This window comes from Kribbella sp. NPDC056951 (genome assembly GCF_042674205.1).
Classification (GTDB): Bacteria; Actinomycetota; Actinomycetes; order Propionibacteriales; family Kribbellaceae; genus Kribbella; species Kribbella yunnanensis.
This window is the reverse complement of sequence record NZ_JBHUQZ010000002.1, coordinates 794,573-852,243: the sequence shown is the minus strand read 5'-3', so window position 1 is coordinate 852,243 and position 57,671 is coordinate 794,573. Positions and strand designations below refer to the sequence as shown.

Sequence of the window (57,671 nt, the reverse complement as noted above, 5' to 3'; positions counted from 1 at the left end):
GTCGAGCGCATCGCGGGCTTCGGCCAGAGTGGTGACCTCGACCTCGATGGCCAGCTCCTGGCCCTCCCTGGCCATGCCATCGCGGACTCGGCGCACGGCCGACCGGATTCCGCCGGCCGCGGCGAGATGATTCTCCTTGAGGAGAACCATGGTGGCGAGGTCGAGTCGGTGGTTGGTCCCGCCGCCGCAGGTCACGGCGTACTTGTCCAGCGCCCGGAGGCCGGGTGCGGTCTTCCGGGTGTCGAGGAGCCGCACGTCGCGCCCGCCGATCGCGGCCACGAAGGCCGACGTCAGGGTGGCGATACCCGACATCCGCTGCGCGAAGTTCAGCGCGACCCGCTCGCCGGTGATGATCGAGCGTGCCGGGCCACTGATCGACGCCAGCGTCTGTCCGGGAACGACTGCGTCGCCGTCGGCAACGGCCGGCCGGACAACAACGGTGGCGTCGATCTCGTCGTACACACTCTGTACGACGGACAGCCCGCAGACGCGTCCCGGCTGTTTGGCGATCATCGTCGCCTCGACGTGCAGCGCCGCCGGGACGCTCCACCGCGTGGTCACGTCGTCCGCCGCGTGATCCTCGGCCAGTGCGGCCCGGACCGCGGTCAGGATCGTTGCTGTCGCTGGTTGCATGAGGAGCATCCCTTCATCGGTGGTGGGCGTGGGGGCCATCAGGCCGTCGGAGCCTTGCCGATAGCAACCATCCGCTGGACCGAACGCCTGGCCCGCTCGGTGATCTCGCTCGGCAGCTGGATCTCGTCGGGCCCTCGCGCAGGCATCGGACCAGCAGTTCCGGGGTGATCATCTTCATGAACCGGCACGACGCCTTCGGGTTCACCGGGACGAATGTCGTGTGCTGATTCACCTTGCGCAACTGGTGCAGCATGCCGATCTCCGTGGCGACGAGGGCGGTCTCGGCCTTCATGCCGCGGGCGCTCTCCAGCATCCCGGCCGTGGAGAGGATGTGGGTCCGCTCGGCCGGCAGGTCGCCTCGCCCGGCCAGCCATATCGTCGACGACGCACAGCCGCATTCGGGGTGCACGAGGACCTCGGCGGTGGGATTGGCCGCGACCTGGGCGCGCAGATCGACCGGGCTGATACCGGCGTGCACATGGCACTCACCCATCCACACCTCGATATTGTCCCGGCCCGTCTGCCGCCGGACATGCTCCCCGAGGAACTGGTCGGGCAGGAACAGCACCGGCTGATCGCGCGGGATCGAGTTGACGACCTCCACGGCGTTGGACGATGTGCAGCAGATGTCGGCCTCCGCCTTCACCGCCGCACTGGTGTTGACGTAGGCAACGACCGCGGCGCCCGGGTGCTGGGCTTTCCAGGCACGCAACTGATCCGCGTCGATGGTGTCGGCCAGCGAACAGCCTGCCTGGGCGGTGGGGATCAGCACGGTCTTGTCGGGGCTGAGCAGCTTGGCGGTCTCGGCCATGAAGTGCACGCCGCAGAAGACGATCGTGCCGGCGTCGGTCCCGGCCGCGATCCGGGACAGTGCGAGCGAGTCGCCGACGTGGTCGGCGACGTCCTGGATCGCCGGCTCCTGGTAGTTGTGGGCGAGGATCACCGCGTCTCGCTCGCGGGCGAGGCGGCGTACCTCGTCCTGCCAGTGGGTCGCTCGGGTCTCGGCAATAGTCACGTCGATGTCCTTTGAAAGGTTTTCGCCTCTGAGACGATAACTAGGAGCACGGTACCATCGTCGGCGTGCCGGGAACCAAGGAAGGTGATCGGGTTAACTTCCCCAGTTACCCCCACGAAGTGCTCGCGGTGGTCCTCTCCGTCCGCGACGGCAGACTGTGCGTCCTGCTGTGGAAGCGCGCCCGGAGTCCGCACCGGGACCGATGGGCCCTTCCCGGCGGCGGCGTCGAGGCCACCGAGAGGTTCCGGGAGGCGATCACCGGGCACCTCGCCGCGAAGGTCGATGTCCGCGACGTCGCGCATCTGGAGCAGCTGGCCACCCACAGTCGCGTCGACCGCGATCCTCGGGCCCGGGTGCTGGCCACGGGCTATCTCGGCCTGGTTCCGTCCGACGTCCAGCCGGACCTTCCGTCCGACACGGCCTGGCATCCGGTCGAGGAACTGCCGCGGACCGCGTTCGACCATCACCACTTCATCGAGGCTGCGACGGGGCGGCTGCGCGCGAAGCTCTCGTACACGAACATCGGGTTCGCGCTGGCTCCGCTCGAGTTCACCATCGCGGAGCTGCGGGATCTCTTCGGTGCGGCCCTGGGCTACCAGCTCGGCGCCACCAATCTCACCCGCGTCCTGACCCGCCGGCACGTGATCGACCCGACCGATCGGCGAGCCAGCTCCGGCCAGTCCGGCGGACGCCCGGCCACCGTCTACAAGTTCGTGACCCGCGAACTCACCGTCACAGACCCGTTCGCGGTCCTCCGGCCGCCACGATGATCTGATAGGAGATGGGGGAGCCATGAGCGCACAGCTGCCCGGCCGGCCGGTGGTCACCGACGGCGGGCTGGAGACCGACCTGATCTTTCACCACGGCGTGGATCTGCCGTACTTCGCTGCGTTCCCCTTGCTGGACAGCGAAGAGGGCCGATCGCTGCTGACCGAGTACTACGACGGATACGCTGCGATCGCCGAGCGGGCACGGGCAGCCCTGATGCTGGAGTCGGCGACCTGGCGGGCCAGCAGCGACTGGGGAAAGCTGCTCGGGTACTCCGAGGACACCCTCGCGCGGGTCAACCGGGACGCGACCGCGATGCTCCTCGCCCTCAGGGACAAGTACCGCCGGACGGTCACAGATGTGGTTGTCGGTGGGGCGGTCGGCCCGCGCGGGGACGGCTACCGTCCGGACCGGCTGATGGAAGCCGCTGAGGCCGCCGAATATCACCGCCCACAGATTGAGGCATTCGCGCAGGCAGGCGCGGACCTCGTAACGGCCTACACGATCACCCATGTCGGCGAGGCGAGCGGGATCGTTCGGGCGGCGCGTGCCGTCGGCCTGCCGGTGGCGATCTCCTTCACCGTAGAGACCGACGGCCGATTGCCGTCCGGTGACTCGCTGAAGACGGCGGTCACCACCGTGGACGAGGAAGGCGGCCCGGACTACTTCTTGGTCAACTGCGCCCATCCAGTCCACGTGTCGCAGGCTCTCGCCGAGGAAGGCCCGTGGCGCAACCGCATCGCCGGCCTCCGGTGCAACGCCTCCACCAAGAGCCATGCGGAACTCGACGAGGCCACCCAACTCGACGAAGGCGACCTCCGGCTACTCACCACAACCCACGACCAACTGAAGCCCCTGCTGCCCAACCTGTCCATCATCGGAGGCTGCTGCGGCACCGACGCCAGACACGTAGCCGCCCTCTGGGGCCTCTGAGCGACCAGCGCGCGATCTTTGCCAGTGGCAACCTTCGTCGCCGGAATCGACGTGTATACAGGAATGTGAAAGCTGAAGCAGTTCTCCGGCTGCATCGGATGAGGCGTCGCGCAAGCCGGATCAGGCGTGTCGAGCGCGCCGTTGTGAGTCATCTAACGAACCCGCCAACGCAACGCTTCGTGTTGCTAGCGTGACCATGCGCTTGCGGCAGTCGGGGGCGGCTGCGGCAAGCGGCGGGTGGGGATCCCCGCACGGGGCCGGAGGGGGCGGGGCTGGGGCGAGCTCGGCCCCCTCTTGGCCCGGTCAACCAGCGACGAAGGTTTTGATGCTGTACGGCGGCAACTGGGTGTCGAAGGAGCCGTTCGCAATGGTGATGGTCGGGTCCGCGGCGAGCGTGCGGTTCGCGGTGGTCACCCAGGTTGAGACTGTCGTCGCTGTGGTGTCCTTGATGGTGAAGGGCTGTTGCACCGCGGACGCGTTCTTGTTGACGGCGATGACGACGATGCGGGATCCGTTCTTGAATGCGGTGATGAAGACGTTCGGCTCCGGTTTCGCGGTCGCGGTGATGCGGAGGTAGCCGGGCCGGACCCACTTCGAGAAGTGGGCCATGTTGGCACCGCGTTTGCTGATCCGGCCGTCCTCGCGCATCGGGCCGTAGGAGCGGCGGATGTACCACCACACGTACGTCTGGAACCGGCCGTCGACCAGCGCGCGGTGCATGTGCTCACCTACGTCGAGTGCCTGCGGCCAGAGGTCGCCCGAGTCGGCATTGCTGTTCGGGTGATAGACCTCCGTCATCCACAGCTCCTTGCCGGCGCCCTTCTCGCGGAACAGCGGGTAGGGGAGATCAGCGGACTGGGTGCCGTAAAGATGAGCGCCGAGGATGTCCACGTTCGCCAACGCATCGGGGTCCTGCAGGATCGGGTCGGAGGCGTTCTTGCGGTACTGGAACGACTCCGGCGCGATCACCCTGGTGTTGATCACGCCGGCGTTCTCCCGCAGGAACCTGACCATCTCGGCCGGTGTCCACGCCGTCCAGTCGTGCGCGTAGTCCGGCTCGTTCTGCACCGAGATCCCGTACAAGGTCGTCCCGTTGGTGCGCATGAAGGCGACGAAGTCGCTCAGGTGCTGCGCATAGGCGCCGTACGAGCTGTAGCGGAGCCGCTTTCCTCCGGAGAAGGTCTCGGTCATCGACGCCGGCGGGTTCCACGGCGAGGCGAAAACCTTGGCTCCGAGCTCACTGGCGCGCCGGGCGGTGGCGACCAGGCGACTCCAGTCATCGCGGTTCTCGGGGACCGGAATGCGCAGCACGGTGAAGCCCAGCTGCCCCGTGCCGTTGCCGAAGGCCGTTTCCCGCTGCTCGGCGGTGAGATCAGGGATCCAGATGGGATGGTTCATCCCGCCGAAGCCCTGGATCTTCTGCTGCACGATCGCCGGTTCGACGACGACCCGGGTCTGCGCTGCAGCCGGAGGTGCCGTCACCGCCAGCACTGGCAACGCGGCGCCCGCGGCCAGCAAGGACCGGCGACGCAAGAGAGGGGACTTGGAGTCATCGGGGTCCATGGTTACTCCACAAGCTCGGTCTGGGGCGGTGGCCGATGCGTCGAAGCGGTTCGACGGACTGCGCCCATGATGACCTGCGGAACCGCCGTTGAGAAGATCAGACGGGCGCCGCCGACGTGCTGGCTCGGGGGACAAGCGCGGCGGTCGGGACCTGGTGGGAGGTCGTCTGCCCGTCCTCGACGAGGTCCAGCATGGCCTGGGCTGCGCGCGCCCCGTAGTCGACGATGTCGCGGGCCAGCGCGGTGATGGAGGGATGTTGCACCAAGCAGAGCTGGGAATCGTCACCGGCTACGATCGAGAGTTGGCCGGGGACGGAGATGGCCAGCTCGTGAGCGACGCTGAGGGCGGCCACGGCCATCAGGTCGTTGTCGTAGGTGATCGCGGTCGGTCGGTCGGCGGTGGTCAACAGCCGGCGCGTGGCCTGAGCTCCTTCCTCCCAGGTGTAGTCGGTGCTGATCACCGGTGCTGATTCCAGGCCGTGACGCTCGGCCGCGGCCCGGAAGGCCGCCGTACGGATCTGGGTGTGCTCGAGGCTGGGCAGTCCGGCCACGCGCGCGATGCGGCGGTGCCCGATGGTGACGAGGTAGTCGACGACGGACTCGACCGCGGTTGCGTCGTCGCTCCAGACGGCCGGCAGGTCGAGGCCGTCCCGCGGACGGCCGATGATCACGCCGGGAACTCCGAGTTGGGCGAGGAGCTCGGGGCGCTGGTCCTGCGCCCAGAGGTCTGTCACCAGGATGCCGTCGATCCGGCGCTCGGCCCACCAGAAGCGGACGGCCTCATCGGCCGCGTCGTGGTCGGGGACGACCTGAAGCAGCAGCGCCGTCCGGTTCGCCGACAGGACGGACTCCACTCCGGAGATGAACTGCATGAAGAACGGCTCCATCCCGAGCACCCGCGCCGGGCGCGGAATGATCAGCCCGACCGCATTGACCCGGGCGCCGGTGAGCGAGCGGGCGGCGAGGCTCGGGCGCCAGCCGATCTCCTCGGCGATCGCGAGGATCTTGTCGCGCGTCGCGGTGGAGACACCGGGCCGCCCGTTGAGCGCGTACGACACCGCCCCGGTGGAGACACCGGCCTGGCTGGCGATGTCGGCGATGGTCGGTCGCTTGACCATGTCCCTCCTTCTGTCGGGCCCAGTAAAGCCAACCATCTCGGGTCAGCCGTACTTACTTTACTTAAGTCCTTAAGTGGAAAGCCCTTGCCTGAGGTCTTGACGAGCCCGAAGTGTCAGCCTACGGTCATCCGCAACTTACTTAAGCGGTTAATTTCAGAAGGAGCGCACGATGTTCCTCACGGTGCACAACAAGACCCGCGGACGGCGCCTGCTCGGCGTCACGGCAGTCGCCGCTGCCACCTCACTGCTGTTCGCAGCCTGCTCGGGAAACACCGCCGGCGGCGGGACGAAGGCCGACGCCAAGTCGTCGATCACCGTGGGGGGAGGCACGATCACCAAGAACTTCAACCCGTTCAGCACGACCGCGCTGCAGCCCACGCGGGGCGCGCTCTACGAGCCCCTCTACTGGTACAACTTCGCCAAGAAGTCGGATCCGACGCCGGTGCTGGCCAGTGGCTTCTCCTGGAACGACGCGGGCACCGAGCTCACCATCAAGACGCGTCCGGGCGTCAAGTGGAACGACGGTCAGCCGTTCACCGCGAAGGACGTGGCGTTCACGTTCAACCTGGTCGCGAAGACGCCGGCGCTGAACCCGTCGGGTCTGGCTGCCACCGCGAAGGCGACCGCGGACGACACCGCCGTACTGACCTTCAAGTCGAAGTCGCTGATGCAGGAGCCCGCGGTCCTGGCCAACCAGGCGATCGTGCCTGAGCACATCTGGAAGGACATCAAGGACCCGGTCACGAACCCCAATGACAACCCGGTCGGGACCGGCCCGTTCAAGCTCGGCGCTTTCAGCACCCAGAGCTACACCCTGCTGAAGAACGACTCGTACTGGGAAGCCGGCAAGCCCGCCATCAAGGAGGTCCGCTACATCCCGCTGGAAGCCGCGGACGCCGCAAGTGCCGCCCTGGTCGCGGGCAAGGTCGACTGGATCAGCGCCTATCTTCCGGGCGTCGACCAGATCATCAAGTCCAAGAAGGAGCTCACGTACGTCAACACCCCGGTGATGACGACCGTGATCGTGACGTGCGCGAACGCCGCTCGGGGATGCACCGGTCCGCAGACGGATCCGGCCGTACGCAAGGCGATCTACCACGGGATGAACCGCGAACAGCTCATCAAGCTCGCCGGTGGCGGGGTCGCGTCCGACGCGTCGCCGACGTTGCTGCTGCCCGGCCGGGACGACAGCTGGATCACCGACCCGGAACTCCAGAAGATTCCGTCGGCCGCCGATACGGCCGAGGCGAACAAGATTCTCGACGAGGCCGGCTGGGTCAAGGGCGCGGACGGGATCCGGGCCAAGGGCAACCAACGGCTGTCGCTGACGGTCCAGACGGTGACCGGGTGGAGCGACTACATCTCGATCAACGACACCCTGAAGCAGCAGCTCGCCCAGATCGGCATCGAGCTGAAGCCCAGCCAGGTCTCGTGGAACGAGTGGAACGCCGCCCAGACGAACGGGAAGTTCCAGCTCTCGCTCGACTCGATCGGGCTCGGCGCCTCGACCAATCCGTACTTCACCTACAACGGCAAGCTGGCCACCGAGAACACCGCGGATGTGGGCAAGTCCGCCAGCGCCGGGAACTTCGCCCGGTTCGCGGACCCGAAGGTCGACGCGGCGCTCAAGACCGCGGCCGGAACCTCCGACGAGGCGACACAGAAGGCGCAGTACGCCGAAATCCAGAAGGTCTTCGTCGACCAGATGCCGTACATCCCGGTCTACGTGAACTCGATGCTGACCGAGTTCAACACCTCCCGGGCGGCCGGCTGGCCGACCGAGGACAACCTCTACGCGGTGCCGGCGTCGTGGAAGGCCTGGGACCTCGGCGTGGTCCTCAAGACGATCACCCCCGCAGGCTGAGCTGTGCGGTACCTGGGGCAGAAGCTCGCCTTCTACGCCGTGGCGTGCTGGGCGGCACTCACGCTGAACTTCCTGATCCCGCGGCTGATGCCTGGCAATCCCGTCGACCTGATGCTGTCCAAGCTGGCGACGAAGGGACCTGTCACGCCGTCGACGCGGGCCGCGATCGAGGCAATGCTCGGGACCGAGTCGAACGTGTCACTGTGGCGCCAGTATCTGACCTACCTGCAACAGCTGGGCTCCGGTGAGTTGGGTACGTCGATCGCCTACTTCCCGACCCCCGTGTCCACGGTGATCGGCCAGACCCTGCCGTGGACCGTCGGGCTGATCGGGCTGGCCGCGGTGATGTCCTTCCTGATCGGGGTCATGCTCGGGCGCGCGGCCGGCTGGCGGCGCGGGTCCTGGGTCGACAACCTCATTCCGTTCACGACGATGCTGCAGTCCGTGCCGTACTTCTGGCTCGCCCTGCTGTTGCTGTTCCTGCTCGGTAGCACCTGGCCGGTCTTCCCACTCAGTGGTGGGTACGACGTCTACTCGGTCAGCCCGGGGTGGAGCCTCGCGTTCCTGCAGTCGGTGCTCTATCACGGTGCCCTGCCGGCGCTGACCATCGTGCTGTCCTCGATCGGCGGCTGGATGCTCGGGATGCGGAACATGATGGTGTCGACGCTCTCGGAGGACTACATCCTGACCGCCGAGGCCAAGGGGCTGACCCCGCGCCGGATCCGCTCCCGCTATGCCGCCCGGAACGCCGTACTGCCGTCGATCTCGGGGTTCGCGATCTCACTCGGCTTCGTGGTCGCGGGGTCGATCGTCACCGAGGCGGTGTTCTCCTACCCCGGCATCGGGTCCGCGCTACTGCTTGCCGTCGGCAACAACGACTACGCGCTGATGCAAGGAGTGTTCCTGATCATCACGCTCGCGGTCCTCGGCGCGAACCTGCTCGTCGATCTCCTGTACGGCGTCATCGATCCGCGCACCCGCGCGCGCTCCTGAAGGGGGTTTGAGCCTTGCCACCGATGACTTTGAAACTGGGGATCGGCCTGGCGCTGACCGGCCTGATCACGCTGTTCGGGCTGATCGGCCCGTTCCTGGTCGGCGATCCGTCGGCCGTCCGGGATCTCGGCCTGACGGCACCGGGGAGCGGATTCATCCTGGGCACGACCCAGACCGGCCAGGACGTCTTCGCCCAGCTCGCCTACGCGACCCGCGGTTCGCTGACCATCGGCGTCGTGGTCGGCGCCATCACGCTGGTCCTGTCGGCCTTCTTCGGGGTGGTCGGCGCGTTCGTCGGCGGCTGGGTGGACGAAGCGTTCTCGCTGTTCACCAACGTCATGCTGGTGATCCCGGGACTGCCGCTCGTCATCGTCATCTCGAGTTATGTCCCGAACAAGTCCGTCTGGCTGGTCGCCGTCGTACTCGCCATCACCAGCTGGGCCGGATCGGCCCGCGTACTGCGCGGGTTCACGCTCAGCGTGCGCAGCCGCGACTACGTGCTGGCGTCGCGGGTGAGCGGGGAACGGCGATGGCGGATCCTGCTGGTCGAGATCCTGCCGAACCTGATTCCGCTGCTCGCCTCGCAGGTCGTCTTCGCAGTGATCTTCGCAATCCTCGGTGAGGCCGGCCTGTCCTTCCTAGGGCTCGGTGCCTCCGGATCCTTCACCTGGGGAACGATGCTCTTCTACGCACAGAACGGGCTGTCACTGCGGCTCGGCGCCTGGTGGTGGTTCGTACCGCCCGGCCTGGCGATCGCACTCTTCGGGGCCGCGTTGTCGCTGATCAACTTCTCGATCGACGAGATCATCAACCCGAAGCTGCGCTCGCAGACCCGCGCCGACCGCAAACGCTGGGGCATGACCCGGGAGCAGCTGAAGCAGGCCAGAGAGGCAACCACATGACCGCACCGGCCGTGCTCACGATCGAGAACCTGAGCATCGATTACCTCGCCGAGACCACGGTGGAAGCGGTCCGCGACGTGTCGCTGAAGCTGTATCGCGGTGAGATCCTCGGCCTGGCCGGCGAGAGTGGATGTGGCAAGTCCACGCTCGCGTACGGGATCACGCGGCTGCTGAAACCGCCGGCGTTCATCACCTCCGGCCGGGTCCTGTTCTCGTCGCGGGAGGGCTACGACCTGGATCTGTCGGAGCTGAACGGCGATGACCTGCGGGCCTTTCGCTGGGACAAGATCGCCATGGTCTTCCAGGGCGCGATGAACTCCCTCAATCCGGTACTGCGGATCTCGGAGCAGCTGGAGGACGTGTTCAGCACGCATCGTCCGGGGATGACGAAGGCCGAGCGGCGCCGGCGGTGTGGGGAACTGCTCGAACGCGTCGGCGTCGACCGCGACCGTCTTCGGGCCTACCCGCACGAGTTGTCCGGCGGGATGCGGCAGCGCGTGATGATCGCGATGGCACTCGCCCTCGAGCCGCAGGTACTCGTGATGGACGAGCCGACCACCGCGCTCGACGTGGTGGTCCAGCGCGAGATCCTGCAGGAGATCACCGAACTGCGGGCGGAGCTCGGGTTCGCGGTCATCTTCATCACTCACGATCTGCCGTTGCTGCTGGAGATCAGCGATCGGATCGCGGTCATGCGGGCCGGGCAGATCGTCGAACTCGACGAGGCACCGGTTCTCTACACACAGCCGAAACACCCGTACACCCGGCGCCTGTTGTCGTCGTTCCCCAGTCTCACCGGAGATCGCGGCGACTTCATCCGCACCGGAACACTCGCCGAGGAGGTGCCGAGCCGATGACTGTGCTGGAACTGCGGGACGTGGTGAAGGAGTACAAGTTGCGCGACGGCTGGCAGACCCGGAAGCTGCGCGCGGTCGACCAGGTCAGCTTCCGGTTGGAGCCGGGGCGGACGATCGCGCTGGTCGGGCAATCAGGTTCGGGAAAGTCGACGATTGCCAAGCTGCTCATGCAGCTCGAACGGCCGACGACCGGCGAGATCCTGGTCGACGGCGAGCCGATGGCCTATCGCGGTGCGCGCGCCGCGGCGTACCGGAAGGCCGTTCAGATGGTGTTCCAGGATCCGTTCGCTTCGTTGAACCCGTATCACTCGGTCGGGCATCACCTCGCACGTCCGATCCGGTTGCACCATCCGGGGTTGTCGCGCGATCAAGTGGATGAGCGGGTGACGGAGTTGCTGCATCGGGTGCGCCTCGACGCGGACTTCGTGCAGCGCAAGCCGCACGAGTTGTCGGGCGGCCAGCGCCAGCGCGTCGCGATCGCCCGTGCCCTCGCGCCGTCGCCGGGGATCCTGGTGGCCGACGAGCCGGTGTCGATGCTCGACGTCTCGATCCGGCTCGGGGTGCTCAACCTGCTGGCGACACTGCAGCGCGAGGAGAACCTCGGTGTCCTCTACATCACTCACGATCTGGCGACCGCGCGGCATTTCAGCGACGAGATCATGGTCCTGTACCGCGGTGAGGTGGTCGAGCACGGCCCGGCCGACGACGTGATCCTCAATCCGCAGCACGAGTACACCCGGCTGCTCGCCGAGGCCGCGCCCGATCCGGAACGCCGCCTCGCTCAGCTTCGGCGCTGACCTGCTTCCACCACTCTTCAGGAGTTTCGCTTGCGTACAGACCTGCTTCACGACGGCTGGACCGTCGCAGGATCGGATGGTGTCGGGCCGATACCGGCGGAGGTGCCTGGCAGCGTTCACACCGATCTCCTGGCGGCTGGGATCATTCCGGATCCGTACCTCGCTGCGAACGAGGCCGAGTTGCGGTGGATGTTCGACGTCGACTGGCGGTACCGGCGTCCGCTCACACTCCGGCCGGCCGTGCTGGGGGAGCGGGTCGAGCTCGTGTTCGACGGGCTCGACACCGTCGCGACCATCGCGCTTGGTGGAGCCGAACTCGGGCGTACGGCGAACATGCATCGCTCGTACCGTTTCGACGTGACGGCTCTTGCCGACGGCATCGAACGCGAGCTGGTCGTCGACCTCACTTCAGCGACCAACTACGCGACCGAGCAACGGGATCGCCTCGCCAACCGCCCGAGCCCGTACGGTACGCCGTTCCAGTTCGTGCGCAAGATGGCGTGCAGCTTCGGCTGGGACTGGGGACCGGATCTGCGCACGGCAGGGATCTGGAAAGGCGTGCGGGTCGAGCGTTGGCACACGGCACGCATCGCGCAGGTGCGACCGCTGGTCTCTGTGGACCTCGGGCCCGACGAGACGCTGGCGCCGCGGCAGCCCGTCGCGCCCGGCCGCGTCGAGACCTACATCGAGCTCGAACGCTCCGGCGCCGCGGAAACGACGTTGCTCGTCGTCGCCGAGGTTGTCGCGGCGGGCCGAAGTCACCGCGGTACGGCGATGGTCGGGCCGGGCGAAACCACGGCGGTCGTGGCGATCGACGTACCGGATGCACCTGTGTGGTGGCCTGCCGGGTACGGCGATCAGCCGCTCGCCGACCTGGTGGTTACCGTCGTCGGCGACGGGTCGCACCCGCTCGATCGATGGGAGCGCCGGATCGGGTTCCGGACCGTCGCCGTGGACACGTCCGAGGACGAATTCGGCTCGGCGTTCACCTTGGTGGTCAACGGACGACCGGTCTTCGTGAAGGGCGTCAACTGGATCCCGGACGACCACTTCGTCACCCGCATCACGCGCGACCGGCTGGCGACCCGTCTCGACCAGGCGGCCGACGCCCACGTGAACCTCGTGCGGATCTGGGGTGGTGGACTCTATGAGTCGGACGATTTCTACTCGCTGTGTGACGAGCGCGGAATGCTTGTCTGGCAGGACTTCCTCCTGGCCTGTGCCGCCTATCCCGAGGAAGAACCGCTCCGGGGCGAGATCGAGGCGGAAGCGCGGGAGAACATCGTCCGGCTGATGCCGCATCCGTCGCTCGTCGTCTGGAACGGCGGCAACGAGAACCTGTGGGGACATGAGGACTGGGGCTGGAAGGACTCTCTCCGGCAGCCGGACGGGACCAGTCTGAGCTGGGGTGAGCACTATGCCCGTGAGCTGTTCCCTCGTCTGGTGCGTGAGCTCGACCCGACCCGTCCGTACACCGACAACAGTCCGTCCAGTCCCGACCGCCTGCATCCGAACGATCCTGACCGCGGTACGCATCATCAGTGGGAGGTCTGGAACCGGGTCGACTACTCGGTCTACCGCAGCGAGGTGCCGCGGTTCTGCTCGGAGTTCGGCTTCCAGGGGCCGCCGAACTGGCGCACTCTCCACGACTGGGTTGGAGGTGCGCTGACGAAGGACGATCCCGTGTTCCTGGTGCACCAGAAGGCCGACGACGGCAACGGCAAACTCGACCGCGGGATGGCGCCGCACCTCGGCGTACCGGATGACTTCACCGACTGGCACTGGGCGACTCAGCTCAACCAGGCCCATGCCGTTGCCTACGGCATCGAACACTACCGATCCTGGTGGCCGCGCACGGCGGGCTCGATCGTCTGGCAGCTGAACGACTGCTGGCCGGTGACCTCCTGGTCCGCGATCGACTCCGAGCAGCGCCTCAAGCCACTGTGGTTCGCACTGAGAGACGCCTATGCACCACGGCTGTTGACCGTGGTCGACCGTGCGGGCGTGCTGTCGGTTGCCGTGGTCAACGACACCGACGAGCCGCTCGAAGGCGCCCTCCGGATCAGCCGGCAGAAGTTCGACGGCGCCGTACTGGCCGACGCGTCACTAGCGGTCGCGGTCGGACCGCGCGCCGTACAAGTGCTTGCACTACCCGACGAGGTGGCCGCGGCGGACGACGAACAGCGAGAGACCTTGATCGGCTCGCTCGGCGACCTGTCGTTCGCTCACCTCTTCGTCGAAGTAGTGGACGCCGACCTCGACCCCGCGCCGCTCGACGCTCAAGTGGTAAGCATCGACAACGGTTATCGCGTGGACGTCACCGCGCGCAGCCTGGCGATCGCCATCCACCTGCACGCTGACCGCATCGCCGCCGACGCCACCGTCGACCGCGGATTGGTGAACCTGCCAGCCGGCGGTACGGCGTCCTTCGTGGTGACGACAGCCTCCCCGAGCCTCGGGGTCGACATCACCGCAGCACCGGTACTCCGTACCGCCAACGATCTGACAGGACAGAACTAGGCCCTTCGAGTGTCGACGAAGATGGGGTTGGCGTAGAACCAGAGATCTTCCCAGGGGTTGGCGTTTCCGAGCACGTCCATGACCGGTCCGGCGGGGTCGACGGACGCGCCGTACGGGCCGGGTGCGTTGCGTTTGCCATCGGTGCCGCGGAGCCGGAAGTAGCAAGGCCCGTCGACCTCGACGGTGTGGGACAGCGTCAGGGTGCCGCCGGTCTGGGTGACGTCCCAGGACTTGATGACGCGCGCGCCGGGCGCGGTCATGGTGTCGGGGTCGGTGACCGGGCCGGTCACGGTGCCCATGATGAGGTCGACGCGCGCGAGGGCGGGATGGAGTTGTGCGTAGTTGCCGCCTTCGGTGAGCTCGATCTCGACGGACAACCGGACCGAGGACCCGCGCTTGGCGCTGATCCGTCCACCCAGCGGGGCCTCCTGGCCGGTGCTGGTGGAGCGCAGGCGGACGTCGAGACCGGAGATGAGGTCGCCGTGGCAGGCCCAGATCCGGCCGGCTCGGATCCCGTTCATCACCTCGCGATGCCCGCGACCGGCCGCGCCGACCCAGGTCTTGGAGTAGGCGCCGGGCGGGAAGCCGCCGTACGTCGTGACCGGCCGGCCGACACCGACCGGGTCGGGGAACTTGCCGGTGGTCATGAAGGTGCGGCCGCTCGCGTCGTACGGCGTGGTGTCGTAGGAGCTCTGGTCGAGTGGGTCGACCGGGTTCCGCACCCAGTCGCCGCAGGCCTGATGTCCGTCGGAGCTGACGGTGATCCAGAACGGTTTGCCCTCGGCGAGCAGTGAGTCCCAGACGCCGCCGACGGTCGCCGTCATCCAGTCGAAGCCGCCATGGGTGCGGTACGCCTCCTTGGGGAGGCCTGGGAACGAGTAGGTGCTGGGCGCGCTGTCGTATAGGCCGCGGCCGCGACCCATCCCGGGGGCCGGTAGCCCGGCGGCCTGGTGACCGGGAGCGCCTTCCATGCCGAGGACGATGCCGGGCGCGGCGTCGCGCCAGGCACGAAGCTCGTGGGGCGAGTCGATGCCGAGGCGGCACGGATGGTTCGCCAGCACGAGGGCGTCCGGGATCCGCCCGTCGCGCACACCGCCGTACAGGAACTTGATGGCTTCGATCGCCAGGGCCTCGTTGGTCGGAGTTCCGTCTCGGCTGTTCGTGACGCGAGCGTCGTACTTGCTGACGAACTGGTTCAGGAACGCGGCCTCGTCCTTGCCCGGGGCAAGCATCAAGGTGGCGTGCTCGGCGCCGGGCATGTTCCACTCCATGCCGAGGAAGACCAGGATGTCGTCGAGGTTGGCCTTGCGCGCCTCCCGGACGTCGGCGGCGAGCATCGGCACGCTGTACGACGAGAAGGCCGCGTTGCCGTGATCGGTGATCACCATCCAGTCGAGGCCGTGATCGATCGCGCGCTGGACCTGGTCGTCGACCCGGAACATGGCGTCGTTGCTGTACTGGCTGTGCAGGTGATGGTCCCCGGCCAGCCAGACGTAGCCGCCGCGTCGCGGCCGGTGGCCGGCCTCACGCGGCGCCGCCTCCGCCGGTGTGCCGAGCAGACTTGCTGCGGCCACACCGGCACTTGTGAGTCCCGCGCCGCGCAGGAAGGTCCGCCGTGGACTGCCGGTTGCTGCGCGGGAATCGGTGCTGTCAGTCATCTGGGTAGGTACCCTTTCGCCCGTCAGGGCTGGTAGATCACGCCGAGTTTGTCCACTCCGTCACCGGACCGTCCGGTGAAACCGGTGATCTGCCATCCGGCCGGAGCTGCGTAGGTGACCGAGTCGCTGGTCGGAGTGCCGGCCGACAGAGTGCGGCCGGTGCTGGTGAGGATGGCCGCCGAGAAGAGCCTGGTGCGCTGGTTGTACTTGCCTTGCGTCAAGGTGATCCGGACGATGCGTTCGTTCGGGGCGAGCGTCAGTTCGACCGGTGTCCCGCCGCTGCCGCCGTGGCTCAGGACGGTCCCGTTGGCCAGCGTCAGCCCGACCCGGTCCAGGCGTGCGCCGCCACTCAGCTGCACGGATCGAACACCGGCGACGCGATCCACGTCGGTGAACGGCGTTCCATGCGGGCCGCCGTACTGGTCGCTCATCCGGAGCTGGTCGTTGAGGGACCAGTTGAACCGGACCAGGTGCGGATAGTGGTCCGACAACGGCTTGCCGGCGCTGTCGAGGAACTTCTGGTTCTCGTTGTTGTACTGGGTTGCGATGAGGTTGATGAACCTGTTGCCGCGGTAGAGAACCTTGTCGACCACCTCACAGGAGCCCGTCACCGCGTTCGGGTCGCACACCAGCGGGGGACTGCCGAGCGGCGGAGCCTGGCCGCCGCGGACAAGCTGAACCCACGCGTCGGTCAGGCCGGCGCCGCTGACGAGCTCGCGGATGTTGTCCTCGGTCCTGGTGTACCGAGTGTTGGTGTCACCCATCACGATCACCGCGTTGCCGGCCGAGTTGGCGGCGATGAACTGGGTCAGCTGAGTGATGTTGGCCCGGCGGGCCACCAGGTCAGCCGGCTCAGTGCCCGCATTCGGGTGCAGGTTGTAGAGATCGACGTACACCCCCTCGGCCAGCCGGATCCGGTTGAGGCTGAATCCCTTGGGAGTCAGGCAGTCCGTGCCGTTGCACTTCGACCACTTGACCCGATCGAAGTCGTCGAACGGAAACCGCGACAAGGTGTTGAGACCATCCCCGAACGGGACGCCGCCACTGGTCGCCGTACGGTAGGGGTGATTGTCACCCGCGTAGAGCGCGGCATGGTAGTTGAAGTCCTCCTGCACAGTAACCACGTCGTACTCGGCCAACCGCGGACTGATCAGGGGAGTGTTCTTCTCTGGATCACCCGACGAGATCCCGTCAGGCAACCCAGCCACGTTGTAGGTCAGAACCGAGAACGAATTCACCGCTGCCTCGGCCGCCGGAGCAGTCGCGGCGAGGCCGCCGGCAGTCAGCAGTACCGCTGTCAGACCGGCCAGGATCGATGTGCGCATCTAGCTGTCCCCCTGTGTTGGAACTGGGCGTGAACCACACGATGTTCACGTTAACTTTCCAGCCCTCACAGGGCAATGACCGATCCGCGAACAACAGGTTTCACTTCATCGCGTTGATGACAGCCTTGCTGTGTACCGGTTGTTCGACGAGTCGGCCAAGGTCTTGTCGATCGAGCCGTACTCGCCGACTGTCACCGGACAGCCGCGGACGACGAACGTGTCGCTCAGCGGAATGCTCAACGCGGTAGGCTCAGGCGGCCAACTCGAAGGGAGCGAGCTACTTAGACATTGGCGACGACTGGAACGGGTTGGTCGCACGGGGCTGGATCCCTGGGCTCTCAACCAACACTTCTTGGACGGCCGCATCGCCGCCGGCGACAGGATTTGCTGTCGGTGCCGACGGGCGACATGCTCCCAGGGAGCTACCTCGCGCGGGAGATCCAGTACTTGATGAGTAAGGGGTATCGGTGAGTGAACCAATGGTCGCTCAGACCAGGAGGCTGACATGACGCTCATCCTCGCGTTCATCGCAACGCACATGGGTTTCCTCTGGGACCAAGCGCGCTTCCGCATCGCCGGATCCGAAGTCACGACGTACAACGGAGGCGACGCGTTGCTCTTGGTCGAATCAGATGTCGTCCGCCTCCGGTTCGTGAGGGACCGCGGCCAGCTTCTCCTGGACTTTCAGCCGGCCACAGGCGGTATATCGGAATGGTTCTCGGTGGATCTCATCCGTCGTCTCATGCTCGGCCAACCTGAGAGCTCTGGGCTGCTCGATGAGGGCTACGCGGCTTTCATTGGGCAGCACCTGGACGCCATCGAGGGGCGTTTCAGACCAGAGCGATGGGCGGAAACCCACGCCGAGCTCAAGGCACTGAAAGTCAAGCGCGCCAAGGAGCTATTCGGCTGAAGCGAGTCGCCGCCGGACTGATCACCGCTCTGCTCGATTGGCTGCACAGGGGGTGCCCCGGCGTCACCGACCGAGCGGCAAGTGCGGCGGGGTGTGTTCGTGGCCGTGCGTGTGTTCGTGGTGGCCGGTGCCCGGCGGGGTCGTGGGGTCGACGTAAGGGATCACGGTGCTCCTGGCTGGTGCGGCCGGCATGGTGTTCGGGCGATCAGAGTGTGATGCTCCGTCAGCGCCTGCGCCTCTCGAAACAGGCCACGGCGTGATGTGTTGTGAGGTCCGGGCGAGAGATCGGTCGGCAGTGACTCGACGGCGCTACAAGAGGTGACCATCATCGTCCCCGCGCCGATCGGCTCAGCGTCGTACCGCAGGAGACCAAGGGATTCGTTGAGGAAATTCTCCGATTCCCCTCCCAATCAGGGATGCGGTGCGCTCCGGATCGACTTCGTGCCGATCGCTGAAGTCACTGTGCGATGAAGCCATCCGAGAGCAGCGAACCGGTACTCGAGCTTCACGAACTCAGACGTATCCAGCACAGCTGATATGTATGCCCGCTTGGTCACCGGCGTCGACCCGACACCTCCTGACCACCGCCTCCTGGCCGACGAGGTCCTCGTCCTTGACCGCGGGCCAGGTTGTAGAAAGCGGTCGCACGCTCCAGGTCATCCAGAACGCGCGAGCCGCCTACGCCCAGCAACTGGACTCCACCACCAACCCCGTAGCCTGTTGGCTAAGCGAGATCAGGGCCTTTGTTGTTCGCGATCCACGTGTCCCGGGCTCTGTTTCCTTTGTTCAGCAGCCTGAATCCCTGCAGCCATGAGGTTGCGACAATCGCCAACGCCAGCGAATAGACGATGATGGCACCTGCCGACCATCCGCCGGAAACATGCCCCCAGGCCGCCACGATCACCGAGACCGTGTAGCCGACGATCCCCAGATAGAAGCCGGCGTAGACAAAAACGGACGCTATCCGGTGCGGCCAGGTGGCCTGACCGATATCCATGATCCGATCGCCCAGCCGTGAGCCCACGTACTTCCGCAGCGGCTCCTCAGGTTCCACAAACTCGCCGTCCGACGGGAGTTTCGATTGCAGGTACAACGAATACTCCAGGATCGACAGCGAGATGCCGTGCGACATCCCGCCGAGCGCCACTAGCGAGTGATATGCGGCGATCAACCAGAGCGGAACCGGCAGCAGCAGAACCACCTTCCAGTCCAGCGCGGTTCCGTACAGATCGGACACGGTTACCGCGCTGATCACATAAGCTGCGGCGATCCCCATCATCACCATGGCGACATTGAAGATTCCGATGGAATCGGTTTTCTCGCCCTGATACAGCGCGCCCAAGGCTGATACGGCATTTTCTTCGGACATGAGGCCCCCCACATGTTGTTGGTTGTTAACGTTCCAGCACACTGAGGAGTGCCGTCGCGGTTTCCTCCGGCCGCTCCACCAGCGGTATATGCCAACCGCCTTGCCTTCCCTCGACCACGACGTCGGCGAGCGAGGGAAAAATGTTCCGCCAGCGATTGATGGCGGTCGAGGTGTTGATCAGTGGATCTTGCTCGGACGACGTGGCATGCAGGTAGAAGATGCCCTTGAGATCGCCCGTGGTGGCGGCGTCGCCGGATCCGAGTTCGAAGCGCCCGATGAAACATCCCTGCGACGCAGCCGCGGTTCCTCCCACCCACGTGCCGGCTCTGTGTCCGCGTCGGACCAGTTGGGGATCGGCGCCCGCCCCCGTTGGCGGCGTGTCCACCAGTGCCGTGCCCGCAGCCCAGACGAGCGCGGCGATCGGACCTCCTCGATACCAGCAGGCGACCTTGAAGAGCCAGTCCGGGCGCTTAACGTCGGCGTACGCCGCGGGCGCGGTGTCCAGCACCAAGGTCGGTCGACCGTAGCGAGCCCCCTCTGCCTCGTACTGACGAAGCAACTGGGCCGCGACCATTCCCCCCATCGAGGCGCCGTAGAAAACCACTTCGCTCGGCGCCAACTCCTGCAGCGCTGCCTCGACCTGCCGATAGATTTCGGAGGTGTCCAAGCCGGTCTGCGGATAGTCCACCGACACCAGCGCATCCGTGCCGGCCACAAACGGTCGGAATGCCCGACCAACCACACTGCCGGACATGACATAACCCGGCAATACGACGATGGCCCGCCGATTCTGCCCGTCCCTGGCTGGAATCACCGACACGTGCGCTTCGGTACCGGTTTTGTAGACAAGGGCGCCGATCAGTGAGTCAATCAACGCCAATGCCAGCAGAACGCCGGCTGAAGCCAAGGCGATCCGCCGATAGCGACGCTTACGCAATGGAGTCACGAGTCACAGTAACTGTTCCCTTCCCCCGAGAGCAGAACTCCCCTGGCAGAACTATCCCCTGCGGGGATACTGATGCCAAGTGCTCGATTGCAGGATGTAACCTGCGATCCGCAACACCCCAGGATTGAGTCGGTTGCTCAGGGGAATCATGCGGCTGCGTCACGGCGGCCTGCTCCAGCAGGAGGATGTCAGAGTCAGCGAGACGAGCAGCGGCGGCGCGAATTGTCGTCGGGACGTCAGGCAGTGGCGAACGGTGCGACGCTAGGCGTCTTTCTCGTGCATCCGGCAGGAGAGGCTGTTGACCTCCTGGTAGCCCTCGTCGGTCACGATGACGGTCCCACCGACGACGACGCGGGTGCGGCCTCTGCAGGCGTTCGGCTCGAACGCCAGCGTCGTACCGGCCGGGAGGACCAAGTCCGTTCCCTGCAGTCGTGACAGGTTTTTCGGGGGAGGAGCAGGAAGTGTTGGGACGGTGGGTGCGTCCTGGCGGTTGGCGCGAGTGAAGCCGAGGAAGGCCTGGGGGTTGAGACTGTGCACCAGCGGTGTCAGTGCCCAGCAGCCGTTGTCCTGGACGGGCTGTTCCATCGCGTGGACGAGCTCGCCGAAGGTGATGCCGGCCCGCAGTACTGACAGGCCGGCCTCGTAGGAGGCTCGTGCCACGGCCGCGCATTGCGCGACGACCGGGTCCGGCTTGCCGACGGCGATGGACATCTGTACCTGGACTTCGACGTTGCCGAAGGTTGGGAAGATCTCGGCCATCACCAGGTCGTGGGGAGTGATCCGGCGTGGCGGCTCGGCGGTTGTGGTCCACCGGGGTGGTCCCCAGGCCAGGCTGGGATAACCCGAGTTGAGGATGAGGTTCGGGTAGCGTACGCCGCACCCACGACGGTGCAGTGCGGACAGGATCTCGGCGTAGATCTCGGTCTCGGGCACGCCGGGAGCGACGACGTCCAGCATGGCCTGGGCGGCCGCCTCGGCCGCACCTCCGGCCCAGCGGAGCAACGTCAGCTCCTCCTCGCTCTTGGGCAGCATCATCTCGTTGAAGTCCCAGGACACGTCGACGACCTCGCGACCCGGCAGACCGGTGATCAGATCCATCCAGAAGCGAGCGGGGACGAAGCCGCTGAATTCACCGGCGGTCTGGGTCTCGAGCCCCACGACGCCGAGTCGGCCGCGGCCACTCAGCTCGGTGATCAGGCCGGGGATCGCGGCGCCGTCCAAACCGGTGCGGTAGTCGTCGATCCATGGGACGACTCCCCGGGCGAAGCTGTCCTCCGCCCGATGGACACGCGTGTCCCCCCAGGTCACGGTCACCGGCGCGCCGGCGAGGGGAAAGACGACCAGCCCCTCGATGTAGTCGTTGCTCAGATAGTGCTCGTAGTGATCGCGGCTCCGGAAGCCGCCGACCAGCAGGAGATCGAGGTCGAATCTGCGCATGAGTTCGCGCGTCGCGGCCCACCGCCGATCCCGCTCGCGAAGCGAAAGGCCTTGTACCGGCGCGGTGGCTGGCGAAGATGTGGATGTCACCGGGTGCTCCAGGTCGGTTCGGCTCAGAAGGGATAGCGGGGAAGCTCGCTGCGCATCGTCACCCACTGCAGCTCCGTGAACGCTTCGAGATTCGACTGGTGGCCGCCATGACGAGAACCTGTGCCGGAGTCGCCGACACCGCCGAACGGGACCGGGACCTCGTCGTTGACCGTCTGATCGTTGATGTGGACGTTGCCGGAGGGAATTCGGTCCGCGAGTTCCAGGCCGCGCAGGACATCTCCGGTGAGGATTCCGAGGGACAGCCCGTACTCCGTGTCGCAGGCCAGCTCGATGGCCTCGTCGAGGGTCGCGAATCGGGTGATCGGAGCCACCGGGCCGAAGATCTCCTCGCGGAACGCGCGGTGCCCGGGCCTGACGTGGTCGAGTACGGTCGGCCGGTAGAAGAGCCCGTCGAAGGTGCCGCCTGCTTTCAGCTCTGCGCCGGCCGAGACTGTGTCGCGCACGATGGAGTCGACACGGTCGCGTTGCGTCTGGTCGATGAGCGGACCGAGCTGGACCGGTCGCGACCCGGCCGGGTCACCTACGGTGAGTGCCTGAGCCCGCTCGGCCAGCTTGGCCACGTACTCGTCCGCGATCGACTCGTGAACGAGCTGCCTGCCGGTGACCATACAGATCTGGCCTTGGTGGATGAACGACCCCATTGCTCCCACGCTGGGAGCGTGCTCGAGGTCGGCGTCCTCCAGAACGATCAGGGCGTTGTTGCCGCCCAGCTCGAGATGAGCGCGCTTGAGGTGGTGCGCCGCCAGTTCGCCCACTCGGCGGCCCGCACCCGTCGAGCCGGTGAAGGCGATCACCCGGGTGTGCGGAGTGGTGATGAGCCGTTCGCCCACGTCGGCTCCGCGACCGGGGAGCATCTGGAGGAGTCCCTTGGGCAGACCGGCCTCCTCGAACACGGCCGCGAGGGTGACGCCCCCGCTGACGGTGGTTCGGCTGTCCGGCTTGAGCAGTACGGCGTTGCCGAGCGCGAGGGCGGGGGCGACCGCGCGGATCGAGAGGACGATCGGTGCGTTGAACGGCGCGATGACCGCGACCAGCCCGACCGGGAGCCGGCGGCTGATGCTCAATCGGGGCTGGGCGCTCCGCAGGACGTCGCCGTAGGGCACCGCAGCCAGCGCGGCGGCCTCGTAGCATTCTTCTGCGGCGGTGGCGACTTCGTGCTCCGCTTTCGCCGTCGCGGAGCCGGATTCGCGCTCGAGCCATCCGACGATCTCGGCGGAGTGGGCGGTCCAGACGTCTCCTGCCCGACGGAGTACGGCGGCGCGATCTTTGTAGCTTCGCGCTGCCCACTCGCGCTGGGCGGCCATGGCGCTCTCGGCGGACGCGTCGACGTCTGCCGGTGACGCGAAGCCGATCTTGCCGAGTTGCTCGCCGGTAGCGGGGGAGACGATCGGGTGCTGGCCTCCGCCTCCGCTCCGCCATTGTCCGTCCACCCAGATCCGCTCGGACCATTGAGCCGGATCCAGCGACTTCAAACCGGTCGCGGTCAGGACACCTCCGGTCGGGAGGTTGTGGGAATCACTGTATGAAGGCATAGGTCTGTTCTCCTGTTGGATGAAAGGCCAGGCTCGATCTGGCGAAGAGTCACCAGCGGCCAGGCAGCACGCAGCTGCCGGCAACGGGAGTGCCGTGGGCAGGGCGGGGAATGGCCCGGGGGACAGGCCGTCACGCGCACCGGGATCTCGCTCGTCGGCGTGCGGCGCCGACGTCGGACGGGTGCGCTACTGACCTTCGTCGATGAAGGTCATGAGCGAGGGCGGTGCGGGAGTCGACAGGTGCGGAACGGCCCCGCGTCGCGGTGCTACAGCGCGTCTTCGGCGGCCGCCTGGTAGAGGCTCCGCACGACCGGCCTGAAGCCGAGCTCACGGGCGAGGGTCCCGTCAACGTGCCCCTTCCAGGGGTTCTCCAGTGGCTCGGAGGACTCCTTGTACTCCGCTCCGACGATCCGCGCGATCTCGTAGATCGAGGTCGGGGCGTCGTCGGAAAGGTTGACGACCCGGCCGTCCATCGCGCCGGTCAGCGCGATCAGCATCGCGAGTGCGATGTCGCGATGGTGGATCAGGCTCATCGTCGCCGCGGGGTGCCAGCCCCAGGAACCCAGCAGCCCCGGTGCCGACTCCAGATGGCCGTCACCGTCGCCGTACACGAAGGGGAACCGCAGGACGCTCCAAGTCAGTCCGCTGTCGCGGAGGAGACCTTCCGCGATGATCTTCGTTGCGGGGTAGGGCTGCGTCGCGGTGGCCGGATCGTCCTCGCGGGCCGGCCGGGACAACTCGTCACCGTAGACGAGGTTGGTGCTCGCCATGATCACGCGTGCTTCGGGAGCGTGGGCCTGGAGCGCGGCGATGAGATTCTTCGTGCCCCCGACGTTCACCTGCTCGATCAATACGGGGTCGGGAGTGCGCAGGACCGCGGCGAGGTGGATGACGGCGGAGACGCCTTCGACGGCCTTCGGCAGCGTCGCCGGATCGCACAGGTCGCCCTCGACGGCGGTCACACCCGCCGGAAGTTCTTTGCCGGGGCGGACGATCGCGCGGCACTCGACGCCGGCGTCCACCAGGCGACGAAGCAGGCGGGTGCCGACGAGGCCGGTTCCGCCGGTGATGAGGACTGTCATGATTCTTTTCCTTTCGGGAAGAGACTGTTGAGCTTGCCGGTCGCCTCGCGCAGCACGCGGGCGGTCGTGTCGATGTCGGCTTGAGCGACACCGTCGAAAGCCGTCTCGAGGATGAGAGCGATCGGATCGGGCAGCTTCTGCCACAACGCGGCACCGGCGGGGGTGATGGTCAGCACCTTCTGGCGCTGATCGGTGGCATCAGGCGTCTGCTCGACCAGGCCCTTGCGGACCAGAGCCGCCACGACGCCGGTGAGCGTCGCGCGCTCGATCTGCAGCATGCGGGTGAGGTCACGTTGCGAGGTCGGCCCCACTGTCATCAGCTCGTACATCACGTACCACTGCGTCGGCCCGACATCGTGCGGCCGCAAGACCGCTTCCATGACGACCCGGGTCGCGAAGTAGTACTTCTTCGCCCAGGCACCTGCGGACTGATGTTCGGGATCAACCTGTTTGCTAGCCACCTAACAAATATAGCTAGGTACCTAACAAAGTGTCAACCAAGGGCGCTCCGAAGGGTGTGTGTTTCATCCGGATCGATCCAGTAGCTGCGCCGCGGTGACGACCAGGCGGACGGGATCAAGACACATCCCCAGATTCACGTTCCGGGGATCGATCATGATCACCTCGCCCTGCTTGCCGGCGGCGACATGTGGGACCTGGAAGAGCTGCTCAACGAGCCGCTGCAAGCAGCCGTGAGGTCCGTCGCCAGGACGACCGCCCGAACGTTGTGCACCCAGTTCGGCGTCGCTCTGCATACCCCGGCACCGGACGCACACCCCGTGTACGAGGTGGGCGTGGGCGTCTGTAGTGCCGCCGTCATGGCCGCGGTGATGCCCCTGGTCCACGGCATAGCTCCAGAGGACTCCAAGCAGGCCAGTAGAAGGAACCTGACTCGCTCCTCATCGCCAACAGCGTGACCGCCGTCGGCCTGGCAGCCGGCATCGGAGTCACATCAGATGCCACCGGCAACGACTCGGTCTGGCTAGCGCTGCTGGTCGGCCTCGTGGCATCGCTGACGTTCTCTGCGACCACGCTCCTCCAGCACAACGCCTTCGAGCTAAAAGCACCGAAGCTGACAACCTGGGCGACTACAGTCGGCGGCTGCGGGTCACTTGCGAGGCTCGGGCTCCGAAGGGCTGACGTCGAGTACCGCGAGGAAGGCCGCCGCTGCGGGGGTGAGCCCGAACCTGCTCCAGATGAGGTGTTCGATGCGGACAGGGGCGTCCAGCACCGGGATCGTCACCACGCCGGACAGGTGCGGGGCGTAGTTCGACGGCAGCATGGCGATGCCGAGGCGCAGGTGAACCAGCCTTGCGAGGAACTCCGGGGAGGTCACCTCGAAGGGGACCTCGCGGTGCAGGCCGGCGGACGCGAAGGCCTGGTCGGATTGGTCACGCCCGGCGCTGCCCGCAGGGAAGTCCACGAACACCTCGGTCGACAGCCGAAGCAGGTCGACGTCGGCCTCGCCTGCGAGCGGGTGGTCGGGAGCGACGACGGCCACATGTCGGTCGTGAGCGAGCTTGCGGGAACGGACGCCGTCCGGGCGCGCAGTGGTGGGCAGGCCGAGGAAGGCGACATCGATCGTCCCGTCCTTGACCTTGGCCACCAATGACTCGCTGGTACCGACCCGAAGACCGATCCGGACCTGTGGATAGCGCTCGTGGAAGGCGCGCAGGACGGCGGGTACGTCGACCGCCGCCACCGTCGGGATCACGCCGACGGTGAGCTTGCCGCGGACTTCTCCGACAGCGGCCGCCACTTCGGCCGCCCCGCGTTCGGCGGCGTCGAGGCACTGCTGCGCGTCGGGGAGGAACGCTTCGCCGGCTGCCGTCAGCCGGACCCGCCGGCTGGTGCGGTCGAAGAGGCGGGCGCCCAGTTCCCGCTCCAGCCGGGCGATCTGGTGGCTGAGGGCGGATTGGACGACGAGGCATCGTTCGGCGGCGCGGGTGAAGCTCTTCGTCTCCGCGACGGTGACGAAGTACTGCAACTGTCGAAGCTCCATAGATCTATCTTGAATCACGATGGATGAAGTGACAAACATGTGTTGGACTCATTGATCGACCGGGCCGCACGCTGAGTAGGTGAAGAACATCGCCGCACTACAGCCCCGGTTGATCGGCGTCGTCGCGGTCACCTCCCTCGCACCGATCGTCTGGGGTACGACGTATGTGGTCACGACCGAGCTCCTGCCAGCAGGTCATCCGCTGTTCGCGGCGCTGCTCCGGGCACTGCCGGCCGGGCTGATCGCGTTGGCGGTCACCCGCACGCTGCCGCACGGGACCTGGCTGGCGAAGGGCGCGGCCCTTGGTGTGCTGAACATCGGGCTGTTCTTTCCGCTGCTCTTCGTTGCCGCCGAACGCCTTCCGGGTGGGGTCGCCGCCACCCTCGGAGCGGCGCAGCCGATTCTCGTCGCGGTGCTGGCGGTGACGATCCTGAAGCAGCGCCCGTCGGGCTGGCGGTTCGCCTGGGGTGTGGTCGGCGTGGTCGGCGTCGGCCTGGTAGTGATCGGCCCCGATGCGGGGTTCGACGTCGTCGGGATCGTGGCCGGTCTTGCCGGCGCGGTCACGATGGCGCTCGGGGTGACGCTCACGAAGCGGTGGGGGCGCCCGGAAGGCGTCAGTCCGACAGCGTTCGCCGGCTGGCAACTGACCGCAGGCGGCCTGTTTCTGCTCCCGGTGACGTTGCTGTTCGAGGGGATGCCGCCCGCGATCGACGGCCGCGCCGCGCTCGGCTATCTCTGGCTCGGCCTGGTCGGTGGACTCCTCGCCTATGTCCTGTGGTTCCGCGGCATCACGAAGCTGCCGGTCACTTCCGTCGCCGTACTCGGCCTGCTCTCGCCGATCGTCGCCGCTGTCCTCGGCGCCGCGCTGCTGGGCCAGTCGCTCGGACCGGTCGAGCTGACGGGATTCGCGCTCGCCCTGGCCGCGATCCTCGCCGGGCAGATTTCTCCGACTTTCAAGAAGCAGCGGGCGGGCACCACGCCGTCCGCTGCCCAACAGATCACACCCATATCAGGAGGTAGGAACAATGATTGAGAAGCAGGAACTGACGCTCTCCCACAGTGATGGCAAGCCGGATGCGATCGGCCTCGAGGCCGTCAACCGGATACTGCGCCCCGTGGGCGTACGCATTTCCCAGGTACCCGTCCCCACCGTGGCACACCCGATCCTCAAGACGTCCCAAGAGCAGGCTGTTCCGGAATCGCAGCACCCGGAACTCATCTCGACCTTCAACCTCGACAGAGACCAGTTGCTGGAGCAGATCGAGTTGGCCGGCCGCGAGGCCGCGACCCACCGCGGTGGCCTGTTGAGCACCTCGGAACATGGAGTAGCTCCCTATCCCAAGGTGTACGACATGAGGGCGATGGACTCCGCTGCACGGACCGCCACCCTGCGCCGCTTCGGCAGACTCCATATCAACAGCACCGACGAGGGTCTCGGCATCGACGAGGTGATGACGGTGGTGTACGCCGGACCGCTGACGTGGTTCTTCCAGCTCGCCGACGGCGTAGTCGGCAAGGTGTCACTGCCCGCTGTGGAGATCGGCGATCCGGCCTGGCGCCTGAGCTACCCCGGCCTCCAGCCCCACGGCGGCTTCCTCGACGCCGAGTACGGCCTGGTCGTAGCTTTCGCGCACGGCCCAGAGAAGTTCGTGATGCGCTACGAGCACCCGAACGTCGATGCGGAAGGCGCGGAGTTGCTGGGCACGAATCCGTGGGTCGACTTCAACGGCGAAGTGCCCCGGCTGCTCGACGACGCGATCCAGAACTGAGGCACGGCGTACAGAGCCGTAGAAGGGAATCAACGGTGTCAGCCAACGACCTGGAAGCCCGACTCGTCGCTGTGGAGGCGAAACTCGCACACCACAGCGACCTGGAAGCGATTCGGGATTTGATGTACGAGTACGGGTTCGCCTTCGACGAGGATCGCTTCGACGACTTCGCCAACTGTTTCACCGAGAACGCCACGGGCCGATATCACCCCTTCGCTCCCGGTTTCTCGGGAAGGCAGGAGATCCTCGACTTCTGCCACCGGCTTCGTGACGAGGACTCACTGCCCCGGCTGGAGATGGTCATCCACTACACGGTTTCGCCAATCATCGAGATCGATGGTGACTCGGCCAGCGGCCGATGGAACTGGATAGCTCCGTGCACGGTCAAGAGGGCGAACGAGGATCGGGTCGCGGCATGGCAGTTCGGCCGCTACGACGTGCAGTACGCCCGGACCTCGGACGGCTGGAAGATCCAGCACCAGACCACGGCCTATTTCGAGGTGTTCGAACACCTCGAGGGATGGGTGCGGCAGCCGATGATGTCGCTCCTGTCGTGATTCTCAAGGTCGGCCGAGTGCTCGACTTGTCGGAAGGTGTGTCATGACCGTCCAGTTCGGTGTCTCGATCAATCCGGCGCTCGATGTCGAGAACGGCTACCGGCTGGCGGCCGCAGCTGAACATTCGGGCCTGAGCCTGATTGGTGTGCAGGATCATCCGTACGTGAACAACTACATCGACGCGTTCGTCTTCATCGGCCAGCTGCTGGCGCGTACGCGGAGCCTGAGTGTGTTGTCCGATGTAGCGAACCTGCCGTTGCGGCCGCCGGCCATGCTCGCCCGTACAGCGTCGGCACTCTCCCGCGTTTCCGGAGGGCGGTTCGTCCTGGGTCTTGGCGCGGGCGGTTACTGGGACGCGATCACCTCGATGGGAATGCCACGGCGGTCCTCGGCCGAGGGACGGAGGGCACTCGCCGAGGCGGTCCAGCTGATGCGGGAACTGTGGCAGCCAGGTGCGAAAGTGACCCGTAACGGCGAGTTTGCTTCAGTGTCCGGGCTCGCTGGGCAGGGCCCGGCCGTACCCATCTGGATCGGCGCCCAAGGCCCGCGCACCCTAGCTGTCACCGGCCGGCTCGGCGACGGCTGGGCGGCTCCGATTCCGTCCTATCTTCCGTACGAGCAATACGCTCCAGCCAACGCGATCATCGACCGCGCAGCAGAAGAGACCGGGCGGCTGCCGGCGGCGGTGACCCGCGTCGTACAGCTCGTCGGCACGATCAACCCCACCACGCACAGCACTACGCACCGGAGTCCCGACCTGGTCGGCGCCGAGCCGATCCGCACCGATGCACGCGGCTGGGCCGAGACGCTAGTACGGCTTGCCACCGAACAGCCGTTCACTGTGTTCGTCTTCTGGCCCGAAAAGGGGGACGAGATGCAGGTCCGCCGCTTCGGCGAAGAGGTCGCCCCGATGGTCACCGCCAGTCTCGGGTAGCACAGAGGCTGAGCAGTTGTTCGCGTGAGAGCAGGGACAGCCTGGTGTTGCGGCCGTGTCCGTGCAACCGAATGCCGGTGCGATGTACGTGGTCACCGCGGAGGCCAAATCTTTCCGAGGCGGGAGCATCCGAAATCCGCTCACCGCGCGCGACAGCCTCACCCCGCAGTTTCTGCGGGGCGAGGCTCCGCTCGGCCGGGGGCATGCTGCCCTCTATCTGACCCCAACCGTCGGATCTCAGCGGTGATCGGGCCGCACTCAAGGCGGCGGGACCATCCACTGCGCCACCCGACAACCCGGCACCTAAGAGGCCGATCCCGCCACGCCATCGATTGCGCTGTCCGGTAGCCAGCGATCACAGTGGGATGGGTGTTGGTAACGGATCGTTCATCGGGGCGATAAAGCGAGTGGGAGTGGAGCTTCGGCTCGCGGGGTGGAATCGATGACAAGTGGGGAACCGTAATGCTGTGGTTTGCGTTATGAGGGGTCGGCCGGATGTCAGTTCGAGTGTCGCGATTGTCCTGTACGAGGCCTACGCGAAGATGTCCGGGCCACTGGGGGGCAATCACTATGCCTTGTACGACTACGCGCGGGTGGTGATGACGAAAATCGCTCCGGTGGATGCGTTCTACGTTGGACTGATTCACGCAGGGACGAAGGTCCGGTTCCCCTACAGCTACGACGGTACTCAACACGATGACTCGGATACGCACACTATCGGCCGGGACGGGCTGACCGCCTGGCTGCTGCTCAACAAGCGAACCTACCGGTTCGATCTGGACGGCGGGGTGCTGCTGAACGGGGGAGTCTCGTTCGGTGACGTGCGCAGGCGGTCAGCTGACGCCGTGACGGTGCCTTTGATTTCCGGGACGCTGGAGGGGCCCCAGGTCTTCGGCATGGTGTCGATGCAGAGCTACGAATCCGGTGTGTACAACGGTGAGGCGGTGGCGGCCTTCGAGTGGATCGCTGAGGTGATCGGCCGGGTGCTGTCGCGAGAGCAGGAGGATCGGGATGCGCTCACCCAGTTGAAACTGGGCACCGATGGCACGCTTGACAGCGATTTCCTGACCTCGGACCAGATGGTGGAGTATCTGGTCGAGCAGGTCGGAGAGGTACGGCGCGGCGCCGAGCAAGCACTTGATGAAGGCAGCCCGACGCTCGACCGGGCGTGTGCTGCACTGGCTGACGTCAGGGTGGCCTGTCTCCGGATCCAGGCGGAACTGGTCGAGATGACGTTGCTCGTCGACGATCGGCCGACGCTGCGGTTCAAGACCCTGACGCCGGCCGAGCAAACGATCGCCGTACTGCTGGCCGACGGGCTGAGCAACCAGGCCATCGCCGAGCAGTTGCGGCCGACCAGTATCAACACGGTAAAGACCCATCTGAAGAACATCGCGGCAAAGTACGGAATGAGCCGGCGAGCGGAGATTGCTGCGGATGTGATCAAACATCTGGGGAAGCTGCCCTAGTCCTTGCGGCTCACCCGGTGGGTGAGTTCACCCGGGTCATTCCTCACCCGGCACGGTATGGCTGGCAGTCTGGGCCGCGTGGATCATCGGTTCGGTGTCACCCGGGGGCGGATGATCCATGAGGGGGAGCAGCTATGCGCAGTCCCGTTGCCACCGCAGTCGCAATCGCTTTGGTCACTTCGGTTCTGACGGTCACACCGTCGTCTGCACTGGCCCAACCGGCCAAGCCGAAGCCACCGCCATACTCGTCGGCCGCCGCGGTGCCGCCGCTCAGATCGGCCACTCACAAGGACCAGGCAGCCGCCGCTCGCAGTGCGAATGACCCGCTGACAGGCGGTCCGGGGCAGGGGCCCGGCATGAAGCCGGTCAAGCTGGCCGAACGACCCAAACCGGTCCGCGAGTTGCCGGCGCTTCGGACTGCAACGACCACCGTTGTCGAGAACAGCGATGGCAGCCGCACTTCTCAGCAGTACTTCGAGCCGCACTACTACCAGCCTTCGAAAGGTAGCGGGTGGAAGCCCATCGACAGTCGGCTGCAGGCTGATGACCCGCCCGCGGCCGGTCCTCCCGATCGCAGCGCGGTCGAGCGGGCGGCGCCCGAGCGTTTCCGGATGCGGGCGAACTATTGGCAGGCGAGGTTCGGGCCATCCGATGATGCGCGGGGCATGGTCAGGCTGGAGCAGGACGGTCAGGCGTTGACTCTGCGCCCAGTCGGCGCGGCTCGGGTCACGCCGACCATCACCACCGACAAGACCGGCCGGGAAACTGTCCACTACAAGGGACTCTGGCCTGGCGTAGATGTCGAGTACCAGGCCCACAACAACATGCTCAAGGAGTTCGTGATCCTGACCTCGCCCACGGCGGCGAGCAGCTACGCCTTCAAGGTCGGTGGTGCCGGTCTGGTCGCCCGACCACAGAAGCAGGGTGGCTTCGCGCTGAAGGGTGCGCTCGAGGGCAAGTTCGAGGTCGGCGGTCTGAGCGTCGCCTTGATGGACCGTGGCGTGATCAGCGAGCAGGTCGCCGAGCAGACCTTCAAGAACGGCGTACTGAGCGTCTCGGTGAACCGGGCCTGGCTGAGCAAACTCCCGGCCGCCAGTTTCCCCGTGGTGGTGGACCCGACCTTCAACAGCTTCTTCGGAAACCGGGCCAGCGGCAACTACATCGCCTACAAGTCCGACGGCTACGTCTGCGGATCGGCGTCCTGCTACCCGAACTCCGGCTCACTGAACGACGCCGGCACCTGGAAGCGCTGGCGCAGTGCTTTCCATTCGCCGTACAGCCAACTGCAGGGGAAGACCCTGCTCGGCGCATGGTTCCACCTGCAGATGATGCCGCCGACGCCAGGAAAGTACTACGGCACCTACGAGAGTCTTTACACCGAGGTGTCGCACGCTTCCTGCTTGGGCTACAACTGCATCGACTATTCCGCGCCGCGGAACAGCGCGTGGTTCAGCGCCGAGGCCTGGCTGGACATGACCAGCATCTATCAGACGATGATCAACCGAGGCGACTGGGGCGCCTGGATGATGCTCAACGGCGAGGAACGGAACTACCCGACCTTCAAGGCCTGGGACCCGGACAACTCGTACGTGCAGTTCACCTACAACACGCCACCGCCACCGCCCGTGTTGGTCTCACCCAGCGTTGACAACCAGGTCTTCGTCGACCCGCAGGTGAGCTTCTCCGTCAATCCGGCCGTCGACGGTGACGGCGACGGCGTGCAGTACTTCTTCCGGGTCGCCACCGGTAGCGACGGCGAGACCGGGACCGTCATCAACTCGGGCAACCTCACCTCGACGCAGTGGACCATCCCGGACGGGATCCTGCAGGACGGTACGACTTACTACCTGCACGCCTACACGTTCGACGGGACCGAATACCGTGCCGCGGCGGTGAGACCGTTCAAGATCGATCTGCGCACAGGAAAGGACTCGACCCAGATCTACGACACGGTCGGCCCGGTGAGCGTCGACCTGGCCACCGGCAACGTGGCGACCAGTGAAGGCAGTCACAAATCGGCGGCACTCGGTGGGTCGCTCGGCGTCACCCTGGACTACAACACGCCGGTTCGAGCCAGGCGCGGGCTGGTCGGCCAGTACTTCAACAACACTGGTTTCACGGGCGAGCCAGTGCTGAGCCGGGTCGATCAGAAGATCGACTTCGACTGGCAGACCGGATCTCCATCGGCGGGCACCGTGGAGGCCGACAACTTCGGCGCGAAGTGGACCGGGTACTTCATCGCTCCGGTCACCGGTAGTTTCGAGTTCGGCGCGGCGGCGGACGACAGCGTCACGATCATCGCCAACGGGCAGATGGTGATGAGCCAGGCCAGTTGCTGTGCCAACGGGTACGGCGGGGTCCCACTCACTCTGACCGCCGGGCAGATCATTCCGATCGAGTACCGGATGACGGATCTCGGCGGAGCGGCCGGCGCACACCTCTACGTCAAGTCACCGCAGCTGACGCCGACCACTCAAGTCGTTCCACAATCCTGGCTGAGCACCGGCGCCCGGCCCGTCAACCAGTCTCGCGGCCTGGTTGGCCGCTACTACACGGATGACGGAACCCACGTCGTACCGACAGATCCGAGCAAGCAGTTTCTCACCCGGACGGACCCGCTGCTGTCGCTCAACTGGGGACTCGGTTCTCCGGTTCAGGGCGGACCAGTCGACAACTTCATCGTCCGCTGGAGCGGCTACATTACCGTTCCCACCTCAGGCACGTACCAGTTCGGGACCATTAGCGATGACGGCTCCCGGGTCACCCTCGGCGCGAGTAACACCGTCGTCTACGACAAGTGGCGAGACAGCGGTGGTGAAGAAGGCTACGGCGCGAGCATCGCGCTGACCGCCAACCAGTCGGTACCGATCACGGTTGACTACTTCGAACACGGTGGTGGCGCCTCGGTCTACCTCAAAGTCCAAGGCGCAGTACCCAATCAATTGGTGCCACCGACCTGGCTCTCGCCCCGAGCCCAAGTCCTTCCCGACGGCTGGCAGTTGGGTCTGGACGCCGACGGCGATCTCGGCTACGACCACGCCAAGATCAACCAGAACAGCGTAGTCCTCACCGACTCCACCGGCAGCACCCACGAATACACCTGGAACGGCGCGGGCGGCTACAAGGCGCCGGTGAACGAAGACGGCCAACTGGTCCGCAACGCTGACGGCACGATTACCTTCGCCGATGTCGACGGACGGACCTATGTGTTCGGCGTCGACGGCATCCTGCAGTCGGTGACGAGCGCTACGGATGATCGCAAGCCGGTGGCGCTCAAGTACAGCTACAGCGGCAGCCCACCACGGCTGAGCCAAATCACCGACGGCGTCACCACCGACCGCTGGGCGAAGATGGTCTACAGCGGCGACGGCCAATGCCCCTCACCGCCCGCGGGCTTCGACGCCGCGCCACCGCCCGGCATGCTCTGTGCCGTCAAGACCGACGACGGCCGGACGAGCTCCTTCTACTACTCACAAGGCCTGCTGGCCCGCGTTCTCAACCCGGGCAATGAGACCACCGACTACTCGTACGACGCCCTGGGCCGAGTGAGCGGCATGCGTGACCCAGTCGCCAACGACGCGATCGCGTCCGGCGTCCGGGCCAACGACGACGCCGTACTCACCAAGCTCGAGTACGACGTCCTGGGCCGGGCGACGAAGGTGACGGCACCGTCAGCGACGCCAGGGGCAGCACGTTCCGTCCATGGAATCGAGTTCCTCCCGGGCGGCACCGGCTTCGTCGGCGCGACCCAGCAGCATCTGCTCACGGCGCCGGAACCGAATGGCTTCACCCGTCGGGTCGAATACGACAACCTCTACCGGACGACCCGCGACACGGACGTCGCCAACCTCAGTGCACTGACGGAATGGGACCCGCTGAAGGACCTCGTCCTCAGCAACACCGACGCAACCGGCCTGAAGTCGACCACCATCTACGACTCCCTCGACCGCCCGACCGACAGCTACGGACCGGCACCGGTTAGTTGGTACGGCACCGATCGCAAGCCGTTGCCCGCCAATGTGAACCAGGTAGCACATACCCAGACCGGCTACGACGAGAACATCCTCGGCCTGAGCATCACCGCCTACAGCAACAAGAAGCTGATCGGCTCACCGACCTTCCACACCACCGGGTTCAACAACCTGCCCTACGCCTCCTACGGCCTCGATCTGGCCACCGGCGGAGTGACACCGACCGACGGAGCCTCGATCCGCGCCACCGGCAAGATGCTGCTGGCCACGGCCGGCACATACAGCTTCCGGGCCTGGCACAGTGACGGCCTTCGGCTGTACGTCGAGGATCAATTGGTGGTGGACGAGTGGGTCGATGGTGGTGAGCGATTCAGCCCGAACGGAACCTTCAATACTCCGACGGCCAACCGCTGGGTCGACTACCGGGTCGAGATCTACAAGACCGGCACCGCCGGACGGGTCTTCGGCCAGCTGTTCAGAACGCCACCCGGCGGCACTGAGCAAGCCGACATTGCAGGGCAGCTGACCCCGGCGTACAACCTCGTTACCTCGACCACCACCTCTGATTCTGCGCTTGGCGACCGTATCGCAAAGACGAACTTCGGAGCCAGGCCTGAACTCGGCCTCCCGCAGAGCATCGCGGTCGACCCGGCCGGCCTCAACCTGACCACGACCATGGCCTATGAGCCGCCGGGGACCGGCTTCCTTCGCCAGACCGGCAAGACCTTGCCTGGTGGAACTACCACCAGCTACTCGTACTACGGCGCGACCGAGGCGGTGGACAATCCGTGCACGACCGCGACCGAGGCCTACCGGCAGGCGGGACAGCTGAAACTCAAGAACGAGCCGGATCCGGACGGAACGGGTCCGCTGACGGCTCGGACGATCGAGACGGTCTACGACGGATCCGGCAGCGTCGTCGCAACTCGCTACAACGCCGACCCGTGGACCTGCACCAGCTACGACGACCGCGAGCGGGTACTGACCACCACCATTCCCGCCCGGAACGGTGATCCGGGCCGAACCGTCAGCAACGACTGGGCCGTCGGCGGCAACCCGCTGGTGACCAGCTCATCGGACTCGAACGGCACCATCACCACCAGCACCGATCTCCTCGGCCGGACCACCAGCTACTCGGATGCCTATGGCAACTGGACCGGCTACGGCTACGACGATCTGGGCCGGATGATCAGGCTGTACGGCGACTTCGGTGAGCAAGGATTCGTCTATGACACGTACGGCCATCTGAAGGAACAACTGCTTGGCGGCGTGATCGTTGCCAAGGCGTACTACGACCAGTACGGACGCCTGGACCATGCTGACTACCCGACTGCCGGAGGGCTCGGCCTTGCAGGCGTCAGTCGTGATTCCGCTGGTCGTGTCGTCAGCCAGACATGGCGACTCGCCAACGGCAACACAGTCGAGGATACAGTCACGAACAGCCAATCCGGACAGATCCTCACCGACGATGTGGTCAGCGGCTCGGCCAACCTGTCCTACACCTATCGCTACGACCGCGCCGATCGGCTGACCGAGGCTGACATCGGCCCGCACACCTATCGGTACGGATTCGGCGCCCAGAATGCAGTTTGCGGTACTGGAGCCGGTACCAACCCCAACGCAGGTAAGAACAGCAACCGGACCAGCCAGGTCGTCGACGGAGTCACCACAACATACTGCTACGACAACGCCGACCGGATCACGGCTAGCAGCAGCCCAATGGCCGACGGCGGCGATATCGATGCCCACGGCAACATGACCTCCGTGGGCTCGACCGCGACGCCACTGCGCCTCTGCTACGACACCTCGGATCGCAACTCCTGCCTGGTTCAGCGTGACGATGACGGTAACGGCCTGGCGATGTACTACCAGCGAGATGTGCAAGGGCGCATCCTGGCCCGCTTCAAAAACACCATCACGGACTGGAGTTGGGCCGCGGCGGGAGACTTCTACTACGGCTTCACCGGCGCCGGCGATTCCCCAGACCTGGTCCGTGACGCGAACTGGGCGATCATCGAGAAGTACCTCCAACTGCCAGGAGGTGCGGTACTCACCATTCGGCCGACCAAGACGACGGTGGCCGAGCGAGACCTGTATTCTCTGCCGAACCTGCACGGTGACATCTTGGTGACCGCCAACGGTCTAGGCGCGAACACCAGCACGGGCAATGGCCCCGCTAACACCTACACCTACGACCCCTTCGGCAATGCCCTCGCCGGCAGCACTACCCCAGCCAACTTCAACGAAGGCAGCTACGGCTGGCTTGGCCGCCACCAAAAGGACTCCGAAACCCTCTTCACCCTCGCCCCGGTCCAAATGGGCGCTCGGGTCTACATCCCCATCCTGGGTCGCTTCCTCCAGGTAGACCCTCTGGAAGGCGGAGTCCAGAACAACTACGTCTACCCACCAGACCCGATCAACGATCTCGACCTGGACGGTAAGGGCTTCTGGAACATCGCGACGAAGATCGCCAGCGCCGGGTCCTACATTCCGGGCCCCATCGGGATGGTGGCCAGCGGTGTAGCAGTGGCTGGCAATCTCGCCCAGGGACACTGGAAGGCGGCGGCCGTCGCCGCGGTCGGCCTGACGGGTGTCGGAGTAGCCGGCAAGTTCGTTGTCAAAGCCGCCGCGGCGGCTGGGGTCGGGAAGGCGATCGCCCGTGTAGCGAACAAGCAGTTCACCAAGCACGCTCTCGACCAGATCGCGGCGCGTGGCGGCTCCCGGGTGCACGCCTTGGTAGCTAAGAACTTCGGTAAACCGATGGGGCCGAAGCGGGATGAGCTGGGCCGGTGGTCATACAACTTCCAGACGAAGAACACTAGGGTCGCGATCAACAGCCGTGGGAAGGTCGTGACCTACATCAGATACACGAAGTCGTTCTGGAGGTTCTGACGATGTCCGGCGACGAGCCGCTTGTGCGGGACGTGATGAGGTTCTTCCACGCGCAACTCACGGACGTTGCGGACGATACGCCGTCGGACGAGTACAAGCCGGAGGCGGAGTTGCTGGTCCAGGCGATGGCCGCCGAGCGGCATCCGGTGGCGAAGGAGAGGCTTGTCATCATGACGCGCGACATCTTCTCGGACATGTTCGAGGAGAATTACGACCTGGATGCGTTCGCGAGGTTCGGCGACGGGCTCGCAAGAATCTTCTACGGCCCCGGTTCCTAATCTCCTCCTCGGCGATCGGGGGGAGGGGACGCGACGGGTGCCTGGTGACCGCCTCACCAGGCACCCGTGGCACGTCGCCGGTTTGATCCGCAGCAGCCGGCTCAGCTGGCGGTCCGATGCTGAATCGCCGGCCCGGCGATGGCCGCCGCGGACAGGTCAGTATCGCGATCGTTGGGGTGACGTTTCATGGCGCAGCACTTCCAGACGCTGCCGAGGAGCGATGCCCTTTCGGTCAGTCTGCGACCGCTCGCGGTGGCATGTTTCATGCCGCCCGCTGCCGGCAGGATCGCGGGACCTCCGCAACGGCGTTTGATCGGGATTTGGCTGACCGCATCCGCGGTGTCCTTCCCGGGCTGGCGGTTAGGGAAGTGAAGATGTTCGGCGGTCTGAGCTGCATGGCCAACGAGAAGATGACCGCCACCGCGAACACACACGGCGACCTGATTGTCAGGTGCGACCTGTCGTGTGTGTGGAGAACCTGCCGGCGCGCGACGGTGCGGACTGGCCTGAGATGTGCGTGGTCCGGAAGATGAGCAAGGCTCGAGGAGGAGCTCGACTGCGACGAGAAGGTGACCGGCAACGGCGACTAGACGGGCAACGCGTGGTGGCTTCCCTTGCGCGTTGATGTTCGGCGGTGGTGATCTCAGATGAGGTTGGTTGGTGAGGGCTTCCAGTCTGGGGATGGGGGCGGTGGCCATCGTCGAGCCATCGCGCGATGACGTCCATCGCCGGCCGAGCGGTCACATCGGTCTCGATGCGGGAGACCTTGGCCTGAGAAATGCCGACGGTGGTGGCGAGTCGGTCGCCGCTGAGGCCCGCCGTACTGCGCAGGCGAGGAAGCTCTTGGCCGAGGCGATCCGCGAGGTCGTACAGGCGAGTCTCGGACTTCATCAATGAATATCTAGCGCCCTCATTTCACGCGCCGCCGCCAATGCCGCCAGCGCAGCGACAGCCGCCGCGCTCAATGGAGTTCTGTACGCGGTGGGCTCGGGTAGCGGCGGTGAGGAAGCGTGTCCCGAGACCAGCTCGGACAGCGGCGCGGCCGGTGGCAGAGCTCAACTCGATCGACGATGTGTTCTCTCTCGGGCAAGACACTGCGGAAGTCGAGGCGAAGGCCGGAACAGGCCAGGCTCGCGTATCGAAGAGGCTCGGCCGGGCGCCCAGTTGGCGGACACCACGGGCCAGGGCCATGCTGGCGTGCAGTCGGGCCGAACGGCGAAGTCGGAGGGATCATCAGGTTTGAAGGCCCGCGCCGGGGTTGCCGTGGGTCGTGTCGACGCTGGCTCGTTCAGAGAATCCGGCGCACTAACAGATGCTGGCTGACCGGCGTATGTGAAGGCGAAGCAGGCCTTCGGTCTTGTGTAAGTAGCTCCTGGCGCGGGTTGGCGAGATGACCGACCGGTTGAAGCTGAAGCTGCGTGTACGAGTTGGCGGGAGTCCCACCTAGGTCACGCAGGTGAACGGTTACCTTGCCGCCGGACGGTGTGGCCTGGGGTCTTGCCTCCCTGCGTGTTACTGACTGTAACCCGTAGAGATGCGCCAAAGATGCTAGAGAACCGCGAGAAGCCAACGGCGCGCACCGACGCGTAGGTGCGCCCGGTCGTCGCTCTGTCGAAAGCTGGCTGGGCGATCGTCGTCCAGCACAGTTCACCCGAGAGATCTCGCGGTGGCATCGACGTGGGACGTGAGTTCATCTGCCGGTGCTGATCGCCGCAACCCGACCCTGATCGACGAAGGCCTTAGCGCCGAGTGCCCCGCCACGACGATGGTCTCAACCTCCGCCTCACTGTCGCCGTACACCTGCTGACCCAGAGTCACTGCAGGAAAGTGCAATTTCCTCCAGGAGGGTTGCTCGGGAGGTATCCGGAGGCGAGACTCCTCCTGCTTTCACCGGTCGCTGGGGGTGCACCGGATCCCGCTCAGTCTTGGAGTGTCGATGCCCCGCACCCGCAGGTTGCTGACGTTTGCCCTCGTGTTGTCCGTTCCGGTCTCGGCGGCGGTTCCGGCTGCTGCGTTGGCGCATCCACCACGCGCGGTCCAGGCCGCCGTACCGCAGGCCCAGCGACCCGCGCTGGGACCTCTAGCGCCGCCGCTGCCGGCCAAGCTGGGCAAGGTTTCGGTGAACGGGAAGCTCGAGCGGGTCCGCGAGCTGGAGGGTAAGCGGACCGTTTCGTCGAAGAGCTTCGAGATGTCGGACGGGACGACTCAGGTGGAGTTGTCGTCGGAACCCATGCATTACAAGGATTCCGATGGCAAGTGGCAGCCGATCGATACCAAGGTTGCTGCGAGTGCCGACGGTTTCGATGCTGCGAAGAACGCGTTCCGGGCGCGGTTCGGCCGGTCGAGTGATCGTTTGCTCAGTTTCGAAGCAGACGGTACGGCGATCCGGTTGGGCGCGGTTGGTGACAAGCGCAAGATGACGCCGACGGCCGCGGGGTCGGTTGTCACGTTTGCCGATGTTTTCGGTACGGCGGATGTCCGGTATCAGGTGACGCGGACCGGAGTGAAGGAGGACGTGGTCCTCGCGGGCGCTGGGGATGTGGCGAGCGAGTACACGTTCGAGCTGCAGACGAACGGTCTCGCGGCGAAGCCCCAGGCTGACGGGTCGATTGGGTTCTTCAAGGGCGAGCAGTTGAAGTACGTCGTACCGGCGCCGACGATGGATGACGCGGCCGAGGCATCGGGTCCGATCACTCAGACGCTTGTGCAGCAGGGTGGTAAGACGCTGCTGACGTTGCGGCCTGACGTGTCGTGGTTGAAGGATTCGCAGCGAGTCTTCCCGGTCGTCCTCGACCCGACCATCGTCGTGGCGCCGGACCCGGCGGCGGCGCAGGACACGTCGATTTCCGAGGCGGCGCCAACGACGACGTACGGGACCACTTCGACGGTCGCGGTTGGTGACGACGCCAATCACAACACGTGGCGCGGTCTGTTGAAGTTCGACACGTCCGCGATCCCGGCCAACACCCCAATCCGTTCGGCCGACCTGAACATGCATTTCGGGTCGTCGTTCGGCGCGGACAACACTTCCGTTCAGTTCGTGGCGTTGAAGGCGACCAAGGACTGGACCGAGGCGACGGCGACCTGGTCGGGGATGAACGCGTCGTTCGACGGCACGTACCCGGTCAACAAGATCATCGTTGACGATCAGGACACCGCGGCGACGTCGTACGAGGGGTTGTGGAAGGACCAGAGCAACGCGTCGGCGGTCAACGGGTGGTTCTCGTATGCGCCGAGTGGTACGACGCCGGACACGTTCACCTGGGATGCGCGGGTGCCGAGTGCCGGTGACTATCTCGTGCAGGGGCACTATTTCCAGGCGTCGTATCGGGGGAAGCCGACGGTTGCGATCACTGGATATCCGAACCCCACGCTGAACACGACGTGGGATCAGACGGTGGGTTCGCCGTCGGGTGCGTGGTACTCGCTGGGGACGGTGCGGACCGAGCCGGGGCGGACTGCCCGGGTGAAGATGCAGCGGCAGAGCGGTACGACGGCGTCGACGCCGATCGCGGATGCAGTGTCGTGGACGGAGTACGGGACGCAGACGAAGAACGCGGGGGATCGCGATCTGTGGCATTCGTTCGCGCTGGGTTCGCTGGTGCAGCAGTGGGTCAACAACACGGCACCGAATTACGGCGTGATGGTGAAGCGTGTTGATGAGGCCGCGACGAGTGTGACCGGCGGTTTGTATTACAGCGCGAGTGAGGCGACGTACGGCGGTGAGACGGCCGCGCGCCCGAATCTCGTCGTCACCTACGGCGAGCCTGGCGTGACGCTGAACCCGCCGACGACGATCCACGCCTCGGGGCCGGAGTTGACGTGGAGCAAGTACGTGGATCCGGCGACGAGTGATGACGATGACCTGGTCGAGTATCAGATCTTCCGCGGCTGCCGCGAGCTGCCCGGGGGTGGGTGCGCCAGTCCGGTGGGTGACGTCTTCGATCGCGACAACCCGAACCACCAGTTGGTCGGCACGGTCGCGCCGGATGTGCTCGCGTGGACCGATCCCGACGCGGACCCGACCGCGACGTACAACTATTGGGTTGTCGCGCGGACGATTGCCGATACCCAGAACGGGAAGAACGGGCGCGCTGCGTCGAATGTGCAAACCGTGACGACGCCTCGCGAAGGCCGGATCCTGCGGTCGTTCTCGGGTGACATCTCCGACAGCACGTTGAGTGCCGCTCAGCCGACGACTGTGCTCGCGCGTCCGGATGGCGGTTCGACGAATACGCGGTACTGGATGCAGGTCGGCAACAACCATCCGACGTACGGCGATGAGCGGGCGGTCTTCGAGTTCGACACGGCAGCCATCAAGCAGGGCACCCGCGTCACCGACGCCCGCGTGGAACTGTTCTCCAACTACGGTTCAGGAGCCAGCACCGCGACCCTGGATCTGCACGGCCTGACCCGTGACTTCGTCGAGAACCAGACGACGTGGAACCAGTCGACCTCCACGATCAACTGGACCGCTCCGGGCGGCGACTACGACTCGACGGCGCTGAGCAGTTTGACGGCGGACAACAATCCGCAGCGATTGACCTTCGCGTCGGCCGGCCTGATCGCCAAGGTGCAGTCCTGGGTGAGCAACCCAGGGGACAACCACGGTCTGCTGCTGAAGACGCGAGACGAAAGTGCAAGTCAGCAACTGTTGAGCATCACCAACGGCGAGTCCCCGGACAGCCTGTTCCGGCCGCGGCTGTGGGTGGAGTCGCTGGCGAAGAGTGACGCGCAGGCGTATGAGGCTGACGAGATGCCGGAGCGGTTCGTGCCGGGTACCACGATCAAGACGCCGGTGACGGTGACGAACACGACGACTGCGGTGTGGCCTGCCGGTCTGCAGCTGTCGTACCGCTGGACCGAGCCGGGCAGCCCCACGGACATTACGGTCTCGGGTGATCGCAACTTCGTGCCGCTGGGCAAGGCGCTGGCGCCTGGCGAGTCAGTGGCTCTCGACTTGCCGATCCGGACACCGATCAACTCGGACTCCGGGACCAAGCGTCTCGCGTACGACCTCTACCTAGACCTTTGGACGGGCACCGACTGGTTCTCCAAGACCACACCGCCGTCCACCAACACCGTCCGGCCCACCCAGGGCTGTGCGGTCGTCACCACCGGCTACTTGTGCGTCGACCGCTACGTTGAGGACCCGACTTCCAACCAGTTGGGTCTGGAGAAGTTCCTGTCATACACCGGTGAGGAGACCGGTGGCGGTTCGCAGTTGCTGACGAACCTGTACAGCGGGAACGCGGTGTGGTCGTACGACGCGATGTCCAACCCGTCGATCGGTCCGTCGGCGTTCGTCCGGCTGGCCTACAACGCCCAGGACAGCACCGACCCCGGCGCTGGTTTCGGGTTCTCGGTGCAGCCGTCGACGCTGACCCGTCTTGGCAGCAGGTTGTCGGTGCCCAACGGGGGCAGCACCAACAACCTCATGACCTTCATCGACGGTGACGGGACGACGCATACCTACAAGCTGGCGACGCAAACCAGCACCCTGCTGACCTACACGCGGCCCGCGGGTGTGACGCTCGATCTCACCCGTGATCTGACTGCGGACACGGCGCACCAATGGGTGTTCACCCGACCCGACGGCACCCGGTTCTACTTCAACCAGGACACCGGCCGGCAGACCTCGGTGGTTGACCACAACGGCAACACCATGTCGTTCACGTACGACGCCAGCGGCCGGCTGACCACGGTCACCGACTCCTCAGCGCGCAGTGTGCTGACGCTGGGCTACGACACCGCCGGGCTGGTCTTCATCAGGGATCTTTCGGGTCGGGCGCTGAAGTTCACCTACAACAGCTCGCATCAGCTCACGAAGCTCGAGGACGGCGGCGCGTTCGATCCGGTCACGAAGGCCTTCGGCCCTGGTGCTCTGGTCAAGTCGTTCCTGTTCGGATACACCGACACGTCAAACAACGGAAACACTCGCCTGAACTCGATCAAGGACCCGCGTAACGCGGAGACCAAGGTCGTCTACTACACCTCGACCGAAAATTCGACATACGCGATGTGGCCGAAGAGCTACACCGACCGGCGCAACAACGCCACGACGTTCACCTACGCCGATCCGGACGGTTCCGCGGCGAAGGACCTCGTGGCAACGGTGACGGATGTGAACGGCAGTACGCCGTCCGTGGCGACGTACCGGATGGATGGGTACGGGCGGACGACCAGCATCCTGGACGCGAACCAGAACGCGACGGGTGGGAACAAGGCGACGTTGCTGGCCTGGGACAGCGACCACAACGTCATCCGGCTCCAGGAGCCCAACGGCGCGGTGTCGACGTGGGAGCACGACCCACGCACCGGCTACCCGCTCAAGATCCGCGACGCCCTGACGGTCAAGAACGGTCAGCAGGGCATTCTGCTGCAGTACCAGACGTTGACCACGGGTGCCCGACCGACGGTGCTCACCTCGAAGACCAGCGCAGCCGGTAGGGCCAGCACCTTCACCTACGACGCCAACGGCAACGTCAAGACCGTCAAGGACGGCCGCGGCTTCGGCCCGACGTACACCTACAACGCAAACGGCACGCTGGCCACCGCCACGGACGCTCGAGGCAACGCGACGCAATTCAGCCTCGTCCCCTACGACGCCAGTGGCTACCCCAAGTCGATCACCGACCCCGAATCGGCCAAGACGGACTTCCTGTACGACGACCGCGGCAATGTCCTTGAGGTCACTGACGCGCTGACGCGGAAGACGGTCGCACAGTACGACGTGTTCGGGCGGCCAACTGCGATCACGACGCCGTACAACGGAACCGAGACGCGAACGAACGCGACGGAGTACGACCTCAACGACAACGTGGTGAAGGCGACCGCGCCGAACGGGGCGCAGACGGTCTCCACGTTCGATGCCGCGGACAACGTGTTGACCAAGACGCTGCCCGACAACAACCTCTCCGGCCGACAGATCGTCTCGACGTACGACGTGCTGGGTCGGATGGTCACCCAGACCGCGCCGAAGGGTGTGGCGTCGACCGCGGATCCGAACGACTTCGTCACGAAGTACACCTATGACCGGATCGGTCAGGTGCTGAAGGTCGAGACCCCATTCGTCGACACCGACGGCTCGTCGAAGACACCGACCACGACCTACGAGTACGACGTGGCCGGCAACCAGATCACCGTCATCGACCCGGCCAAGAACGCCTCCCCAGCAACCGACTACACCGCGAAGACGGTCTACGACCTGAACCACCGCGTCACTGCCGTCACTGACGCCGCTGGCTACACCAGCAAGAAGGTGTACGACGCCGACAGCCTGGTCACGGCCGAGATCAACCAGACCGGACACACGAAGCGCACGGTCTACGACCTGGCCGGTCAGCCGATCGAGATGCACTCCCTGCACACGCCGATCGGTGCACATCAGGAAGTCCGGGTGACCACGCTGACCTATGACGAGGCCGGCAACGTCACCCGCGAGACCCGGCCGAGTGGACGCTACTCGGAGACTGTCTACGACAAGAACAACCGACCGATCCAGAAGAAGAGCGCATTCGACGCGGCGTCGACCCTGTACAAGACGCCGTCGAGCACGTTCTTCCAGTACTACCCAACCGGCGAGATCAAGGCTCAGTCCGAACCGACCTTCGGCAGCTCGGGCACGCAGTGGACCAATCTCACCTATTACGAGTCGGGCGAGATCAAGACGTCTACAGACCCGTGGCAGATCAGTGCGACCTTTGGCTATAACCAGCTGGGGCAGCAGACCGATCGCACGCTGACTGTGCCGGGCGATACCGCGAAGCGGACGCAGTCGTGGGGCTACTACCCCGACGGTGCCGCGAGCTCCCGCTCGGACACGGCGGCACAGCAGCCGGTGGATGTCATCAACAACACCGACGGCTGGCAGCGGACCTTCACCGGGACCTGGCCGATCGTGTCCGGTGGCACCAACACGGTCGGTTCGAACTACCAGACCCACGCGGCGGCTGCAGCCGGTACGCCGGAGGCCAGCGACGCGTTCAGTTGGCGGGTACTGCCTGATGTCGCGGGCGCGTTCGACGTGTATGCGTCGTGTCCGGTGAGGACGGATGCCACGACCGCGGCGACGTACACGATCAATCACTCGACAGGTGCTGCCACCAAGACGGTTGACCAGAAGGCCTGCACTGCGGCGACGCCGTGGATCAATCTCGGCAATTACTCGTTCCCGAACGGGGTCGCGAAGACCGTCGTACTGAAGCCGTCGACAACGGGTGTGGTCAGTGCCGACGCGATCAAGCTGGTTGCGACCGACCCGGTGGCGTGGCGCTCGTTCACCTATGCCTACGACCTGAACGGTCAGCAGACCGAGGTCAAGGACACCGACCCGAACGCGCTGACCGACACCTTCAAGGTGGTGAGTGACGGGCTTGCCCGCACCACGCAGGTGCAGGAGCTGAAGTCGGGCCAGGAGAAGGCGAAGACCGACTACACCTACGACCTCAACTCCAACGTCCTATCGACGTACGCCCAACGAGGAGCCGACGCCAACACCGTCGGGGTATCGCGCTACACCGCCTACACCTGGGACGTACGCAACCTCGTTGACACCGTCAAAGCCGGCGCCACCCCGAGCTCGTCTTTGGACACGTGGCAGTACACCTATGACCCCCGCGGCTGGCGCTCCACCCTCAAGAAGCCCAACAACAACCTCACCACCCTCACCTACCACGAAGACGGCCTACAGCGGATCAACACCGAGAAAACCGCCGCTGGCCAGCTCGTCTCCTCACACTCCCTGCGCTACAACGCCGACGGCGACCGCTCCCAAGACGTCGAGAAGGTCCTCCAAGCCAAGACAGCCAACTACCTGGACCAGGCCTCCACCTACGCCTACACCCCAGCCCGGCAACTGGCTTCGGTGACCAAGACCGGTGTGGACAAGGGCGACAACGAGGCCTACGAGTACGACGCCGCCGGCAACGTCACCAAACAAACCATCGGCGCCACCACGTCGACGATGACCTACGACCGCAACCGCCTCACCAGCACGGTCACCGGCGCGACAACGGTCAGCCAGCGCTACGACCCCTTCGGCCGCTCCACCATGTCCTACAGCGGCGCCCAGGTCATCGAAGAAAACGGCTACGACGGCTACGACCGCCTAACCCGCCAACAAAAGTTCGACACCGCCGGCACGCCCACTTTCACCCGGAACCAGGTCTACGACCCGTTCGACCGAGTCACCACCGAGCACGAAAAGGTAGGCGCCGCCAACTCCATCAGCACCCGCTACACCTTCGTCGGCCTGGCCAACCAAGTAGCCACGGAGGAGGAGAAGGACACCGGTGGGACCTGGAAGGTCTCGAAGTCCTACGCCTACGGCGCCAACGGCGAAAACCTCTCCCTGGTAGACACCCCCGTCAACACCAGCACATCCAAGAAGTCGTACTACGGCACCAATCCCCACGGCGACGTCGAGAGCCTCACGGACGCCGCCACAGGTCAAACGACCTCGACGTACCGCTACACCGCCTACGGCCAACCCGACAAGATCGGCACCACTGGCGACGACGCCATCACCGGCGACCCCCAAGCCGACGCCGACACAGTCAACCCCTACCGCTTCAACGCAGCCCGCTACAACGGTGCCACCAACACGTACGACATGGGCTTCCGCGAATACAACCCAGGCCTCAACAGGTTCCTCACCCGCGACGCGTACGCCGGCGCCCTCAGCGACGTCTCCCTAGGAACCGACCCCTGGAACACCAACCGCTACATGTTCGGCGGCGGCAACCCCATCAGCCGAGTAGAGCTGGACGGCCACCTCAACGCGCCCGGCTCCGAAGGCGGCGGCGGTTTCGTCCGCGCCAACCTCGAGACCTGCGGATCTGACTGCTACCTCGACTTCTCCACTGGAAGCCTCGCCCCCGTCGACCCCAGCCCCGGCGACGGCGACATCATGACCGTCGCCAAACCCGTCCTCCATGCCACTCTCGACGGTCTGGGCATGGCCCCAGTAGTCGGCGAAGCAGCTGACGGCGTCAACTGCGCCTGGTACGCCCGCGACGGCGAAAAGTTCAACGCCGCCACCAGTTGCGGCGCCATGATCCCCTTCGCCGGCTGGGGCGCCACCGCCGCCAAATGGTTCGGCAAAGGCACCAAACTCAGCGACGAAGCAGCCCAAGCCGCCGCCGACGCTTGCAAGGTCAACAGTTTCACCGCAGACACCCCGGTTCTGATGGCCGACGGCACCACCAAGCCGATCAAGGACGTCGAGCTAGGCGACAAGGTCATGGCCTCAACCCCCACAGGCCGGCTCCAGGCAAGAGACGTCACCAAGTTGCTCCGCCACTCCGGCCCCCGCACCATGGTCGCGATCAACCTCCCGACCGGCATCATTAGCGCCACCGACCGTCACCCCTTCTGGGTGGTCAATCGCGCCCAATGGGCCGATGCGGTTGACTTGAAGCCCGGCGACAAACTACGCACCGCGGCTGGGCACACCATCAGGATCTCCGCGGCAGCGACACATGCTGCCGAGTTGACCGCCTACAACCTCACAGTCGACAGCCTCCACACGTACTACGTGCTGGCCGGCGAGACGGCGGTTCTGGTACACAATTGCGGTGACCTGCTAGCCGACGACGCCCGATTCCCAGAAGCGCATGTGCTCGACGAACACGTAAATGTGACAGACCAGCAGTTGATTCGGATGGCTCAGTCCTCGGGGGTGAAATCCCGGTTTGTCGATCTTCAGACGGCCCAACAGGTTGTCGACTACGGGATCGCCTCGAGCAGCAAGCGCATTACCAGTTGGCTCCGGACTGGAGGTATCGGACCGCTTGAGATCAGTGGAACCTTTGGCGCCAGAAACCCGATTGGAGTGAAGGCCGACGCCGGCGGCTCGATTGTCCCGACCGGGAACTCCTATACGATAGTTCTTCAGCGTGCCGCTGGGCATTCAGGTGGATACTTTGTGAAGACGGCGTATCCAAGATAGGAGGCCGGTGATGAATTCAAGATTTACTGAAGATGATTTCGGTGTTACGCACTTGGCCTCGCTTTTCCATCAAGATTGGAGAGCGGGGGGGAGTGGTGGCGAATTGGTAGCGGGTTATGTGAACGAAATGCCGATCCCTTACATTCATGCGCTTGCGGAAGATGCTTCGGCGCTAGCGGCCAGTGGTGCTGCGGGTCCGCTGGCGACGCTCTGGGAGTGTGCAACCGGATCGAATCACCGCCTTGATGCTGACGCCGCATTGGCGTGGTTCCAGAACATTGCTTCGATATCCGGCTCCCGTCTCATAGGGGTCGATCAGGCAAAAATTGAATCAATGCACGAGTCCTCATATGACGAACTCCGCGCGCGGGTAGTTCTGGAAATCGATCAGATCGGCTCCGGTCTGAATGAAGCTATTGAGAAGAACTCCTGGGTGAAGCTTCCAGGGGTCGTTGCATCGCTGCGGTTCTGTGCTACGGATGTATCCCCGGACCTGGCGTTCCGATTCCTGCTCAGGGCGATAATGGAATACTCATGCAGTATCCAGCGAATTCAATATGAGAGGTTTATTGAGCTCGGTAGAGATTTCGCATACGGAGAATTCGTGGTATCTCGAGTCGAATATCTCGTTGACGACTGATCTCGCTGGCCTGGAACTGCTGGCCGTAGGCAGACCTTCGATTCTCTGCGAGATGGAAAGTCAGTGGATAAAGTACGAAGGCGGGATCGGCAACTTGGCCAATCGGATCAATTCTCCTGGTGGATCATGAGTTTGGTGGGGCGATGAAAAGCGGCGAGTACAAGATCTTGCAGTGGGATGGCGCCTTCGATGGCCAATGGTCGGACGGCGCTGTCGAGAAGTATCGGCGAGAGGGCTTTGACGGGGTGAGCCTGACGGCCGGAGCAGGGGAGAAGCTTCGGGATCTGGGGTTTCTGCAGGATCTGCCGGGGTTGCGTTATCTCGATGTCCTGGCCAAGGTGAAGGACGATCTGGACGCGTTCCGGATCGGCACCCTGGAGGCGTTGACTCTCGCTACGGGGTCTCGCGGCAAAGTTCCGCAGGTGATTCAAGAACAGCTTCGGGCGTTGTGCTTGACCGACAGGCCCGGGATCGCGGTACGCGACAAGTGGCCGATACTCGAGCGTTTGCGGCTCGGTGCATGGCGCGGGTCGGACCTTGAGTTGCTGCGTGGAGCCGAGCATCTGTCGTCGGTGCACCTTGAGGGCCGGCGGCAGGAGGGGACATTGGCCGGCATCGACGGTTGCGTTTCGCTGACCGAGTTCACGTCGATCAACTACTCCGTCGAGGATTCGGCGCCCTTGCGGAACCTGGCTGAACTGCGGACTGTCAAACTGATGTCGGCACCCCCCGGACCGCCGCACCGGCGAATCCTGCTCTCGGATCTCGCTGGTGGCAAGCTGGAAAAGATCTGGATCTCGAACGCGGACGAGTTGGTAGACGTCGGCGTATTACATTCGCTCCCTCAGCTTCGAGAGGTACGACTGATTCATTGCCGGCTACGAGAGGCCGACCAACGCGCTCTGGATTCGCTGTCCGCAGTGAATGTCAAGGTGATCGATCCGAGAGCCTCGTGAGAGGTTGGTCGCCGTCGCTAGGGTGATTCATCGTTGCCTGGCTCGAATCGGACGCGCTCCAGCGGATCGACCGCCTCGTCGTCTTGGCTGGGGAATCCGGCGGTGTCGAGGCGGCCGCGGAGCCAGGCGAGGAGTGTGTCGACGAGTGGGTCCGGCAAGGGCGGGCCCTGTTTGGCGTGGCGTGGGTAGACGATCAGTGGCCATTCGTCGGGAGAGCCTTGGGTGAGCCAGCCCAGTACGTCGCCCTCGACCGTGTTGGCGAACGGCAGGAATCCACCGGGCTCGGGCCAGACCGCAAGTGGCTGGAATTCCGGATACTCCGCTCGCAGATCGTCGTAGCCGTCGAGTGTCTCCTTGGCGTGGTGGACGAACCCGTGGTCGTTGGTGCGCAGCGGGGTGACGAAGTTGAGCCATTCCGACCAGCAGCCGGCTCCGTAGGTGTCCATCAGTTCGATGTAGTCGGTGGGGAGCCGGGTGCCGAGCTCGTCGAAGAGTTGGTCCCAGCTGCCGTCTCCCAGGTACGGCGTGGCCGGTGGTGCGACGAGTAGCTGGAGCGTGGCCAGGCCAGTGCCTTGCTTGAGCGCGGTGAGCCGCGTCTTCTTCGGGGTGGCCGTACGACGTGCCGATGGCGGCGGGGTCCACGGACCGGCGTCGACCAGATACGAGGTGCGCCGCGCTGTGGGTGGCAGCGGACCGAGTTGCTGGTTGCTGGGCAGGGGCACGCCGGTGCCCACTGCCGCGGCGATGAACTCCGAGACTGGCATGTTGTAGTTGTGCCAGGGGTTCAACCCGTTGTTGACCGCGTCGCTGTCCATGACGACCACCGGCCATTGGTCGGGGTCGGCGGATGCTGCTGTGTCCCAGAATAAGTAGCTGGCTGAACGGGTCTCTCCCCAGGCAAGTAGTCCACCTCGCTTGGGATGGAACGGCGGCGGCGTGTGTGGCGGAGCGTCCTTCGACCGTGCCCGGCCCAGCTTGTGGGATTCCTTCAGCCATTCTCCGTAGTCGAAGCGGCCAGGCTTGGCACATGGCGTATGAAGCCAAAGCCAGTCACCGATGAGCAGCGGCCCGTGGTCGGTAGCCAGCGCCTTGTAGTCGGCCGGCAGGCGAAGACCCAGCCAGGACTCCACCGCATCCCAGTCAATCGGTATCGGTACGGCCGCAGGGTCCGACTGTACGAACAACAAGTCCATGAGATCGCATGATTCCATGAACGGCCATGCTTCGAGGCGCGCTCCGGACGAGGACTCGGCGGTCGCCGCAGGCGAAGATCGTGCGGTCGCGGAATCCGGCGCATCCGGCGGTCGTGGCGGTGGACGTGTTCACGGCTGCTGAGTTGGAGAAGCGCAGGCGGCGGGTGGGTGGGCAGAAGGGTTGGTCGGGTCAGCCGCGACGGCACGCGCCGGGGAGGCGGATCTACGTGTTGCGGGGGCGGATTACGTGCTCGGTTTGCAGGCGTCGGTTGGAGGGGTTGCGCGGCGTCAGGCGACGATCTACTACCGGTGCAACGCTCGCACGTTGGTGCCGGGTTCGGCGGTGGCGCTGGCGCGTCCTCGGCAGATCTATTTGCGTGAGGATGCGGTCGTGCCGGCGTTGAATCGGTGTGTGGGGACGTTGTTCGATCCGTTGCATCGGGATGCGACGATCGAGGCGCTTGTGGTCGACGACGATCTCGAGAGCGATCGGGCGCGTATGTCGAGGAACTGCGTGGGCGTGTCCGTGCGGCGAAGGTCACCATGGATCGGGCGCGGAAGGCGCTCGAAGCGGGGTGGGATCCGGCGGAGTTGCGGGATCAGTACAACGCTGCGGCGGCTGAGAAGCAGGTGGCGGAGCGGGCGCTGGCCGCGCTGCCGGAGCAGCAGAGTCTGAGTCGTGACCAACTAGTTACTCATGTAGACCAGTTGGGGGATGTGGGGCGGGCGCTCGACGCGGCGGATCCGGGTGAGTTGTACGAGGCGCTGAAAGTAGGCCTTACATACAACTACGCCGACCAATCGGTCGGCGTAGAGATTGATCCGCTGGCGGATCGTGTGGCTAAGTACCGTGTCCGAGGCCGAACACGCACCTTAACCACACGCCTGGACCTCGAGCCGGATCTGCGTGATCGAACTCCGTAACGCTGCCTGCGGCGGACCTGTGCAACTCACCAACTCGTTCGTGAGGCGTTCGGGCAGGGTGTGCTGAGCGTGAATCAAGCAGGCCACCCAGAGTTGGTGAGTGCTGGCGGTCCGCCGCCCGTTCATCGAATCATCCGCCGCCACGGTGGCTTCGCTCGACGCACCCATACCAAGTAGCCGCCTCGACTGTGAGGAGATTGCCGTCGGTAAACGATGGACAACGACATGGAGGCCGCACTCGACCGTCCACTGCCCACACTCGCCGACACACCGCCCGGGCACCCAGCCAGGCCGGTCGGCCGCCGTGGCAGGTTGTCAGGAGGCAGTCGGTAGGCGTGCGGCGATGGTGGCGCCGCCGGAGGGGGTTTCGTGTACCTGGACGGTGCCGTCGTGCATCTGCACGACTTCGGCGACGATGGCCAGGCCGAGTCCGGTGCCGCCGTCGTCGCGTTGGCGGGCGTTGGCGAGTCGGACGAAGCGCTCGAAGACGCGCTCGCGGTCCGGTGGTGGAATGCCCGGCCCGTCGTCGGCGACCGTGAGTACCACCTCGGCGCCGTCTACTTGGAGGGTAAGGCGGATCCGGCTCGTTGCGTACCGGGCGGCGTTCTCGCCGAGGTTGAGAATCATTCGCCGCAATGACGCCTCGTCGCCCAGCACCTGCCCGGCCGATACTGCTGTGGTGTCGATCGCGAGTGTCGTTGCCGTGCGCAACCGTTGTGCCTCGTCGAACAGAAGGTCGTCCAGATCGACTGGGGCCTTGTGCACTGGAAGATTCTGCTCGTCGGCGCGGGCGAGTAGCAGGAGGTCGTCGACCAGGCGCTGGATCCGGAGGCTCTCGGCGAGTACCGTCTCGGCCAGATTTGCGAGGGTCGACCGGTCGGGGTGGGCCTGCGCTACCTCGACGTGCTGGCGGATCGAGGCGATCGGTGAGCGGAGTTCGTGGGAGGCGTCGGAGACGAAACGGCGCTGGCCGTCCTGGGCTCGTTCCAGCCGGTCGAGCATCCGGTTCATCGTCGCGGCCAGCCGGCCGACCTCGTCGCCGGTGTGCACCGACGGGACGCGCCGGTGCAGCTCGGTGGCGGAGATCTCGTCGACCTCGCGCCGGATCGCGGCCACCGGTGCGAGGGTCCGGCCGGCCACCACCCAGGTGACGCCGCCGACGATCAGGAGCATCAACGGCAGACCGACCAGCAGCACCCGGGTGACGAAGTTGGTCGAGTCCAGTACGTCGACCAGCGGCCGGCCCACGATCACCCGATCCGGCCCCGAAGCGCCGCCTGGCTGTACGGCGGCCGCCGCGAAGACGAAGTCCTCGTGGAAGCCCGGAGGTTCGACTGCTACGCAGCGGTCTCCGGGGTCGGCCAGCTTGAGCTCACCGGGCGCACCGACGACGGCACCGGAGCGATCCACCCACTGAATCAGCTCACTCGGCCGCGAGTTGCCCGCCGTACCGGGAAGTCCGGCCGAGCCAGACGCAAGCTGGGCTGCTCGCTCCCTGGCATCGGCACAGACCTGATCGGTGAGCACCGACCCGAGCAGGGCGACCAGCACGAATGCTCCGGCAACCAGCGCCAGACCGACCACCAGTACGGCGGCCAGCGTGACGCGCACGCGGACCGTCATCGGACCGGCTCGCTAATCGTCATCTGCCGTCAGCCGATACCCCGAGCCACGCACAGTCGCGATGGAGGACCGCCCGTACGGCCGGTCGAGCTTGTTGCGCAGCCGGCGGACATAGACCTCGACGATGTTCGGGTCGCCCTCGAAGTCGTAGTCCCAGACATGGTCGAGGATGGTCCGCTTCGACACGACCACGCCCTGCGACCGGATCAGGAACTCCAGCAGTGAAAGTTCCCGCGCCGTCAGTTCCAGCTCGGTGTCGCCGCGCCAGGCCCGCCGGGCGGCCGGATCGAGCCGGAGATCGCCGGCGCCGATCACGGCCGGGCGTTCGGCGGCGCCGCGCCGGACCAAGGCACGGAGCCTTGCGATCAGTACGGCGTACGCGAAGGGTTTGGTCAGGTAGTCGTCGGCGCCGATGTCGAGGGCCTTGATCTGGTCGGTGTCGGCGTCTCTGGCCGTCAGGATCAGGATCGGTGTCCAGACCTTCTCGCTCCGCAATCGGGCGCAGATCTCGAAGCCGTCGATCTCCGGGAGCATCAGGTCGAGCACCAGGACGTCGTAGCTGTGCTCACGGGCGAGCCAGAGCCCGTCCGTACCGGTCAGCGCGAGGTCGACGGCGAAGCCCTCGGCCTGCAGGCCGGTCCGTAGACCTGCGGCCAGCCGGAGCTCGTCCTCGACCACCAAGGCCCGCATTCGGATACCTCCTCCTTGGAGGTGATTCTGATCCATTCTGACTGAACGGCGGCTGAATGAGACGTTCAGGCGGGGTTCAGGACCGAAGTCCTACCGTCGGGCCATGTCGAGTCTCGAAGTAGTCCGCCTGAGCAAGCGGTACGGCGCGCGGACCGCCGTGGACGAGCTGAGTTTCAGTGCCCGGCAGGGCGACATCATCGGTCTGCTCGGGCCCAACGGGGCAGGTAAGACGACCACGATCAGGCTGTTGACCACGATCCTGCGGCCCAGCGGAGGTTCGTTTTCCGTCGCTGGCATCCCCGGCGATCGCCAGCGCGCGATCCGCGAACGGATCGGCGTGCTTCCCGAGAGCGCGGGTTACCCGGGCCGGCAGACGGGCCGGGAGTACTTGCGCTACTCGGCCCGCCTGTTCGGGCTCGGTCGGAGCGAGGCCGCGGCCGTCTCGGATCGGCTGCTGGCTGACGTTGGCCTGAGCGATCGGGCCGGATCGCGGATCTCGACGTACAGCCGGGGGATGCGGCAACGACTCGGGATCGCCCGCGCCTTGGTCAACGATCCAGAGGTGGTCTTCCTCGACGAGCCGACGCTCGGCCTCGACCCGGCCGGTCAGCGCGAAGTACTGGTCACCGTCAGGGACATCGCGCGCACGCGCGGCGCGACCGTTGTGCTGTCCACTCATACCCTGACCGAGGTCGAGCAGATCTGCACCAGCTTGCTGATCCTGCACCGCGGAAAGCTGCTTGCCGAGGGCACCGTTTCCGACGTCGTCGCGACCGCGGGGACCACCAGGCTGAGCGATGCGTTCCTCAGCCTCACCGAGGAGGATCGGCCATGACTGTGACCACCGACAAGGCGCCCGTCAAAGAGATCCGGAGCCGGTCGGGGAACTGGCGGGTTGTGGCCGGTCAGGAGTGCCGCGATCTGTGGGTCGGCGGACGCGGGCCGCTGCTGTTGTTCGCCTTCAGCGTACTGCTCAGTGCGATGACATATCTGGCGGCCACTAACCAGGCGATGAACTTCCTCGAACAACGAGAAGCCGTCAACCTCACGCTGCAGGTGGCGCTGTCCGTCGGCGTGTTGCTCACCCTGCTGGTCAGCGCCGACGCGATCAGCGGTGAGCGCGAGCGCGGGACGCTCGAGGCCCTGCTGCTCACCCCGGTGGGCAGGCGCGACATCGTGGCCGGCAAGTTCGTCGCCGCCATGACGTTGTGGCTCGCGTGTCTGGTCGTCGCTCTTCCCTACCTGTGGGTCCTGGGGCATGGGGTTGTTGTTGCCAGAACCGCCGCAGTACTTGCGTTTTGTGTCGGCACCCTGGTGGCGCTGGGGCTGGGCGGTCTCGGTCTGCTGATCAGCGCGGGCGCCAACTCCAACAAGACCAGTCTGGCGGTGAGCCTGCTGGTGTTGCTGAGCTTGTTCGCTCCGACCCAGATACCGACGCTACCAAAGACCGGCATCGGTGACCTGCTGACCCGGGTCAACCCGATCGGATCCGCACTGCACTACATCTCCCAGGTCCTGGTCCAACACCGTTCCTGGACCCAAGACCTCAGCTACCTGACCTCGCCGATAATCCTCGCAGCGGCGGCCTGTGCGGTCCTGATCGTCGCCGGCCCGAACATCATCAAGCTGAACGCAGGAGTGAGTTCGACATGATCCCGCTGACTCTGCTCGCCTCCGTGCTGATGCTCGCGGTGCCGCCGACGCCCGTGATCACGATGGACCCGGACCAACTCAGCGCCGTCACCGGCCAGAAACTGACGCTGGAGTCCCGGATCACTGCACCGGCCGGGTCGATCGCGCACCTCAACGTGACCAGCCTGGACGGCGTGTACGTCGACTTGGAGGACTGGACGCAGGACGTCACGCAGCCTGTTCCGGCCGAGTCGCAGGCACAACTCGGCTGGGAGTTCCAGGCGGTCAACAGCGGCCGTTTCGCCGTATACGTCGTGGTGATCCCGAAGAGTGGACAGCTGACCGTCAGTTCCCCTGTCCACGTGACGGTGGCCAAGCGGCAGAGCCTGGACACCCGCGGGGCCCTGCCAGTCGCACTGGCGATCCCCACACTCCTCGGCCTGGCGGCGCTCGGCTCACGCCTGAGGCGAGTGAGGTAGCCCCAGGGCCGGGGCCGGATCGGCGAGCTTTAGTCGCAGCAGCCGTCGGTGCAGGTGCCGGCTGAGCAACTGCAGGCGGCGGATGTGCTTCCCGCGATGGGGGAGCAGCAGCCCTCGCCCTTCCAGGCTTCGATGCCTTCGCGGACGGCGACTGCGGCGATGATCAGGCCGGCGATCGGGTCCGCCCAGCCCCAGCCGAGGGTGGCGTTGAGGACCAGGCCGATGAGGAGGACCGCGGAGAGGTAGGTGCAGAGGAGGGTCTGGGTGCCGTCGGCAACGACCGAGTTGGAGCCGAGGGCCTTGCCGGTACGGCGCTGGGCCCAGGACAGGAACGGCATCACGATCAGCGAGGCGATCGCCAGCCCGATTCCGACCGGGG

Annotated in this window: 42 protein-coding genes and 1 pseudogene (2 of these 43 running past the window's edge); 23 read left to right on the top strand and 20 right to left on the bottom strand. The window is 65.6% G+C overall.

What is annotated here, in order from left to right; all coding sequences use genetic code 11:
• Positions 1 to 633, bottom strand: the 5' portion of a protein-coding gene (gene nadC / locus ACFTSF_RS11485) for a carboxylating nicotinate-nucleotide diphosphorylase (RefSeq protein WP_380153746.1). The gene continues 237 nt to the left of window position 1, outside the view; the window shows 633 of its 870 coding nt (coding positions 1-633); it begins with the start codon at positions 631 to 633; its stop codon lies off the left edge, out of view.
• Positions 634 to 671: 38 nt separating this feature from the next.
• A pseudogene (nadA, locus tag ACFTSF_RS11480) lies at positions 672 to 1,654 on the bottom strand (quinolinate synthase NadA).
• A gap of 59 nt (positions 1,655 to 1,713) precedes the next feature.
• Between nadA and ACFTSF_RS11475 the strand changes: the two are divergent.
• Entirely contained in the window at positions 1,714 to 2,418 is a 705-nt protein-coding gene (locus ACFTSF_RS11475; protein ID WP_380153745.1) for an NUDIX domain-containing protein, read from the top strand.
• 22 nt (positions 2,419 to 2,440) lie between these two features.
• The gene (locus tag ACFTSF_RS11470; RefSeq protein ID WP_380153744.1) at positions 2,441 to 3,349 is read left to right on the top strand and encodes a homocysteine S-methyltransferase family protein; all 909 of its coding nucleotides are present in this window, start codon (positions 2,441 to 2,443) and stop codon (positions 3,347 to 3,349) included.
• A gap of 303 nt (positions 3,350 to 3,652) precedes the next feature.
• Here the strand turns inward: ACFTSF_RS11470 and ACFTSF_RS11465 are convergent, their stop codons facing one another.
• Together ACFTSF_RS11465 and ACFTSF_RS11460 are read right to left on the bottom strand one after the other, a co-directional pair.
• Positions 3,653 to 4,912: a glucuronoxylanase gene (locus ACFTSF_RS11465; protein WP_380153743.1), complete on the bottom strand. Its 1,260-nt coding sequence runs from the start codon at positions 4,910 to 4,912 to the stop codon at positions 3,653 to 3,655.
• A gap of 97 nt (positions 4,913 to 5,009) precedes the next feature.
• Positions 5,010 to 6,029 (bottom strand): LacI family DNA-binding transcriptional regulator, encoded by a 1,020-nt coding sequence (locus ACFTSF_RS11460; RefSeq protein WP_380153742.1) that lies wholly within the window; start codon positions 6,027 to 6,029, stop codon positions 5,010 to 5,012.
• 169 nt (positions 6,030 to 6,198) lie between these two features.
• On the opposite strand from ACFTSF_RS11460, the gene ACFTSF_RS11455 reads away from it, so the two are divergent.
• Genes ACFTSF_RS11455 through ACFTSF_RS11430 form a run of 6 tightly spaced genes read left to right on the top strand, consistent with a single transcriptional unit; the run spans position 6,199 to position 13,962 of the window.
• Complete coding sequence (locus tag ACFTSF_RS11455; RefSeq protein WP_380153741.1) at positions 6,199 to 7,893, top strand: ABC transporter substrate-binding protein; 1,695 nt, start codon at positions 6,199 to 6,201, stop codon at positions 7,891 to 7,893.
• Between the two features lie 3 nt (positions 7,894 to 7,896).
• Entirely contained in the window at positions 7,897 to 8,886 is a 990-nt protein-coding gene (locus ACFTSF_RS11450) for an ABC transporter permease (RefSeq protein WP_380153740.1), read from the top strand.
• A 23-nt stretch (positions 8,887 to 8,909) separates the two neighbouring features.
• On the top strand, positions 8,910 to 9,788 hold the full coding sequence (locus ACFTSF_RS11445) for an ABC transporter permease (protein WP_380153739.1): 879 nt from the start codon (positions 8,910 to 8,912) through the stop codon (positions 9,786 to 9,788).
• The gene (locus tag ACFTSF_RS11440; RefSeq protein ID WP_380153738.1) at positions 9,785 to 10,645 is read left to right on the top strand and encodes an ABC transporter ATP-binding protein; all 861 of its coding nucleotides are present in this window, start codon (positions 9,785 to 9,787) and stop codon (positions 10,643 to 10,645) included. Before ACFTSF_RS11445 ends, ACFTSF_RS11440 begins: the two co-directional genes overlap by 4 nt.
• Positions 10,642 to 11,442, top strand: a complete 801-nt coding sequence (locus tag ACFTSF_RS11435; protein ID WP_380153737.1) for an ABC transporter ATP-binding protein — start codon at positions 10,642 to 10,644, stop codon at positions 11,440 to 11,442. Before ACFTSF_RS11440 ends, ACFTSF_RS11435 begins: the two co-directional genes overlap by 4 nt.
• Before the next feature lie 30 nt (positions 11,443 to 11,472).
• Positions 11,473 to 13,962, top strand: a complete 2,490-nt coding sequence (locus ACFTSF_RS11430; RefSeq protein ID WP_380153736.1) for a glycoside hydrolase family 2 protein — start codon at positions 11,473 to 11,475, stop codon at positions 13,960 to 13,962.
• On the opposite strand, the gene ACFTSF_RS11425 is transcribed toward ACFTSF_RS11430, so the two are convergent.
• From ACFTSF_RS11425 to ACFTSF_RS11415, 3 genes are all read right to left on the bottom strand, one after another.
• Positions 13,959 to 15,620, bottom strand: coding sequence for a PHP domain-containing protein (locus ACFTSF_RS11425; protein WP_380153735.1), 1,662 nt, complete (start codon positions 15,618 to 15,620; stop codon positions 13,959 to 13,961). The genes ACFTSF_RS11430 and ACFTSF_RS11425 overlap by 4 nt on opposite strands.
• Positions 15,621 to 15,643: 23 nt before the next feature.
• Positions 15,644 to 16,945, bottom strand: coding sequence for a jacalin-like lectin (locus ACFTSF_RS11420; protein ID WP_380153734.1), 1,302 nt, complete (start codon positions 16,943 to 16,945; stop codon positions 15,644 to 15,646).
• 105 nt (positions 16,946 to 17,050) lie between these two features.
• A complete protein-coding gene (locus ACFTSF_RS11415) occupies positions 17,051 to 17,185 on the bottom strand; it encodes a hypothetical protein (RefSeq protein WP_380153733.1) in 135 nt (44 codons plus the stop codon).
• 265 nt (positions 17,186 to 17,450) lie between these two features.
• On the opposite strand from ACFTSF_RS11415, the gene ACFTSF_RS11410 reads away from it, so the two are divergent.
• Entirely contained in the window at positions 17,451 to 17,855 is a 405-nt protein-coding gene (locus ACFTSF_RS11410; RefSeq protein WP_380153732.1) for a hypothetical protein, read from the top strand.
• 724 nt (positions 17,856 to 18,579) lie between these two features.
• Here the strand turns inward: ACFTSF_RS11410 and ACFTSF_RS11405 are convergent.
• The 8 genes from ACFTSF_RS11405 to ACFTSF_RS11370 all read right to left on the bottom strand — a co-directional run bounded on the left by ACFTSF_RS11405 (position 18,580) and on the right by ACFTSF_RS11370 (position 26,334).
• Positions 18,580 to 19,224, bottom strand: a complete 645-nt coding sequence (locus tag ACFTSF_RS11405) for a hypothetical protein (protein WP_380153731.1) — start codon at positions 19,222 to 19,224, stop codon at positions 18,580 to 18,582.
• A gap of 25 nt (positions 19,225 to 19,249) precedes the next feature.
• Positions 19,250 to 20,170: an alpha/beta fold hydrolase gene (locus tag ACFTSF_RS11400; RefSeq protein WP_380153730.1), complete on the bottom strand. Its 921-nt coding sequence runs from the start codon at positions 20,168 to 20,170 to the stop codon at positions 19,250 to 19,252.
• 261 nt (positions 20,171 to 20,431) lie between these two features.
• On the bottom strand, positions 20,432 to 21,607 hold the full coding sequence (locus tag ACFTSF_RS11395; RefSeq protein ID WP_380153729.1) for a M24 family metallopeptidase: 1,176 nt from the start codon (positions 21,605 to 21,607) through the stop codon (positions 20,432 to 20,434).
• 113 nt (positions 21,608 to 21,720) lie between these two features.
• The gene (locus ACFTSF_RS11390; protein WP_380153728.1) at positions 21,721 to 23,250 is read right to left on the bottom strand and encodes a benzaldehyde dehydrogenase; all 1,530 of its coding nucleotides are present in this window, start codon (positions 23,248 to 23,250) and stop codon (positions 21,721 to 21,723) included.
• Between the two features lie 266 nt (positions 23,251 to 23,516).
• Positions 23,517 to 24,332, bottom strand: coding sequence for an NAD-dependent epimerase/dehydratase family protein (locus ACFTSF_RS11385; protein WP_380153727.1), 816 nt, complete (start codon positions 24,330 to 24,332; stop codon positions 23,517 to 23,519).
• Positions 24,329 to 24,793 (bottom strand): MarR family winged helix-turn-helix transcriptional regulator, encoded by a 465-nt coding sequence (locus tag ACFTSF_RS11380; protein WP_380153726.1) that lies wholly within the window; start codon positions 24,791 to 24,793, stop codon positions 24,329 to 24,331. The genes ACFTSF_RS11385 and ACFTSF_RS11380 overlap by 4 nt, the downstream gene beginning before the upstream one ends.
• Positions 24,794 to 24,856: 63 nt before the next feature.
• Positions 24,857 to 25,018, bottom strand: coding sequence for a hypothetical protein (locus ACFTSF_RS11375; RefSeq protein WP_380153725.1), 162 nt, complete (start codon positions 25,016 to 25,018; stop codon positions 24,857 to 24,859).
• Positions 25,019 to 25,440: 422 nt separating this feature from the next.
• Positions 25,441 to 26,334 carry a LysR family transcriptional regulator gene (locus ACFTSF_RS11370; RefSeq protein ID WP_380153724.1) on the bottom strand — a complete coding sequence of 298 codons (894 nt, stop codon included), beginning with the start codon at positions 26,332 to 26,334 and terminating at the stop codon, positions 25,441 to 25,443.
• A 79-nt stretch (positions 26,335 to 26,413) separates the two neighbouring features.
• Here ACFTSF_RS11370 and ACFTSF_RS11365 point away from each other — a divergent pair, with 79 nt between their 5' ends.
• The 7 genes from ACFTSF_RS11365 (at position 26,414) to ACFTSF_RS11335 (ending at position 38,204) form a co-directional block, all read left to right on the top strand.
• Positions 26,414 to 27,367, top strand: coding sequence for an EamA family transporter (locus tag ACFTSF_RS11365; protein WP_380153723.1), 954 nt, complete (start codon positions 26,414 to 26,416; stop codon positions 27,365 to 27,367).
• Positions 27,360 to 28,103: a hypothetical protein gene (locus ACFTSF_RS11360; RefSeq protein ID WP_380153722.1), complete on the top strand. Its 744-nt coding sequence runs from the start codon at positions 27,360 to 27,362 to the stop codon at positions 28,101 to 28,103. The genes ACFTSF_RS11365 and ACFTSF_RS11360 overlap by 8 nt, the downstream gene beginning before the upstream one ends.
• Before the next feature lie 35 nt (positions 28,104 to 28,138).
• Positions 28,139 to 28,660, top strand: coding sequence for a nuclear transport factor 2 family protein (locus ACFTSF_RS11355; protein ID WP_380153721.1), 522 nt, complete (start codon positions 28,139 to 28,141; stop codon positions 28,658 to 28,660).
• Positions 28,661 to 28,703: 43 nt separating this feature from the next.
• Positions 28,704 to 29,594 carry an LLM class flavin-dependent oxidoreductase gene (locus ACFTSF_RS11350; protein WP_380153720.1) on the top strand — a complete coding sequence of 297 codons (891 nt, stop codon included), beginning with the start codon at positions 28,704 to 28,706 and terminating at the stop codon, positions 29,592 to 29,594.
• 575 nt (positions 29,595 to 30,169) lie between these two features.
• Complete coding sequence (locus ACFTSF_RS11345; protein ID WP_380153719.1) at positions 30,170 to 31,063, top strand: LuxR C-terminal-related transcriptional regulator; 894 nt, start codon at positions 30,170 to 30,172, stop codon at positions 31,061 to 31,063.
• A gap of 134 nt (positions 31,064 to 31,197) precedes the next feature.
• Positions 31,198 to 37,926 (top strand): PA14 domain-containing protein, encoded by a 6,729-nt coding sequence (locus ACFTSF_RS11340; RefSeq protein ID WP_380153718.1) that lies wholly within the window; start codon positions 31,198 to 31,200, stop codon positions 37,924 to 37,926.
• 2 nt (positions 37,927 to 37,928) lie between these two features.
• Positions 37,929 to 38,204 carry a hypothetical protein gene (locus tag ACFTSF_RS11335; RefSeq protein ID WP_380153717.1) on the top strand — a complete coding sequence of 92 codons (276 nt, stop codon included), beginning with the start codon at positions 37,929 to 37,931 and terminating at the stop codon, positions 38,202 to 38,204.
• A gap of 447 nt (positions 38,205 to 38,651) precedes the next feature.
• Here the strand turns inward: ACFTSF_RS11335 and ACFTSF_RS11330 are convergent, their stop codons facing one another.
• Positions 38,652 to 39,095 carry a helix-turn-helix domain-containing protein gene (locus ACFTSF_RS11330; protein WP_380153716.1) on the bottom strand — a complete coding sequence of 148 codons (444 nt, stop codon included), beginning with the start codon at positions 39,093 to 39,095 and terminating at the stop codon, positions 38,652 to 38,654.
• A gap of 1,045 nt (positions 39,096 to 40,140) precedes the next feature.
• Between ACFTSF_RS11330 and ACFTSF_RS11325 the strand changes: the two genes are divergently transcribed.
• From ACFTSF_RS11325 to ACFTSF_RS11315, 3 genes are all read left to right on the top strand, one after another.
• Complete coding sequence (locus tag ACFTSF_RS11325; RefSeq protein ID WP_380153715.1) at positions 40,141 to 49,155, top strand: DNRLRE domain-containing protein; 9,015 nt, start codon at positions 40,141 to 40,143, stop codon at positions 49,153 to 49,155.
• A 10-nt stretch (positions 49,156 to 49,165) separates the two neighbouring features.
• Complete coding sequence (locus tag ACFTSF_RS11320; protein WP_380153714.1) at positions 49,166 to 49,795, top strand: hypothetical protein; 630 nt, start codon at positions 49,166 to 49,168, stop codon at positions 49,793 to 49,795.
• 119 nt (positions 49,796 to 49,914) lie between these two features.
• On the top strand, positions 49,915 to 50,751 hold the full coding sequence (locus tag ACFTSF_RS11315; RefSeq protein WP_380153713.1) for a hypothetical protein: 837 nt from the start codon (positions 49,915 to 49,917) through the stop codon (positions 50,749 to 50,751).
• A 17-nt stretch (positions 50,752 to 50,768) separates the two neighbouring features.
• On the opposite strand, the gene ACFTSF_RS11310 is transcribed toward ACFTSF_RS11315, so the two are convergent.
• A complete protein-coding gene (locus tag ACFTSF_RS11310; protein WP_380153712.1) occupies positions 50,769 to 51,944 on the bottom strand; it encodes an SMI1/KNR4 family protein in 1,176 nt (391 codons plus the stop codon).
• A 543-nt stretch (positions 51,945 to 52,487) separates the two neighbouring features.
• Between ACFTSF_RS11310 and ACFTSF_RS11305 the strand changes: the two genes are divergently transcribed.
• Positions 52,488 to 52,868, top strand: coding sequence for a hypothetical protein (locus ACFTSF_RS11305; RefSeq protein ID WP_380153711.1), 381 nt, complete (start codon positions 52,488 to 52,490; stop codon positions 52,866 to 52,868).
• Positions 52,869 to 53,183: 315 nt separating this feature from the next.
• Here the strand turns inward: ACFTSF_RS11305 and ACFTSF_RS11300 are convergent, their stop codons facing one another.
• On the bottom strand, positions 53,184 to 54,491 hold the full coding sequence (locus ACFTSF_RS11300) for a sensor histidine kinase (RefSeq protein WP_380153710.1): 1,308 nt from the start codon (positions 54,489 to 54,491) through the stop codon (positions 53,184 to 53,186).
• Positions 54,492 to 54,503: 12 nt separating this feature from the next.
• Entirely contained in the window at positions 54,504 to 55,181 is a 678-nt protein-coding gene (locus ACFTSF_RS11295; protein ID WP_380153709.1) for a response regulator transcription factor, read from the bottom strand.
• A 103-nt stretch (positions 55,182 to 55,284) separates the two neighbouring features.
• Here ACFTSF_RS11295 and ACFTSF_RS11290 point away from each other — a divergent pair, with 103 nt between their 5' ends.
• From ACFTSF_RS11290 to ACFTSF_RS11280, 3 genes are read left to right on the top strand one after another with little or no spacing between them, the layout of a single operon-like run.
• Positions 55,285 to 56,016, top strand: a complete 732-nt coding sequence (locus ACFTSF_RS11290; RefSeq protein ID WP_380153708.1) for an ABC transporter ATP-binding protein — start codon at positions 55,285 to 55,287, stop codon at positions 56,014 to 56,016.
• A complete protein-coding gene (locus tag ACFTSF_RS11285) occupies positions 56,013 to 56,834 on the top strand; it encodes an ABC transporter permease (protein ID WP_380153707.1) in 822 nt (273 codons plus the stop codon). Before ACFTSF_RS11290 ends, ACFTSF_RS11285 begins: the two co-directional genes overlap by 4 nt.
• The gene (locus ACFTSF_RS11280) at positions 56,831 to 57,292 is read left to right on the top strand and encodes a hypothetical protein (RefSeq protein ID WP_380153706.1); all 462 of its coding nucleotides are present in this window, start codon (positions 56,831 to 56,833) and stop codon (positions 57,290 to 57,292) included. The genes ACFTSF_RS11285 and ACFTSF_RS11280 overlap by 4 nt, the downstream gene beginning before the upstream one ends.
• A 29-nt stretch (positions 57,293 to 57,321) precedes the next feature.
• On the opposite strand, the gene ACFTSF_RS11275 is transcribed toward ACFTSF_RS11280, so the two are convergent.
• A protein-coding gene (locus tag ACFTSF_RS11275; protein ID WP_380153705.1) for a cation diffusion facilitator family transporter crosses the window boundary here: on the bottom strand, positions 57,322 to 57,671 show its 3' end. It continues 370 nt past the right edge of the window; only the last 350 of its 720 coding nucleotides appear in the window; its start codon lies beyond the right edge, outside the window; its stop codon occupies positions 57,322 to 57,324.

Excerpts from the sequence above, each read along its gene's own strand:
- ACFTSF_RS11470 (WP_380153744.1), top strand. The coding sequence starts at position 2,441 with ATGAGCGCACAGCTGCCCGGCCGGCCGGTGGTCACCGACGGCGGGCTG.
- ACFTSF_RS11465 (WP_380153743.1), bottom strand. The coding sequence starts at position 4,912 with ATGGACCCCGATGACTCCAAGTCCCCTCTCTTGCGTCGCCGGTCCTTG.
- ACFTSF_RS11460 (WP_380153742.1), bottom strand. The coding sequence starts at position 6,029 with ATGGTCAAGCGACCGACCATCGCCGACATCGCCAGCCAGGCCGGTGTC.
- ACFTSF_RS11455 (WP_380153741.1), top strand. The coding sequence starts at position 6,199 with ATGTTCCTCACGGTGCACAACAAGACCCGCGGACGGCGCCTGCTCGGC.
- ACFTSF_RS11445 (WP_380153739.1), top strand. The coding sequence starts at position 8,910 with ATGACTTTGAAACTGGGGATCGGCCTGGCGCTGACCGGCCTGATCACG.
- ACFTSF_RS11440 (WP_380153738.1), top strand. The coding sequence starts at position 9,785 with ATGACCGCACCGGCCGTGCTCACGATCGAGAACCTGAGCATCGATTAC.
- ACFTSF_RS11435 (WP_380153737.1), top strand. The coding sequence starts at position 10,642 with ATGACTGTGCTGGAACTGCGGGACGTGGTGAAGGAGTACAAGTTGCGC.
- ACFTSF_RS11425 (WP_380153735.1), bottom strand. The coding sequence starts at position 15,620 with ATGACTGACAGCACCGATTCCCGCGCAGCAACCGGCAGTCCACGGCGG.
- ACFTSF_RS11420 (WP_380153734.1), bottom strand. The coding sequence starts at position 16,945 with ATGCGCACATCGATCCTGGCCGGTCTGACAGCGGTACTGCTGACTGCC.
- ACFTSF_RS11410 (WP_380153732.1), top strand. The coding sequence starts at position 17,451 with ATGACGCTCATCCTCGCGTTCATCGCAACGCACATGGGTTTCCTCTGG.
- ACFTSF_RS11405 (WP_380153731.1), bottom strand. The coding sequence starts at position 19,224 with ATGTCCGAAGAAAATGCCGTATCAGCCTTGGGCGCGCTGTATCAGGGC.
- ACFTSF_RS11395 (WP_380153729.1), bottom strand. The coding sequence starts at position 21,607 with ATGCGCAGATTCGACCTCGATCTCCTGCTGGTCGGCGGCTTCCGGAGC.
- ACFTSF_RS11390 (WP_380153728.1), bottom strand. The coding sequence starts at position 23,250 with ATGCCTTCATACAGTGATTCCCACAACCTCCCGACCGGAGGTGTCCTG.
- ACFTSF_RS11385 (WP_380153727.1), bottom strand. The coding sequence starts at position 24,332 with ATGACAGTCCTCATCACCGGCGGAACCGGCCTCGTCGGCACCCGCCTG.
- ACFTSF_RS11370 (WP_380153724.1), bottom strand. The coding sequence starts at position 26,334 with ATGGAGCTTCGACAGTTGCAGTACTTCGTCACCGTCGCGGAGACGAAG.
- ACFTSF_RS11360 (WP_380153722.1), top strand. The coding sequence starts at position 27,360 with ATGATTGAGAAGCAGGAACTGACGCTCTCCCACAGTGATGGCAAGCCG.
- ACFTSF_RS11350 (WP_380153720.1), top strand. The coding sequence starts at position 28,704 with ATGACCGTCCAGTTCGGTGTCTCGATCAATCCGGCGCTCGATGTCGAG.
- ACFTSF_RS11340 (WP_380153718.1), top strand. The coding sequence starts at position 31,198 with ATGCGCAGTCCCGTTGCCACCGCAGTCGCAATCGCTTTGGTCACTTCG.
- ACFTSF_RS11335 (WP_380153717.1), top strand. The coding sequence starts at position 37,929 with ATGTCCGGCGACGAGCCGCTTGTGCGGGACGTGATGAGGTTCTTCCAC.
- ACFTSF_RS11330 (WP_380153716.1), bottom strand. The coding sequence starts at position 39,095 with ATGAAGTCCGAGACTCGCCTGTACGACCTCGCGGATCGCCTCGGCCAA.
- ACFTSF_RS11325 (WP_380153715.1), top strand. The coding sequence starts at position 40,141 with ATGCCCCGCACCCGCAGGTTGCTGACGTTTGCCCTCGTGTTGTCCGTT.
- ACFTSF_RS11320 (WP_380153714.1), top strand. The coding sequence starts at position 49,166 with ATGAATTCAAGATTTACTGAAGATGATTTCGGTGTTACGCACTTGGCC.
- ACFTSF_RS11310 (WP_380153712.1), bottom strand. The coding sequence starts at position 51,944 with ATGGACTTGTTGTTCGTACAGTCGGACCCTGCGGCCGTACCGATACCG.
- ACFTSF_RS11305 (WP_380153711.1), top strand. The coding sequence starts at position 52,488 with ATGGATCGGGCGCGGAAGGCGCTCGAAGCGGGGTGGGATCCGGCGGAG.
- ACFTSF_RS11300 (WP_380153710.1), bottom strand. The coding sequence starts at position 54,491 with ATGACGGTCCGCGTGCGCGTCACGCTGGCCGCCGTACTGGTGGTCGGT.
- ACFTSF_RS11295 (WP_380153709.1), bottom strand. The coding sequence starts at position 55,181 with ATGCGGGCCTTGGTGGTCGAGGACGAGCTCCGGCTGGCCGCAGGTCTA.
- ACFTSF_RS11290 (WP_380153708.1), top strand. The coding sequence starts at position 55,285 with ATGTCGAGTCTCGAAGTAGTCCGCCTGAGCAAGCGGTACGGCGCGCGG.
- ACFTSF_RS11285 (WP_380153707.1), top strand. The coding sequence starts at position 56,013 with ATGACTGTGACCACCGACAAGGCGCCCGTCAAAGAGATCCGGAGCCGG.
- ACFTSF_RS11280 (WP_380153706.1), top strand. The coding sequence starts at position 56,831 with ATGATCCCGCTGACTCTGCTCGCCTCCGTGCTGATGCTCGCGGTGCCG.